Genomic DNA, 57,671 nt, shown 5'->3' on the forward strand with positions numbered 1-57,671 from the left:
TTTCTCGCTTATAGTCATCACCGTAGACAATCTGAACAAACCCTAATCTAAAAATAAGTACAGAGAACAACACAAAGACAATTAAGAATAGCATGTTTAACCGAAAGGACACACGATTCTTCTTTTTCTTTTTATTCAATTGCTAAAACCACACTTCCCTCTTAATTACATATACTTATTTTAAAAGAAAACCAAAAATAATTCTATTCATAACTATAAGGAAATGATAGTTATTTTGAATATTTTTTTCACATCATTCGATATTCTTTATAAAGAAATAGATCATACTATGCCCAATCCCTAATATTACTAGCAATATCGGCAAGATCACATGATCATCAAAATAGATTACACCCACTATAAAGAACAACAAAGATAATATTCTACCGATGTTCAAGAATAATTCCCTTACAACAATATATTCAATTCTCATTTCTGCCGCTTTCCAGGCTGTGCCTATTACATCATAAGTCATTGAAGAATAAGGAACGAGTAATAAAGGATAAGCGATTGCAATTAATGCCGCATAGAGCAAAAGATTAACGTAGGTTATATGAAATACTAACAGGAAAATTGACAGAAATAATAACACACCTCCAGCTAACACTGCTCTTTTCCTATGCTCTTTCTTAATCCATCTTGAAGCAATATAATAACAAACTAATGCGATACCTGAATTTAATAATCCGAATGTACCAAGTGCTAATTCGCTCCCCGTAGCTATAAACACAAAGACAGAAACGACAAACGCATATGTACCTTCACGAAACCCTTGGAAAAAATGAGCATTTGTAATCCTCTTCCAATTCTTATTATACTTTCGTTCTTCTATAATCCGCTTAAAAAAATATTTTCCATTTGCTGGACGCCTTTTAATAGAAAAGCTTAAAAATACGGCAATCGCGAATAATGCTAATGAAATTCCAAATATGACTGAATAACCAGTATAAGCCTTCATTTTTGAAATAATTAAACCGGCAGAAATAGGACCAATCATACCACCAAATGATGAAAGTAACCCGAGAAAACCATTAAAAAAGTCTCGATTTTCTGGATCGGTTATTTCAAATGTTAATACATTAAACGCAAGCCAATAAAAACCAGAACCTATACCTAATAAAGAACCTAATAAAAGGAGATATGACGACGCTTTATCCCCTACAAGAAGCACAGAAATATAAAAGAAGGCAAGAAATATAACCCCTAACCTTAGAACAATGACACGATCTACTTTTTTCGCCCATTTGCCCGCAATAATAAATGCAATAGGTTGCAGAACAACAGCAGCGAGGTTATATAAGCCTAAATCCACGTATTCACCAGATTGCTTCCACAAAAAAATATTCACAAAAGTATTGGATAACGCAATACTTAAGGAATATAATCCTCCAATTAGCAGCAATAAAACAAGGTCTCTGGTCGGCTCAATATTTCCAATCACTCTCTGCATTTTACTCATAAAAAAACTCCCCTTCGATTCTACAAATAGTCTCCTTCAAAAACGATGGAGTTATGCAAGAAAAGGAAGATCCTCATTGAAAAAATATTTCATGTCACTTGGTCTTCTTACAAAAAACAATTATGGTTAGACAATCGAAGCCCATACATTAGGAAAGAGTGACATTTATTAGACAGCAATGTAAAAAAGCACTATTCCAATGAATAGCGCTTTTTTTAAGATTATAGATTTATTTTGGCTTTTACTTCGCTTCTTGATATCTTCTGCCTACTTCGTCCCAATTGACAACATTCCAAAACGCTTTTATATATTCAGGACGTTTGTTTTGATAGTTTAAATAATAAGCATGTTCCCAAACATCTAGCCCAAGAAGGGGTGTTTTGCCTTCCATTAATGGCGAGTCTTGATTAGGTGTGCTCGTTATGGCTAATTCTCCATTATCAACAACTAACCATGCCCAACCCGATCCGAAGCGACCAGTAGCTGCTTTAGCAAATTCATCCTTGAAGTCGTCAAAGCTACCAAATTTACTAGCTATCGCATCTCCTAAATCGCCTGTTGGTGTACCCCCTCCATTTGGTGAAAGAACTTCCCAGAATAAAGAATGGTTGGCATGTCCACCGCCATTATTCCTGACAGCTGTACGGATATCTTCAGGAATATCATTTATATGGGTAATTAATTCTTCTACACTTTTCGATGCGTATGCACTTTTTCCTTCAATTGCATTGTTCAAGTTAGTTACATAAGTATTATGGTGTTTCGTATGATGGATATTCATTGTTTCCTTGTCGATATGTGGTTCTAAAGCATCATAAGCATACGGTAATTTCGGTAGTTCATAAGCCATGTAAACATTCCTCCTACTAAAAAATATAATCATATGCAGACATCATTAAAATGTCTTCTTATATTTTCTATACCACTTTGCCATAGAATCAAACATAAAAATTAATTTTTTTATAGAACAACAAATAAGAAATAGATAATCATCACTACTTGAACAATTCCTTTAGTAATGATGCTACTTATGAATCCTACAAGTGACCCAAATCCAACTAAGACCGCTTCCTTAAATGGGCGACGATGTACAATTAATTCTGCGATAATTGCCCCGACTATTGGTCCAAGTAATATACCTGCCACCGGGATAACAAAAGGACCTACTAGTATTCCAATAGTGCTTCCCCATATTCCAGCTTTTGTCCCACCATATTTTTTCACACCAACCATATTAGAGATATAGTCGGCACCAAATAGTAATATTACAAATAAAATTTGAATGGACCAAAACAGTACACCAAAAGGTTCAAAGGAATAGAATAATCCATAAACAATAAAGCCAGCGGCAATAAAAAGTACACTCGGGATAATTGGATAAATCAATCCGATAAAAGCTATAACAAATAAGATGATAATGAGTGCCCAAGCTAAAATATCCATAACCGTTCCCTCCTATTCATAACAAAAACTTCTCATAGTCTCGCCATAATTAAAACATTAAAATGTTATCTTTTCCATCGAAAGATTTTAAAAAAAGAGGTAAGGAACCAACCCTTACCTCTTTATAATACTCAATCTTCGCCTAATACAGCCTCTGCAATATTAACTGCATGATCACCGATTCGTTCTAGATTACTTAAGATATCCACATATACAATCCCTGCTTGTCCAGAACATACTCCTTCACTTAAGCGAATGATATGTTGTTTACGTAATTTACGCTCCATTTTATCTATTTGATCTTCTTTTTGTACAACATGTTGTGCTGCTTCTTTATCATTATGATCTAGCGCTTCTAATGCTTCAGAAACCGTAGAGATCGTTAATTGGAACATATCATCTAAATCTTTCATAGCGGATTCCGTAATACTTACCTTATTGGCTTTCTTATAATCCATTAATTCAACGATATTTTCGAAATGGTCACCCATTCTTTCAATATCTCTAATCGTATCCATTAGAACCGTATGTTCAGCCGATTCGCTATTAGATAAAGAACTTCTAGAAAGCTGAATAAGATAATCTGTAATTTGTCTATCCAGATTGTTTATCGCACTTTCGATTTGATAAGCTTTTTCACCATGTTTAGGAGAACCATCTATTAAAAATGATCGTGTCTCATTTAATCCTTCAACAGCAAATTGACCCATTCGAAGTACCTCTTCTTTTGCTTGTCCAAGAGCAATTGATGGCGATTGCTGAATAAAAACAGCATCTAAATGTTTGGCTTTTTGCTCAATCACTGTATCTTCACCCGGAATAAGCTTCGTCACAATATAGGCCAGAACAGCCACAAATGGCAGTTGAATCAACGTGTTAGTAATATTAAATGTTCCATGAGCGAACGCAATTGTCAGCTCTGGATTCAGTCCAAGATTCGCTTGGAACATTTCAACCAATAAAGTAAAAGGATGAAGTAATATTAAAAAGATGGTAGCTCCAATTAAATTAAACGTTACGTGAACTAGCGCTGCTCGTTTAGCTGCAACTGTAGCCCCAAGTGAAGCTAATACGGCAGTTATCGTTGTACCAATATTATCTCCAAATAAAACTGGAAGAGCTGCATCTAAGTTAATTAACCCCTCAGAAAATAGGCCTTGCAATATTCCAATTGTCGCACTTGAGCTTTGCACAATTACTGTAAGCACAGTTCCCACAAGAACACCTAATACTGGAATCTCACTCATACTAACTGTCAAGTCATGAAAGCTTTGTAAGTTACTTAACGGTTTCATACCACCGCCCATTAACTCTAATCCATAAAACAATGCCCCAAAACCAAATATAATAGACCCAATGTTTTGCATACGGTTATTTTTAAAGAAGACTAAGCATAATACCCCAATCGCTAGGATTGGCAACGCATATTCACCAATATCTAGACCAATTATAAACGCTGTAAAGGTTGTCCCAATATTCGCACCCATAATTACGCCTATCGCTTGACGTAGATTCATAAATCCAGCGCTAACTAATCCTACTGTTAACACCGTCGTTGCAGAACTACTTTGAATAAGCATCGTTACTAACATTCCTGCTAGTACACCCATTAATGGATTTGTGGTGAATCTATCCAAAATATCTCTAAGACGATCTCCAGCTGACTTTTGTAGACCATCTCCCATCGTTTTAATTCCGAGAAGGAAGATACCTAATCCACCGACAAACTCAAATATCATCTTTTGAATATCTAATTCCAAGCTTTTCAACCCCTAGAAAGTATTTCAACACTAATGTAAACCCCACACTATTATTAAAGCTTTCTCTATTAATGTAAATAGTGTAACGGTTAAATTTACAAACCTTTAATATTTTTCCCTTATGTTACAATTAGATGACAAAGGATTAATTATTCAAAAAACTTATTATTCTTGTATGACGAAAGTATTGTCGTTAAAATAAGTAGAATAATGACAAGTAAGGACGTGGAAAATTTTTGAATATCTTCAAACAATTTATAAGTAGCATTTATTCTCCAAAAGACATTGCAACATTTCGTCAGCAGGGTATAGGAAAGACTATAGGTTATGTTTTTTTTCTCACTTTCCTATCCATTATCCCCACTATTTTTTTTCTCAGTACATCCGTCTTCAATGGTGTACAATCAATGGAATCAACAATAATGGATGATTTGCCTGAATTTGAGATTGCTAATGGGACATTACAAGCAAATGAAACAGCACCTATTACTGTTGAGAATGATGGTGTGACCATTATTTTTGACTCTAATAATATTGTAAAGAAAGATGAAATATTACAAACAAATGATACCATTGCCATTCTACAAGACGAATTGGTGTTCATTAGCGGAAACAATCAACAATCCTATAGCTATAGTATGCTCGGTGATATCAATATTGATAAATCAACCGTTATTGAATTAATACAAACGGCAGATTCTTGGTTAATCATTTTAATTAGTATCTTCGCTATTGTACTGTATTTATTTTCTGTAGCCATGCGCTTAATAGAAATTTCCATTATTGCCTTAATCGGTATAATGATTGTGAGAATTGTTCAGAAGACACTTCCTTATCGCTACATGTGGCGAATAGCCGCTTATAGTATCACGTTATCAACAGTATTTTTTATTATCATGGACACACTACAAACCGTAGTTCCAAATGGAGCACTTATTAACTGGTTAATATCCATCATCATTCTCATGTTAGCCATCAAAGAAATACCTCATCAGAAAAAGGAAATACCTGAACAATAATGGAATCATACTGTAGACGCCTATACCGTCTGCAGTTTTTTTATACATAATCTGTTCTAATTAGATATGTACATGCATAAGTATGATAATGATTATTCTATAATGACGGGAGCTTGTAAATATGAGAAGAATTTCAGCCTTCATCTTAATTATTATCATTGCATTTGCTGTATACGTCGATCTTTCCAAAGGAACTCTCCCTAAACATATTGCACCCGTTGTCGCAGAGGTCACAAATTTAGAAAAAGGCGAACAAGAGGTAGGCCTTACTTATTTCGAAAAAGAAGTGAATCGGGGAGATACCGTTCTATCCATTATTGAGCAGCAAAATATGAACATCGAAAATCTTCCAATTAATGTTATTGCTGAAGATTTCAGCACATTAAATAACGGAATAAAGCCTGAAGAAATTCAATACGGCAATACCTATAAATTTCCTTCATATTATAATGAAAACTAAATGCTTAGCATCTATTTCTTGTCAATTCAATCACTTCATTGATACAATAGTTGATGATAAGAGCTTACATTAAGAAGTTCAAATATATTTTTTATATATAAAGGAGCGAATCTCCATTGAGTGAAATGATACATCGTACGAAAACTCGTCCGGTAAAAGTGGGACCGCTAACCATTGGCGGAAGTAATGAATTATTTATTCAAAGTATGACTACAACGAAAACTCATGATGTAGAAGCAACCGTTGCGCAAATTAAACGATTAGAAGAAGCAGGATGCCAAGTTGTTCGCGTAGCATGTCCAGATGAAAGGGCAGCTAATGCGATTGCTGATATAAAAAAACAAATCGATATTCCACTTGTCGTTGATATCCATTTTGATTATAAGTTAGCCTTAAAAGCCATTGAAGGTGGAGCTGACAAGATTAGAATTAACCCAGGTAATATTGGAAAACGCGAAAAAGTGGAAGCTGTTGTAAAAGCTGCTAAAGCGAAAGGTATTCCTATTCGTATTGGTGTAAATGCAGGTTCATTAGAAAAACGCATTTTAGAAAAATACGGCTATCCTACAGCAGACGGAATGGTTGAAAGTGCACTTCACCATATTAAAATCCTGGAAGACCTAGACTTCCATGATATTATCGTCTCCATGAAAGCGTCAGATGTCAATTTAGCGATTGAAGCTTATGAAAAAGCAGCTCAAGCTTTTGATTATCCTCTTCACTTAGGGATTACTGAATCCGGAACATTATTTGCCGGTACAGTAAAAAGTGCAGCTGGCTTAGGCGCAATTCTTCATAAAGGTATCGGAAATACGTTAAGAATTTCATTAAGTGCTGATCCAGTTGAAGAAGTAAAAGTGGCTAGAGAGCTGTTAAAAGTATACGGTTTATCATCGAATGCTGCGACACTCATTTCTTGTCCGACTTGTGGTCGTATCGAAATCGACTTAATTAGTATCGCGAATGAAGTTGAAGAATATATTTCAACAATTAAAGCACCAATTAAAGTCGCTGTTTTGGGCTGTGCCGTTAACGGCCCTGGTGAAGCAAGAGAAGCTGACATTGGCATTGCTGGAGCACGAGGTGAAGGTTTATTATTCCGCAAAGGGAAAATTGTCCGCAAAGTACCAGAAGATACAATGGTCGATGAATTAAAGATTGAAATTGATAAAATAGCTGAAGAGTACTTTGCAAAACAAAAAGAAGAAGAAGAAAACGCCAAAGAAACAGTTTAAATAAACAAAGCGCCTAGGGATACTCCTAGGCGCTTGTTGTTCATTATTTAAAAGAATGGCATAATAAAAATCCCTACTAAGAGCGATACTATACCGATACCAATCGCCCAAGTGCCAAATCCTCTAGCTCCTTTGCTATTTGCAACAATACCAAGTACGATCCCTGCAGCTCCAAGAAATATCGGCATAATGAATAGTGAAAGGATTGATAATACTAAAGCAGTAATACCTACTCCTCGGCCACCACTACGCGTTCCTTTTCTATCGTCAATATCCCTTCCCCTGTCCTCATCATAAGTTACAGGAGCAGCAATTTCGGCTGCAGTTTCTTCTGAATAATCGCTTGAGACTTCATACTGGTTCTCATCAACTCTGTCACGACGAAGCTGATCTTCATCATATTTACGCATCTGATCTGCCATCATGATCCCTCGCTTTAATGGTATCCACTTTTTCTGTGGTGGAGCATTTATTATTATTAACAAGCGTTACACTTTTACTTGTGTTAAGATTTTCTAGCAACAAAAAGGCTTTTATGGTTTATATAATGAAAAGTTTCAGCTAAAATTAGGAAGTAGAGATAAAATGAAGTGAACGGTTAAATGTTCAAGTTTTAAAGGAGAGCAATGAAATGAAAAAACGATTCGGAATTGATATCGATGGAACTGTCACGAGTCCAGCGGCAATGATTCCTTTTATGAACAAAGCATTTGGTTTACAACTTACTTTAGAAGACATAAAGCAATATGACTTGTATCCGCTTGTAGATATAGAACCTCAAGCATTCGATCAATGGTTTAAAGAAAATGAACCGGAAATTTATCGCCAGTCAACCATTGTACCTAACGCAAAAACAATATTAACACAATGGAAAGAAGAACATGAACTATTTTTTATTAGTGCACGCTCAACTCATTTGATGAGCGTAACTGAAAATTGGTTCATACAGAATGGCATTACTTTTGATCATATTGATCTTATTGGCTCTCATGATAAAGTCTCAGCAGCTAAACAATATGATATTGACATATTCTTCGAAGATAAACATGATAATGCTGTTATGATCCATGAGGCGTGTCAAATTCCCGTCATATTGTTCGATACACCCTATAACCGCTTACCGACTCCAGACGGCGTAAAACGGGTGACAGGCTGGAAGGAAGCAGCCACATGGGTTGAGAATTGGTTAAAAGTATCTGTGTAATCTTACTATCTTCACATAAAAAACCCCTCATATATGAGGGGTTTTTCCAATTAACAACATTCTGGGCATTTTCCGTAAATTTCAAATTTATGCCCAGAAACATCATATCCTTTTAAGTTTTCTGCCAGAGTATTCATCGGACAAGTTTCTATTTCTTTTGTTTTTCCACAATCCAGACAGATAAAATGATGATGATGATGTTCATGAGAACAAGTAAACCGAAAATGTTTTTCACCAGATAACTCGGTCATCTCAAGAATATCTAAGTCAACAAACAACGATAAATTACGATAAATGGTATCAAAGCTCAAGCCCGGATAATCTGGTTTCATTTCCTCTAAGACTTCTCTTGCCGTTAAGTACTTATTACTATCCGCAAATAGTGCAAGCATTTCTTCTCTCTTGCCTGTATGCTTATAGCCTCGATTTTTCAACAGTTCTAATGCTCCACTCACATTCATGACTGATTCACCCTTTTTTTGCAATTATACTTTAGCTGGTCTAGATGTCTTTACTTTCTTTAAAAGTATCGTTACTAATAATATTAACACAGCAATGATCACAATGGTTCCTCCAGGAGCAAGATCTAAGTAATATGCTAAAAATAAACCGCCAAGTACTGACACTTCCCCAAAAATAACTGACAATAAAATCGTTTGCTTAAAGCCCTTTGCAATCCGCATACTCGCAGCAACCGGTAAAGTCATAAGTGCGGATACGAGGAGAATTCCAACGATACGCATAGATGAAGCGATAACAAGTGCCACCATCACAATAAAAATAAAATGAACAATTTTTACTGGAATACCAGATGCTTGCGCATGCTCCTCATCAAAAGATAATAAGAATAGTTCTTTATATAAAGAAACAATAATGGCTATAATAATCACCGAAATGATGATAATAAGCCATAGATCTTCTCTACTTACTGCACTAACGCTACCAAAAAGGTAACCAAACAGATCTGAATTGAAGCCATCAGCGAGTGAAATAAATATTACACTTAGACCGGTTCCCCCAGAAAGTATAATAGGAATGGCAAGCTCCTGATAATGCTTGTATACAGACCTTAACTTTTCTATAAACACAGATCCTGTAACGGAAAAAGCCATCCCCATATAAACAGGATTGACTCCGCTAAAACCGGTTAGTTTCTTTTCAAGTAATAAGCTTGCTGCAATCCCAGCTAACGTTACATGACTAAGCGCATCTGCTATCAATGATAACCGCCTGACTACAATATACACACCAAGTAAAGGGGCAATAATACCAATAATCATACCAGTTAAAAAAGCATTTTGTAAAAACTCATATTCAAATATAGCAGCAATCATCATCTCACCCCTTCATGATGGTGGTGATGATCATGGGATAAGATATGAACGTCATGTCCATAAAACGTCGACATTTCAGCTTTATCAAGACGCTCAAATTCCTCTGTTTTCCCGTGGAAATGAAGAGTTTTATTCATACATGCAACATGTGATACCCGCTCAGAAACTGTCCCTATATCATGTGTAACCAGTAAAAGCGTAATGCCACGGTTTTTATTCAGATCTTCAAGCATATGATAAAATGATTGCACATGTTGTGCATCAACACCAACAGTCGGTTCATCTAATATAAGTAATTTAGGCTCACTAACTAACGCTCTTGCAATAAACACCCGTTGTTGCTGACCTCCAGATAACTCTCCCACATTACTCATTTCATATTCGCGTAATCCAACAGAATCTATAGCATCGATAACATGACGCCTATCTTCCTTTTTCATCCATTTAAATAGTCCCAGCTTTTTTGTTAACCCACTAGCAACAACCTCAAATACCGTTGCCGGAAAACCTGTATTAAATGAATTTGCCTTTTGCGAAACAAAGCCAATTTTTTGCCTGTCCTTAAATTGATTCATTTCTTCCCCGAAAAGAGTGATTTTCCCATTTTGTAATTTTAATAAGTTCAATATTAACTTGAGAAGTGTTGATTTTCCAGAACCATTTGGACCAACAATGGCTAAGAAGTCTCCTTCATTTACAATTAAATTTACCCGCTCTAATACATTATTCTTTTCATATCTAAAGGAAACATCCTCTATTTTAATCACTGGCTCTTGCAGTGTTTCCATCTTATTCACCTTCGTTTTAAGAATCATTACGATTTAGTACAAAGAGTAGTATACATGAAGTTCCTAACCTTGTAAAGGAGTGAAATGGGGCTTGTTTCATCAATTTTTGTAGAAAAATAGGCAAATTTTTCTGCACAGGTGCATACAGTTTAATGAGGAGTGATGCACATGAAAATCTTTGAGAACATCATTAATCACAAAGTCAATCACATTACCGCAGATGAATTATTAAAGTATGGAAAACAATTTAATATCTCAGTTAGCCGCTCAGAAGCGGAGCAAATCGCCCAATATCTTCGCGGTAAAAAGGTGAATATCTTTAATGAAAATGAACGAAAGAAACTTGTCAAAGAAATTGCCAATATTGCAGGTGTAGACACGGCAAAGTCAGTCAATCAAATATTTCTTATGTTTACCAATTCTTAAGTCGATTACAAGTGCCATTGACATCTACGATTTTAACAGACCATTAGAAGGGCAAAGAAGAAGCATAGAGGATCCCTCTCCTCCATGCTTTTTTATTGTGCTAAAATATCTTCTAAAAGATTTTCATTAAACGCTTCTTTACGCAACATATTAATTTCGAATTGATATGGCGGTTTCTTATTTTTCTTGTCCTCGCCAACATAAGGTGTTTCTAAGATTTTCGGTATTGTCGTAAGTTGTGGATGATGAACAATGTTGTTTAGTGCCTTAAAACCGATATGACCAAATCCAATATTTTCATGGCGGTCTTTCCTAGCTCCCTGAATGTTTTTACTATCATTAATATGAAGAACCTTTAATCGATCGATACCAATGATTTTATCAAATTCATTTAATACACCATCAAAGTCATTAACAATATCATATCCAGCATCATGAGTATGACAAGTATCAAAACAAACAGATAAATGTTCATTATGAGTTACACCATCAATAATTTTCGCTAGTTCTTCAAAATCTCTTCCACATTCTGACCCTTTTCCAGCCATTGTTTCAAGCGCGATTTGCACATTTTCATCCCCATTTAGTACTTCATTTAAACCTTCAATAATCCTTGCAATACCGTTTTCTGCACCTGCTCCGACATGTGCACCAGGATGCAAGACAATTTGCTTTGCCCCAAGCGCTTCTGTACGATCGATTTCAGAACGTAGAAAATTCACTCCTAATTCGAATGTAGCTGGGTTCGTTGTATTCCCTATATTAATAATATAAGGGGCATGAACAACAATATCACTTATGCCATTTTCCTTCATATGAGCTAGGCCTGCTTCTATATTTAAATCTTCTATTTTCTTTCTTCTCGTGTTTTGGGGAGCACCTGTGTAAATCATAAATGTATTCGCCCCGTAAGAAGCTGCTTCTTCACTGGCTGCTAACAACATTTTTTTTCCGCTCATCGAAACATGGGATCCGATTTTCAACATACAATATCCCTCTCTCTTATTTTCTTTTAATCCTTCTTTCTCTCTTCTTTATCTTTTCCATTTCCCATTTGCGCTTTCTTTTGTATCCTGGTTTTACTTTTTTTGGTTTTTGTACAAGTGAACTAGCTTTTTTATCAATCTCATCTGTTTGACGTTGTCTGTTTTTTCTTTTATTACGATCGTCAAGTTTTACCCAATTTCCTTTAACAAAATCAATATGAGTAAAAGTAACGCCCATCTTCTCTAATTTATTTAATGCGTCTTCATCTGTTGGATCATAAATCGTTAAGGCAATACCTGAAGTGCCTGCTCTCGCTGTTCTACCTACACGATGAATATAAAAATCTAAGTCTGTAGGTAATTCGTAGTTAATTACGTGACTAATTCCTTTAATATCAATACCCCTAGCAGCTAAATCAGTTGCTACGATATATTGGAATTCGAGATCAACGATTTGCTTCATCATTTTCTTTCGTTCTCGTGGGTTCAAATCTCCGTGAATTCTTCCGACTTTCAAGCCTTTAGCCATTAAACCATCCGCGACTTCATCTGCCTTTTTCTTCGTATTCGTAAACACGATGGCTAAATACGGGTTAAAAGACTGTAAAGCATCAAACACAAGATTTACTTTGTTGCGGTGTCTTGAAGGTAATAATTGATGTTCAATTTTAGCTGCGGTTGGTTGCTTCGGCTCTACATGAACATATTTTGGGTTTTCCATATATTTTTTCAAAAATGGTTTAAGCTTCTCTGGGATCGTAGCTGAAAACACAAGCATTTGCAATTTCTCTTGCATATGTGAAGCGATTTGGTCAACATCTTCCAAGAAGCCCATATCCAACATTAAGTCCGCCTCATCCACAACTAATAATGAAGCAGTATGGATAAGCAATGCCTGCTCTTTCACTAAATCATTAATTCTTCCCGGTGTACCAACAACTATTTGCGGTTGCGTTTTGAGCTTTTCAATTGTTCTTTGTTTATCTGTACCACCGATAAAGAGCTTAACTGCGATAGCATCTTCACTATGGCTCGTGATTTTTAAAACCTCTTGATAAATTTGGTTGGCTAGCTCTCTAGTTGGTGCAGTGATAATTGCTTGTACACCTTTTTTATTTGTTTGAAGTTTTTCAACCATTGGCAGAATATAAGCGTGTGTTTTACCTGTACCTGTCTGGGATTGACCAATGGCACTTTCCCCTTTTAAGACAGTCGGTATTAATCTTTCCTGTATATCTGTTGGTTCATAAAACCCTAACTTCTTTACTGCTTCTATAATAAAAGGTTTAAACTCATACCTTTCAAATCTTGTTTCATTCATTTTTTTAACTCCTCATTATCGTTATGAAATGATCATAAGTACTTGCACACATGATCACTTAAAATCGCAAACATTTACTCCATCATATTATTATAATAAAATTCCAGGTAAATAACCAGTTATACTTGTTATTCCTTCTTATCCTTTTATTAAAGATAAACCCATTTCTCCTTTTTGCATACAATGAAAGTAAAATCCCCTTTTGAGAGGAGGAGATGTGATGTATCCAGGAATGGGACCAAATCGAGGGCAGAGACCAGGCTTCCCACCACCACACCAAACACCACAAATGATGCAAAACTTATCAGGTAGGCCACCATTTCCACCCGGTATGACTCCATACGGACCAACACAACCAAGAAATAATGGTGGCATGAGAAATAACGGATCTTCAAGAAGTGGAGGTCTATTATCCAAAATTCTTGGTGGTAGAGGTGGTTCCGGTGCGCAGGCAGCCGTTAACACTGCTACTAATGCTGCCACAGAATCTAGAGCCGCTGGTGGAGCAGGCATTCTCCAAACGCTAACAAACCCAACAAATATCAGCGGTTTTTTAACAAATACACAAAAATTCTTAAATACTGCAGGGCAAATCGGTCCAATGGTTCAACAGTACGGTCCAATGGTTAAAAATATCCCTTCAATGTGGAAGCTTTATCGCGGTCTTAAGAATATGAGTTCAACAACGGAAGAAAAAGAAGAAGAAAATGAATCTAGCTCACCATCTCCGATAAAGGATAGTCATCCTACTATGTCAGTAACGAAAACTAAAAAAGAGACATCAGTCACTATGAAGTCTTTAGAAGACCAGCCAACTCAACAACCCCCTAAAAAAGCTGGTGGTCAGTCTGTACCGAAACTGTATGTTTAATCATGTGCTTAGCGCTCGCCATTTTGGCGAGTTTTTATTTTATTTAAATCGCTCATTTCCTTCATTAAGTGAATTAAAAAAATTGTTATAGTCATCTCTTAAGTCCCAATATGCAAAGTGTATCTATCCTATCACCTTCATTGTCTTATTTTCATTCGTCCTTACGGAACAATAGAATTGAGCTTAAATCACCGTGGATTTCTTTTATAAATTCTCCTTTTTGTGTTATTGCTTTATGTCTTATATAATAGATTAGAAGAGATGAGTAATTTCATTCATCCAATGTTTTATTTAAAATTATATAACACAAAATATATGTTTCAGATATAGGGAGGATATTCAATGAACGTCATCAAAATATCACCAAGGGGCTACTGCTATGGTGTAGTAGACGCAATGGTGATTGCTAAAAACGCATCACTCGATAAAACCTTACCGAGGCCAATTTATATCCTTGGCATGATTGTCCATAACAAACACGTGACTGATGCATTTGAAGAAGAAGGCATTATTACTTTAGATGGGAAAAACCGTGACGATATTTTAGACCAAGTCCAAAGCGGTACGGTTATCTTCACAGCACATGGTGTATCACCTAAAATTCGAGAAAGAGCTAAAGAAAAAGGGTTAGTAACTTTAGATGCTACCTGCCCGGATGTGAGTAGCACGCATGATTTAATTCGTCAGAAGATAGACGAAAATTATCAAATTATATATATTGGTAAAAAGGGACATCCTGAACCTGAAGGAGCGGTTGGGGTTGCACCTGAGATCGTTCACTTAGTTGAAACGATTGACGATGTTCAAGCGTTAACACTAACAAATGAAAAAATTCTTGTTACAAATCAAACAACCATGAGCCAGTGGGATGTCGGCGATATCATGGAAGAAATCAAAGAGAAATATCCTCAAGCTGAATTTCATAAAGAAATTTGTCTTGCTACTCAAGTACGTCAAGAAGCGGTTGCAGAGCAAGCAGGGGCTGCAGATGTCCTTATCGTTGTTGGGGATCCGAAAAGTAATAACTCGAACAGGCTTGCTCAAGTTTCCGAAGAAATTGCTGGCACAAAAGCCTACCGTATTGGCGATATTTCCGAGCTTAATTTAGATTGGATTAAGGATGCTCAAACGGTTGCAGTAACGGCCGGTGCCTCTACACCAACACCAATTACAAAAGAAGTGATTTCTTTTATTGAACAGTATGATCCAAAAGAAGAATCAACTTGGCTTACAGAAAAGAAAGTACCATTATCTAAAATTCTTCCAAAAATAAAAAAGCCAAAAGTTGTACAAAAGTAAGCAAAAAGCCATCTCCAAATGGAGATGGCTTTTTCTATCTTCAATTATACAAATGTAAAGGGATCCGTATGTACTTTAGAAGCAATAAACTCCACCTCTAACCCTTTTTCAGCACATTTTTTCTTCATATATTCTGCAACACCTGATTTCATCACTTTTTCGACATTATGACCAGGGTCAATAATATTTAAACCAGCTTGCATCGCATCATGCGCAACATGATAATACATATCTCCCGTAACGTAAACGTCTGCACCTTTCATCTTCGCTTTTGCATAATATTTATTGCCATCTCCACCAAGAACGGCTACTTTTTTCACAACTGATTGTAAATCTCCTACCACACGCACGCTAGGCACATCCAACACCGCCTTCACATGCTCTGCAAACTGTGCTAAGGTCATTTCCTTAATTTCACCTATTCTACCGAGTCCGAGAACTTCTCCTTGATTAGCTAATGGATAAAGATCATAGGCCACCTCTTCATATGGATGAGCCGCAAGCATTGCTTTGATAACTTTCTTCTCTAAATTAGATGGGAATATTACTTCAATTTTATTTTCTTTCACCTTTTCAAGTGTACCCGGTTGGCCAATATGAGGATTTGCTCCCTTACTTGGTAAAAATTGTCCATTCCCTTCACTTGAAAAACTACAATGACTATAATCACCTAATGCACCTGCACCAGCATTACCTAAAGCTTGCTTGACTGCTTCCTCGTTCTCTACAGGTACATAAACAGCAAGTTTCATTAAAGGTATTTCATATGTTGGTACAAGGACTTCTGTATTTTTCATCTGAAGTGCAGTTGCTAATAAATCATTTACACCACCATTAGCAACATCCAAATTCGTATGAGCTGCATAAACGGCTATATCATGCTTAATTAATTTTGTATAGATTCTTCCTGCAGGTGTATCACTGTCTAATTTCTTTAAAGGACGGAAAATCGGTGGATGGTGTGCAATAATTAAGTTAACACCTTGGTCAATCGCTTCATCAACCACTTCCTCTAACACATCAAGTGCAACCATTACTTTGCTTACTTTTTGGTTCAAGCTACCGATTTGTAACCCAATAGGATCTCCTTCCATTGCGTAGGCTTTTGGTGAAAACTGTTCAAATAATTGAATGATTTCATGTCCATTTGCTTTCTTCAAGATAATACCCCTCCAACAATAGCTATTTTCTTCTGTAAAGCAACTATTTTTTCATTATTTTCATTTGATGATTTTGCTGCTTGGATTTGACTAATTATTCTCTCCCAATTCTTTCGTTCATGTTTCCATTTTTTAATAAAAACTGCCGATTTTTCAAGTAATAAATACGGTCCTAACAAAAGACCTTCTTCTAAATCGTCGTATCCTCGATTGATATCGCCTTTCTCAGCGATTAAGATCTCATAAATTTTTTCATCTTCTTCGATTATTTCTTCATTTATTAACGCCCATCCGTTTTCACGCAGCCAAAGTCTGATAGAGATGCTACTAATATTAGGTTGGAGAATTAATCGTTTTACTCCACCTAAGCGATCTGAACCTTCTTCCAAAATGGACGCAATCAATGTTCCGCCCATACCGGCAATTGTTATTACATCTACTTCATCGTCCGTTAAAACAGAAAGTCCATTTCCTTTTCTCACGGAGATTTTGTCTTCTAATTTATCTGCTTTTACTTGTGCTAACGCTGATTGAAACGGTCCTTCCACAACCTCACCAGCAATCGCTTCTTTTGCAATCCCTTGTTTAACAGCATAACAAGGTAGGTAAGCATGATCTGAGCCAATATCGGCTATTTTCGAACCTTTTGGTATATATTGAGCAACTGTTCTTAATCGATTAGATAATTGATTTGTGTTCATTCGTTTTTCCACCACTTCTATGTATTAAGTTCTGATTATAGTATAAAAAAAGTCCCTTGCATATGCAAAGGACTTACTCGTTTATTCCAATGTCATTAACCATTCAGCCATTTCTTGCTCTTTACCAGAGACAAGTCCCCCTGGCATTGCACCTTTACCATTTGTTAATACATCAACGATTTCTTCTTCTGAAAGTCTCTCGCCAACACCCGTTAGTGCGGGTCCTACACCACCTTGATATTGGTCACCATGACAGCCAATACAAGATTGTTGATAAATTTCCTCCGGTGACGCTGCTACCTCTTCTGTTGCTTCCTCGTCCCCTTCACTTGTCAGTTCTTTGTGATCACCTAATCCTTTAAATGAAACAAGGAACATTGCGCCAATCCCAAGGATAGCAATAAGAGCGAACGGTATTAACGGATTACGATTCAATGTTTAAACCTCCCTTATGTAAGAACTTCACAATATAAGTAAGTATATACAAACAATCTCTATTTTACTGTAAAAAACGCTATTGGAAAAGCCCTAAAACGAATTTGTTATCAGCAATTCAAAATTATTTTAATAAACTGGCAAAAAAGTTTACTTCCTATCATTTATTTTTTTACCATTTTACCCCTTTTCATTCCTTAAAAATATTTTATGTAAACATGTATTGTTTAAAAGAAAAACTATCTAAAAAATAGTTTTGGGTAATTTTATACACGTAAAGTCTCTAAAGATTCACCCTCTCTAACCATTCTTAGATAGCATTTTCCTTTAATGCAAAAAATATACTCCTATTAACAACCAATCTGTCTGGCAATCACCATACGTTGTATTTCTGAAGTTCCTTCTCCAATTTCTGTTAACTTACCATCACGCATATATCTTTCTACATGATATTCTTTCATATAGCCATAACCACCATGAATTTGAACGGCCTGATCAGCGATTTCCATACAAATCTCAGATGCATATAACTTACACATTGCCGCTTCTTTGGAAAACGGTTTTCCTTGATCTTTTAACCAAGCTGCTTTATAAACCATATTTCTCGCCAATTCAATTTTCATCGCCATATCAGCTAGTTTGAATTGTATAGCTTGAAAATGAGATAACTTTCTACTAAATTGTTCACGTTCTTTAGCATACTTTAGCGCCTTCTCATATGCTGCTTGGGCAATGCCCACTGCCATGGCACCAATGCCAATTCTTCCTCCGTCAAGAGTGATTAAAAATTGCTTAAATCCATCACCCTTTTTACCGAGCAAGTGCTCAGTCGGTACGCGCACGTCTTCTAATATCAATTCAGTCGTATTAGATGCATTAAGTCCCATCTTCTCATAATTATCCAATACAGTGAACCCGTTGGCATCGGTAGGAACAATAATCGCACTAATTTCTTTATCCGTACCATTCATACTAGTGATAGCTGTTAAGGCTAAATGTTTTGCATAACTCGCATTCGTGATATAGCACTTATTCCCATTGATGATATATTCCCCGTTCTCTTCTACTGCTGTTGTTCTTGTCCCACCAGCATCGGAGCCAGCATTCGGTTCAGTTAAACCAAATGCACCAAGACTCTCACCGGTACAAATAGGTGTTAAATACTTATGTTTTTGTTCTTCGGTACCAAATAATGACAGAGGTGCGCCACCCAAAGATATGTGGGCCGAATACGTTATACCTGTTGAGGCGCATGCTTTACTTAATTCTTCAGTTACGATTGCAAAACTAATTGTATCGGCTCCACCACCGCCATATTCTTCCGAAAAGGGTAAGCCCATCATACCCAGGTCTGATAATTTCTTGAACACTTCCAATGGAAATTCTTTCGTTCGGTCTCTTTCCAATGCACCAGGTTCCACTTCTTCCATTGCAAACTCTTTAATCGTTTTAAAAATCATCTTTTGTTCAGATGTAAGGTCAAAATTCATATAAATCCTCCTTCTTATGACTTTTGAATACGCTTTCAATTCCTATTATATAATCACCTCTCTAATATTCTCAAGATTTAAAAAATTTAAAATTGTACATAGTTATGTTTCAATAATGATTTAAACATTAGAACTAAATAAAACCGCTTTATGACTCTCATGTTTTGTTTCTCAATATAGTAATAATTATCTAAATAATAAATAATTTAAGAATTTTTTACAAAAAGTAATTTGCAATATAATTAACTATTCAGTAAAATAAATTGTAAATATAAGTATGGATATTACCGTACATTTGTTTATTTATTAATATATGGTATCATATACAAATAAAGGAATTATCCACACCACTAGAAGTGAATATTGCACTAAAAAAAGATAGCTTACCCATTTAGAGTAAACTATCCTGAATTGAATTCTATTCTAAAAAGTCTTTCAGTCTTTTACTTCTGCTAGGATGTCTTAATTTTCGAAGGGCTTTCGCTTCAATTTGACGAATCCTTTCTCTCGTGACGCCAAAGACCTTTCCAACCTCTTCTAGCGTCCTTGTTCTCCCATCATCTAGTCCAAAGCGAAGACGAAGTACATTTTCTTCACGGTCTGTTAAAGTGTCGAGTACATCTTCTAACTGCTCTTTTAACAGCTCGTAGGCAGCATGCTCAGATGGAGAAGTAGCGTCTTGGTCTTCTATGAAATCTCCAAGATGAGAATCATCCTCTTCACCAATCGGTGTTTCTAATGAGACTGGCTCTTGAGCAATTTTTAAAATTTCTCGTACTTTATCTGGTGTTAGATCCATGTCTTCAGCAATTTCTTCTGGAGAAGGTTCACGGCCCAAGTCTTGTAGCAATTGGCGCTGAACACGAATTAACTTATTAATTGTTTCAACCATGTGAACCGGAATTCGAATGGTTCTTGCTTGGTCAGCTATTGCTCTTGTAATTGCTTGACGTATCCACCATGTTGCATAAGTACTAAATTTAAAACCTTTACGATAGTCAAATTTCTCTACTGCTTTTATAAGACCCATATTCCCTTCCTGGATCAAATCTAAAAACAGCATGCCACGACCGACATATCGCTTGGCAATACTTACAACGAGACGTAGGTTAGCCTCCGCTAAACGACGCTTCGCTTCTTCGTCGCCTTGCTCAATTTTATTTGCAAGTGAAATCTCTTCTTCTGCTGTTAGTAGGTCGACACGACCAATTTCCTTTAAATACATTCTTACAGGGTCGTTAATTTTTACTCCAGGAGGTACGCTTAAATCATTTAAATCAAATTCCTCTTCATTTTTTGCTAATTCTTGCGCATTGGGATCTGCATCGTCATCATTATCACCAACTAGTTCCACACCTTGATCACCAAGGAATTCATAGAACTCATCCATTTGATGAGAATCCAACTCATAATGAGACAATCTTTCTGCTATATCATCATAGGCGAGAACACCTGTCTTCTTTCCTGTTTCTAAAATCTGCTCTTTTGCTTGTTCTAGGGTCAATTCTGTTTCAACCTCTTTCGAACGGGCCGATTTTTCAGCCATTTGTCCCCCTCCTTCCAAAAAATCACAAACCTCTGGGACAGCATAACACTTAAATGGTTATTATGGTAATCATTTGCTTTTGCTTATGCAGTCTATAATATAATTAACACGATGAGAGATTATCACTTTTCTAATGATTTTCTTAATTGTAGAATCTCCATCGCAATTAATGCCGCTTTGGCATAGTCCTTTTGACGTTCTGCTTCTTTTTCATCATGAATTTTTTCTTTTATTTTAATCATCTTTTGATGATTTAACACATGCTTAATATAATCAGATAATTCCTTTTCAGTAAAATCTTCATTGACAGGCATCATCACAATATCTGCTACAATATGCCGCAACTCTTTGTCTTTTATAAATTGCATAAAGTTACTTGTATCAGGCACATGACCACTTTCATAATATGCAAGAAGATAAGTATAAATCGCTTGGTGCTCATCCACATTAAATTCATTGCCACTTAACATTTCCTGAACCTTCAATGTAATATCGTGATTATTCATCATATGAGCCAACAACATACGCTCAGCATTTTGAAAAGCTGGCCGTAATACATTATTTGACTTTTGTTGTAATAAAAACGGTTCTTGTGGTAATGACTGTGGCTGATTTTTTGTATTTTTTTGCATTGAATAAAATATTTGTTTTTGTTGCTGTTGTAGGGCATCTAATGAAAGCGAAAATTCGCTAGCCATTTGTCTTAAATAATGATCTCTTTCTACTGCTTTCGTTAGACGACTGATTTCTGTTAGTACTTCTTCTATATAACGAAGCCGTTCTCCTTCATCATTCAACCTTTTTCCTAGTCTTAAATATCTCATTTTAAAGGACATATAAGTAAGACTAGCCTCAATAACCTCATTTTTAAACTTTTCTGCGCCATATTCCTTTATATAATCATCAGGGTCAAGCTCTTCCGGAAGCCAAGCAATTCGCACATTACAACCGACTGATTGAAGCATATCTAAGGCACGATTGGCTGCTTGAATTCCTGCTGTATCCCCATCATAGCAGATCGTCACATGGTCAGTACTTTTTCGAATTAATTGTACATGTTCATCTGTAAGCGAAGTACCCATCGTAGCAATTCCATTAATGACGCCAGCCGCATCAGCAGCAATGACATCAGCAAATCCCTCAAAGAGAACAGCTCTTTGCTCTTTTTTAATGTGCTTCTTTGCTCGATTAAAATTAAAGACCGTTTTGCTCTTATTGAAAATGGCCGTTTCAGGACTATTTAAATATTTTGGGTCTTCTTCCCCCAATGATCTTCCTGAAAAAGCAATAATATTCCCTTTTTCATTATGGATAGGAAACATGATACGATGGCGAAATCGATCAAAAAAGTTACCATCTCTCTCTCTTTTGATTAATAAACCTGCTCTTTCCATGAGATCCAAGGGAAATTTTCTTTTCTGCAAAAATTTACAGACAAAGTCCCATGAATTTAGTGAATAGCCAATTTTATACTTCTCAATTGACTCCATTGTAAATCCACGTTTTAAAAGGTATTCTAACGCTTCTTGACCATCCTTTGTGTTTACTAGTAAATGATGGTAGAATTTACATAATAATTCATGCGCATCATACATTTGTTGCAATTCAGGTGACTGTTTCACGTTTTTGTCATGTGAAGAAACGTCAATATCAAGAGGGATATTTGCTTTCTCTGCTAAGTTGACAACAGCTTCTTGAAAAGAAAAACCTTCTAAATCCATTAAGAATGAAAAAGCGTTTCCTCCTGCATGACAACCAAAGCAATGATAAATTTGCTTATCAGGAGATACGGAAAATGATGGTGTATTCTCTCCATGAAAAGGGCAAAGTCCAAAATAATTTCGGCCTTGCTTCGTTAAATTCACATAATCTCCAATAACATCAACAATATCAACTGAATTTCGAATTTGATCAATCTTTTCTTCAGGAATACGTTCTGCCATAACGACAACTCCCCACTACATAAAGAAGTATTCTAGAAAAAAAGCTAAAATCCTTCAATTTTCGACAATATTTTTGTCAGTTCTTTCTTAAATCGCTGTCGGTCTTCTTCCTTGAACGGTTTAGGTCCTTTTCCATAAACACCTTGACGCCGTGCTTTCGCCGATAGGTATCGCATATCTAATGCTGTATGAATATGACCTTCCTCATATACATTACCCCTTGGCGATAAAACATGAACACCATTTAACAGGAGTGTAGAAGCAAGACCTATATCCTGGGTAATTACCACATCTCCTCGTTTGGAGTAATTTTGGATATATAAGTCGACAGCTTCTTTACTGGAATCCACGAATGTCCACTCATCTGAGCGATACTCTGTTTTCATATGTGCATAGGATGCAATGAACTTGTAAGCAACCGAATGAATATTGGCCAATTCGACAATTTCCTGCTTAACCGGACAGGCATCCGCATCCACTAAGATGGTTGGTTCGTCTGATGTTCTTATAATTCTACATCACTCCAGTATTTCCTCCTTATAAAGAAATTTCTTTATAATGGAAGGATTGTCGAATTTTTTTTATATAATTCCCTTGACTTCTCCCAATAAATAGTTTATTCGTTAAAAGTCAAGTCTAAACCTATTTTATCATTTTTTATCACGATTTTTTATTATAATATATAAAATAGATAATTTCCAGACATATGTTTTATATAGAATGTTTCTACTAGCGCTAGCCTATTTATTCAGCAAAATGGCAATGGCATACATTTTAATCTGGAATGTACAAAGAAAAGGCACATAATCAATTACATTATGTGCTAATCCTTTAAAAGATTTTTACGATAATGATCTAGTACAAGATTTGCTGTTTCTTCAACCGCTTTGTTTGTTACATCAATCACTGAACAACCTATCTGATTTACAATGCGATCAAAATATGAAATCTCATCTTTAATTCTTTCTATATTTGCATAACTTGCGCTATCACTAAGTCCTAAAGAAATAAGCCTTTCTCTTCTAATATGATTTAATTTTTCCGGGCTAATCTTCAAACCAAAACACTTCTCTTTTGGTACGAGGAATAACTCTTCAGGAGGGTCGACTTCTGGTACAAGCGGCACGTTCGCCACTTTTAACCTTTTATGAGCTAAATATTGTGATAATGGTGTTTTCGATGTCCGAGAGACCCCTATTAAAACGATATCAGCCTTTAAAATCCCCCTAGGATCTCTACCATCATCATATTTAACGGCAAATTCAATTGCTTCTATCTTCTTGAAGTAATCATCATCTAATTTCCTCACTACACCCGGTTCATACAATGGTTCATTTCCATAATTATTTTGAATTTGATCCATTATCGGCCCGATAATATCGTAGGCGAAGATATTTTCTTTTTTAGCTGTTTCAAGCATATAATTACGTATATGTGGCTTCACTAACGTATATGCTATGAATCCTTTGTCGAGTTTAGCTAAAGCGACCACTTCATCGATATGAGCTTGTTCCTCGACGTATGGAAAACGTTTAATTCTTACATCCCCATTATTGAACTGACTTGCAGCCGCCTTTATGACAAGCTCAGCCGTTTCACCAACAGAATCAGAAACTACATAAATAATTGGCATATTACCCATACTAGCATAATCAACTCCTTATTTGAGCTTTACTTATTCACCCGCTAGTGCAACAAATGCTTTTGTTAAATTAGTTTTTGTTATTCTTCCAATAACCTCAAAGCCTTTATCAGCTTCCTTCACAACGGGCATACCATCAATTTGCTTATCAATGAGTTGTTGCGCTACATCAATAAGTAAGTCTTCTTTCTTACACATTGTGATATTTGGCATCCTCGTCATAATGATATTTACTGGTAGTGCGCCGAGCTCTTGCTTTCCGATACTGGCTCTTAACAAATCTTTTCTAGATAATACACCTACAAGTAAAGAGTCCTTGTCAACTACAAATAATGTGCCAACATCCTCTAAAAACATTGTGACAATGGCATCATAAACTGAAGTATTTTCACTAATAACAACTGGAATTGATTGATAATCCTTCACAAATAACTTTTTCATATTCTCAGTTAAAAGTTGAGCACCCGTTTTTCCTGTATAGAAATATCCTACTCTTGGTCTTGCGTCTAAATAGCCAGCCATTGTTAAAATAGCTAAATCCGGACGAAGCGTAGCTCTTGTTAAATGTAATTGATCAGCGATATGTTCCCCTGTAATTGGACCATTATCTTTCACTATTTCTAATATTTTTTCCTGCCGTTTATTGAGTTCCATTGATCTCACCACCTTGAGTTGGAGCGTCTTCTAAGTAAACCTATGCATATGTAGACGTTTCCCCAAATAAGCAAATTATGAACGAGCAATAAGGTTATACTTTTATATAATTATTATATACTATTTCTCAGAAATGAAAAGAATTTGCTTGTTGAAGTAAATGAGAAAGGGTGGAAAGAACCATATGGCAGCATTTAACGGTTCTTTCCATTTAAATCATTTCACAAGTATATGATTCATTTGTGCAAACGATTGTATCATCGTTGCTAAATGGGCCATAAAGCTTAAACGATTCGCTTTCACTTTTGGATCTTCAGCCATTACCATTGTATGTTCAAAATACATATCAATTTCTGGTTTTAATGATATAAGATAGTTAAAATAAACCTCTGCATTCGTTGTTTCATCAAGGTTATTTCTTACTTCAATGTATTTATTATATAGCTTAAGCTCATCTTCATTCTCAAATAGCTCTATTTGAACATCTTCCATACTTTCTGCTTTTTGAGCGATATTCAAGACCCTACTTAATGCTTCTATTTCACCCTTGAAACTGTCATTATCCTTGTTTGAATGAAGAACTTTCGCCCTTTCAATAATCGCTGGGACCGATGTTAATGCACTGCCTAACACAGCATCAATTAAATCATAGCGAATGGCTTTTTCTTGTAATATATACTTTATTCTTAAGCGGAAAAAGGCTATTAACTCTTCTTTTATTTTCTCATTCTCTTGCTTATTAATGCCAGCATTTTCTGTAAGGTGGATAGCTTGATTAATTAACTCCTCAAACGAAATCTCCCAATTCATATTCAACAATGTTTGAACGATTCCAGTCGCTTGTCTTCTTAGCGCATACGGGTCTTGTGAACCACTTGGAATAATCCCGATTGCAAAACAAGAAACAATCGTATCTAATTTTTCTGCAATAGATAAAATCGCTCCAGGGACAGATTTTGCAGTAGAATCATGTGCGTTTCTTGGCATATAATGTTCATTAATAGCCTGAGCTACTACAGCATCTTCTCCTTTTTGCAAGGCATATTTCTCACCCATGAACCCTTGAAGTTCTGGAAATTCATAAACCATTTGTGTCACAAGGTCAAACTTACAAATTTCTGCAGCCCTGTCTGCTACTTTTTTATCCTCTGATGAAAGTGATAATAATTGAGCGATATGATTCGTTAATGCTCGTACACGTCCTACTTTCTCAGACATCGTTCCAAGTTCTTCATGATAAACGATTTTTTCTAATTTTTTCAAAGAAGTTTCAATGGATGTTTTTTGGTCTTCATTATAGAAAAATGCTGCATCTGATAATCTTGCTCGTAGCACTTTTTCATTTCCTCGAGCGACATTATCCAAATGTTCGTGGCCACCATTTCTCACTGTTATAAATTGAGGCAATAAGTCTCCACTTTTCGATTTAACAGGAAAATAACGCTGATGTTCTTTCATCGAAGTCACAAGCACTTCCTCTGGTAATGATAAATACTCCTCTTCAAAACTGCCGAATAAAGCAGTAGGATACTCTACTAAGTTATTTACTTCTTCAAGTAAGTCTTCATCAATTGGGACGAGCCAATTTTGTTCTTCTTCTAATTTATCGATTTGCTTACGAATAGCTTCTTTTCTTTCCACAGCATCTACAATCACATATTCTGCAAGCAGAGCTTTTTCGTATGATTTAGGATTCGTAATAATAACATCTTTTCCTAAAAAACGATGTCCTCTAGATGTATTACCTGTTTGTACATCTGTTATTTCAAAAGGAACCACCTTTTCACCGAACATTGCCACTAACCATTTAATTGGTCTAATGAAGCGCATTTCTTTGTCTGCCCATTTCATATTCTTTGGGAAATGCATAGAAAGAATGAGCTCTTTTAATTCAGGAAGTAATTTCAGCGTTTCTTGTCCTTTAGTAAAGGTTTTAACATGTGCATATTCTACACCTTTAATTTCTTTAAAGAAAATATCATCAGGCGTCGCTCCTTGACCTCTACTAAAGCCAATCGCTGCTTTTGTCCACTCACCTTGGTCATTCAGTGCAATTTTTTTTGCCGGGCCTTTTGCTTCTTCATGGACATCTTCCTGTGCTTCCTCAACATCTTCTACAAGTACAGCTAATCTTCTAGGCGTAGAGTATGCTTTCATCCCTGAAAATTGAATACCTTTTTCTACTAACCAAGCCTTTACTTTATCCGATAATTGGTTCATGCTATCTGTTACAAAACGGGCTGGCATTTCTTCTAAGCCAATTTCTAATAGGAGATCTTGTTTACTCATGGTCTTCCCCCTCCTTTTCTTGTATCATCGGAAATCCTAATTTCTCACGTTCTTCATAAAAGGTTTTAGCAATTTTTCGAGCAAGTGTACGACATCGACCAATATAGCCCGTTCTCTCAGTGACAGAAATCGCTCCTCTTGCATCTAATAAGTTGAATGTGTGCGAACACTTAAGAACATAATCATATGCAGGATGAACGAGTCCCACCTCCATTTGGCGATGAGCTTCTTTTTCATAAATATTAAAGAGATTAAATAACATATCTACATCTGAAGTTTCGAATGTATACTTTGAATGCTCATATTCGGGTTGCCCAAAAATATCTCTGACAGTAAAACCTTCTGTCCATTCTAATTCAAATACATTTTCCTTATCTTGAATATAAGAGGCAAGCCTTTCAATACCATATGTAATCTCAACAGAAACAGGCTTACACTCTAATCCTCCGACTTGTTGGAAGTAAGTAAATTGCGTAATTTCCATACCATCAAGCCATACTTCCCAACCGAGTCCAGCACAGCCTAAAGACGGGTTTTCCCAATTATCTTCAACAAAGCGGATATCATGCTTTAACGGATCAATACCTAATGCTTCTAAAGAAGCTAAATAAAGCTCTTGGATATTATCTGGTGAAGGCTTCATTATTACTTGGAATTGATGATGCTGATAGAGACGGTTTGGATTTTCACCATATCTGCCGTCTGCTGGTCTTCTAGAAGGCTCTACATAAGCAACGTTCCACGGTTCAGGTCCAATCGCTCTTAAAAATGTATACGGGCTCATTGTACCCGCACCTTTTTCAGTATCATAAGCTTGCATCAAGATACATCCTTGATCTGACCAATGCTTTTGCAACGTTAAAATCATATTTTGAATATTCATAAGCCACCTCTTTCTTTCCTTTTCAGTCACCAAAGACCGGTATCTACATTAGATAAACACTTGCTTTTCGACAAGTATTTTTTCTTTTAAAAGCATAAAAAACTCTCGTCTCTATGCCTTTAATTAAGACATAGGGACGAGAGTTAACCCGCGGTTCCACCCTATTTGCTACTTACTTTTACGTAGCCTCTTTTACTTCACCTGTTGCTCCAGAGCGCCCTTCGTTCACTTTCTATTCCCTAGCTCACACTCTCCTAGAGTCGCTTGTATAGAGGGAGTGAAGTACTTTTCTCCTTCATTGCTAAACATAGCTATAATTTAATGAAATAATAGCTGAATTTCTTTCGAAAGTCAATAGCTTACTTTTACTTATTATTGCATGAAACCCTTCATATTGTTCATTTGATTTAAAAACCTTTTTGTTTTTAATTGCAAGCCTGCATACTCATCATAGTATGTTTCTATTACCTTTTTCAATTCAAGTTTGGTTTGTTCTTTTACAGATATATTCCCAAGCCTTGACAAGTCCATGTAATAAAAAATGCGAAGTAATCTAACGGTAGCAGGAGAAAGCTTTAAATGATAGGGATCTTTATCCAAACAATGATGACAAATGAAGCCATTTTGGCTAATAGAAAAAGCAAATGTTCCTTCCGTTCGTTGACAGACGGCACAATGATTAAGCTCAGGATATAAGCCAAATAAGCCGAGCATTTTCATTTCGAAAATATGTGTTAGAATCTCAGCATCATATCCTTCATCAATTGCTTGTATGCATCTAAATACAAGTTCGAAAAGATAAGGATTAGGCTTCTTCTCTTCCGTTCCTTTATCCAGTAAGTCTACTATGTAACTTACATAAGCTGTAAGGAAAATATCTTCTTTTATGCTCCGCATCGAAAGTGAAATTTCACCTTGTTGAAGGGTCCCAAGCCCTCTGCTTCTTTGTATTAAGTAAGTGCCATAAGTAAAAGGCTGGGTGACAGCAGCAAGCCGACTATTTGGCTTTTTTGCGCCGCGTGCCATCACACCAACCTTTCCCCACTCTCTTGTAAAGAGTGTGACAATTTTATTTGTTTCGCCATAATTGACTGTTCTAATGACAATGCCTTCACATTTTTCAAGCATCGATGTCACCATCCTTATACGATGACAACCTATGAAATCGGAAAATCAAATTCTGCTAGTTCTTCATCTTGTTCTACGGGTATATCATGGTAATCTTTTTCAATTTCTTTAAAAAGAAGATATGTGTCAATATTACCTGTTTGGGAAAACACTTTCCAGGTAAAATCTTTCATAGATAACCCCACCTTTATTGTGTTTTTACTAGCAATTAAATCTATACTCTTATCATAGCCTGTCTTCTGAAAATCATAAGACGAAAAAATTGTTAATTAAATGGATGCATAATTCTTTGATTTCACCAATAACCTATGTTGACAGGTTTAATATTCATCTTCCCTAAATCCAAAGTCTCTTAACTGGGTCATTTTGTTACGCCAATCTTTTTGAACTTTCACCCATAATTCGAGGAAAACCTTACTTCCCATGAGATTTTCTATATCTACTCTTGCTCGTTGTCCGACCTCTTTGAGCATTTTCCCTTGTTTACCAATAACAATACCCTTTTGAGAATCTCTTTCTACAATAATCGTAGCCATGACATGAATGATATCCTTCTTTTCTTGCCGCTCAATCTTATCAATTACAACCGCTAATGAGTGAGGAATCTCTTCTCGGGTTAAATGTAAAGCCTTTTCTCGTATCAATTCGGAAATAATAAACCTCTCCGGATGATCTGTTACTTGATCAGCAGGATAGTATTGCGGCCCCTCTGGTAAATATTCCTTAAGCTGCTCTAAAAGGCGATCAACATTATTTCCTTCTAAAGCGGATATCGGCACAATTTCACAGAAGTTATATTTCTCTTTATAAGATTCAATGACAGACAATAGTGCATCTGGGTGAATTTTGTCAATTTTATTGATGACAAGAAAAACAGGTGTTTTGACTGATTGGAACTTTTCTATAATGAATTCTTCCCCTCTGCCAAACCCTTCTTCAGCATTCACCATAAATATAATGGCATCGACTTCTTTTAGCGTATTTTGTGCAACTTTCATCATAAAATCGCCTAATTTATGCTTAGGCTTATGAATTCCTGGTGTATCGATAAAAATATACTGTGCATCATTTGTTGTGAGCACACCTTGTACTTTGTTTCTTGTTGTTTGTGGTTTATCACTCATAATCGCAATTTTTTGTCCAATGACACGGTTAAGTAGTGTAGACTTTCCTACATTTGGTCTGCCGATAATGGAAATAAACCCTGATTGATGTCCTTGTTGATTATTCATGTAAATCCTCCGATGAAAAAGCTCCTGGTAATAGTTGCTCTACTGTTAATTGTTGTGTATCTCCGTTTAAGTTTGTTAGAACCACCGGCATCTCTTTTGAACATAATTCAGAGATTACCTGCCTGCACGCGCCACATGGTGATACAGGTCTGTCTGTATCTGCAACAACTGCTAACATTTTAAATTCTGTTACGCCATCAGAATATGCTTTAAAAAGCGCCGTTCTTTCGGCACAATTACACATACTATATGCGGCATTCTCTATATTACATCCGTGGAAAACTGTACCATCTACTGCCAAAAGTGCAGCACCAACTTTAAATTTTGAATACGGTACATATGCCCGGTCCCTTGCTATTTTCGCTTCTTCGATTAGTTTATCAATGTTCAATTGTTTCTTCCTTTCTGAAATGGCCGATTGCCTTCTTTTATTTTACACTATTTTTTTTGTAAAATCATGGGTTGTTGTCATTTTGTAATAAAATAATTGAATTTTCAGTAAATAAGCCCATTTAATAAATTTCTTATGCTCTGTCATTTTAGCTTAATCATGCTTACTATACAAACGGTTTTATCTTCATTTCACTGAAATCAAGAAAATGAAAATCTATTTTTCATGAATCAAACTAATTTTTATACTATCTTGTACTTATTTAAAACAAATAAAGCAAATGGTTTTAAAAAGCAAAAAAAAGCATATAACCGCAATTGCGGCTATACACTTAAAGGATCTTTGGTAAAAAAATAGAAAGGCCAATGATCACGGTTAAAACGGCATAAATAAGAACTGCTCCAGCTGCAATATCTTTTGCTTGCTTCGCCAAAGGATGCTGCTCTGTTGTCACAAGATCAACGACACGCTCTATAGCTGTATTCATTAACTCAAGTGCAATCATCCCAGCTATTGCAAAACCTATCAACAGCCATTCTGTTTTAGTCAATTCAAAAATAATACCGAAAAAAATGACTAGTACTGTCATCACAAAGTGGATTTTCAAGTTTCGTTCCGCTTTTAAAGCGGTAATGACCCCGATAAATGCAAAATAAAATGACGAGACTAATGATTGTTTTTTACGTGAATTTTTATCTCTGTAATCCGAATTCATCTAAAATTTCCTTTTGCCGAGTAAACATTATTTTCTCCTCCTCGGTTGTTTCATGGTCATATCCAAGTAAATGTAGGAAACCATGTATAGATAAAAATCCTAATTCTCTCATAAAACTATGTCCATACTCTTCTGCTTGTTCCACTGCTTTAGGAATAGAGATGATAATATCGCCTAACATGCGAGGCAACCCTTCTCCGATAAGAGGGATTTCCCCTTCCCCCATTTCTTCCATTGCAAATGAAATCACATCTGTAGCCTTGTCTTTATTTCTATATTCACGATTGATTTCTTGTATGCGCTCATTTTCAACAAACGTAATAGAAATCTCCGTATCTTCTTCAACCACTTCTTTTACAGCTGCAAATTGTAGAAGGTTTTCAATCTCTCTTGTTTGCGTCTCTGTAAGTCCTTCTGTTTCATCAATAAAGTCAATGTGTAATGTCATGCTTGTGTCACCTTCTGATTCGTCATTTCTGGATATTCAATTCGTGAATGGAAAATACCATTCAATGTTTCATTAAATGATTTTGCTACAACCTCTAACTCTTTTAATGTTAAATCACATTCGTTTAACTGCCCATCTTGCAGTCGGTCAGCAATGATTTTACGAATAAGACCATCAATTTGTTCTGGAGTAGGATGAGACATCGAGCGCACAGCTGCCTCAACGCTATCAGCTATACCGATCACAGCCGATTCCTTTGTTTGTGCCTTTGGACCAGGATAGCGAAAATCCTCCTCTTTCACTTCAACTCCACTTTCTTTTGCTTTGTAGTAAAAGAATTTAAGTAAAGTCGTGCCATGATGTTGTTCAGCAATGTCAATAATTTCTTTTGGCATTTTATGCTTTCTTAACAAATCAGCACCATCTTGCGCATGTGCAATAATAATATTTTTACTCGTCAATGGTGGCAGCTTATCATGTGGGTTGTCTATGTTTATTTGGTTTTCGATAAAGAATTGTGGCCTTTTTGTCTTCCCTATGTCGTGATAATAGCAACCAACTCTCGCTAGAAGTCCATTGGCACCAATAGCTTCACAGGCAGAGTCTGACAGATTAGCAACCATTACACTATGGTGATATGTTCCAGGCGCCTCTGTTAAAATCTTTCTTAAGAGCGGATGATTAGGGCTCGATAGCTCTATTAGCTTCATTGCAGAAAGAATACCGAAGCCTGCCTCAAAAAATGGCAAGAACCCGATTGTTAAAACAGCTGCGGAAATGGCTGATATAAATCCAGAAACCATATAAAAACTGTACTCTACAAGATCCACTTGACCATTTCTTAGCAATAGCAGTGCTAAAATCACTAGAATATTTACAACGGAAACAAGTAAGCCAGCTTGTAAAATTTTTGATCGTTGGTTTTGTTTACTTAAAAATAATACGCCCGCTATTCCACTGCAAGTTATATAAATGGCAGCAGTCACATGAAAACTTCCAGTAATAGACCCATTAAAGATAAGGGAGCCACAAATAGCAATAATTACTGAATAATAAAGGGCAAGTTTTTCACTAATAAGTATTTTAATCAACATCGAACCCATTGCAGCAGGAAATATATAGAGTATATCAGAATACTCAAATGCCTGTATATAGCTAATCCCCTTCATTAGTAGTAAGGAAATGATGAAAACAATACTATAGACTAATAAGAAATTTTGCTTTACTTCTTGTGGCTTATCAAGCTCATAAAAATAATAATATGTGGCTGCTAGAATGATGAGAACAACTAGCGCTAGTCCAATAAATGGTTGGATAGAATTCTCATTATCTAACATGCCTACTAGTTCAAGTTGACGATAGACTTCCCTACTTATGAGTTGATTTTGCTCAACAAGTATTTGCCCTTGTAATATTTTGACTGGTTCAACAGATTCAACAGCTGTTTGTCGTTTCTCTTGCGTTTCCTCCGGAGCGTAAAATTCATTCTGGTAAATAGCATACCTACCAAGCTCCACCATCGCAGTTTTTAAAGTATTGTTGAGTGATGTTAAGCTAATTTGATCTTGCACACGTTTTTTAGCATTCTCTACCCCATCAGCAGGGATCCTTTGTTGCATAACGTGATTAATCTCTGTAATTGTAACATCTTTTGCAATTGATAATTGATTAGGGCTGGCTTCTAATAACGTTCTCAATACGCTATCTGAGATTTCCTTCGTTACTTCTTCTGTTAATTGTGATTTTGTGCGCTCAAGTTTCTCATCAAGACTAACAAGCTTTGGTTTTTCATCCTTTTCACTTTCTTTCGCCTTTTCTGAAGCTTGCTCGTTTTCCTCCGCTGCTTCTTCATTTACTGCAGAAACGGTATCAAAAATTGATGTTATGAGATCCACTCGGTTTTGTGCAATTTCTTTTTTTACAACATAAACGTCCTCAACCTGGTTTTCAGCTTCTTTCTTTTTCTTTTCGGTACTTTCTTTGTCTTCAATCGTAACCGGCGAACGAATCGTTTGCTCTGCTACAGAAAAAAGACTTAATTCCAATTTCTCTGGCCGTACATTTGAAAACATTGTTGCGTACATAATGATTCCAAGTAGAACAAAGAGCAAAACCCTCACAAATGTCATTTTTAATAAATTTCTAATTTTATGTATGTAGTGATGGAGTTTATCCATTAACGAGACCTCCAATCCTAAGTATCTCTGAGAAATTCTTTTCTTCCTTAATTATGTAAAATCATAACAGTTTTTTTTCAAAATTACACTAATATTTTTAATTGATGACAATATGTAATCATCCTTATCTTACCCTATTCTTCCATATACTCCAAATAACAATCACTCCTAGCTCGAGAGATTGTCAGCAGAAATCAAGAAAGAGCGAGTATTATTCCTTTACATATTCACATACCCCACTTTTGGCTTAAGCATTTCACCTTACAAGTTCTTCCCATTTATGATTATTTTAATAAGATATGTATCATTAAAATAATCATAATGTCGGATCATTTATAGTTCACGATAAAAAAGAACAAACTCTGATTCAAAAAGCAGAATTTGTTCCTGATTGTGTTGCTAAAACAGCCATTTATTCAGCATTTTCTTCGTATGCTTGAATGATTTTTGCAACAAGCGGGTGTCTGACAACGTCACTTTGTTCTAAATGAATAAAACCAATTCCAGAAACACCATTTAATATTTGTTCACTTACCACGAGACCCGATCTAGCCCCACGAGGAAGGTCGATTTGGCTTTTGTCACCAGTAATAACCATTTTTGATCCAAAACCTAAACGTGTTAAGAACATTTTCATTTGCGCTTGTGTTGCGTTTTGCGCTTCATCTAAAATAACATAAGCATCATCTAACGTACGTCCCCTCATATAAGCAAGTGGGGCAATTTCAATTGTTCCTCTTTCAATTAACCTTTCTGTATGCTCTGCTCCAAGTATATCATGAAGCGCATCATACAAAGGACGTAAATACGGATCGACCTTTTCCTTTAAGTCACCTGGTAAAAACCCTAAACTCTCTCCTGCTTCTACAGCTGGACGAGTAAGAATAATTTTTTTCACTTGTCCATTCTTAAGGGCATTCACTGCCATTACAACAGCTAAGTAGGTTTTTCCCGTTCCTGCAGGACCAATACCAAAAACTAAATCTTTCTGTCTCATAGCCATAATATATTGGCGCTGACCTAAGGTTTTAACTCGAATCGATTTACCTTTTGCATTTTTCATTATTTCTTCTTCATAAAGTTCTTTGAAATATTCTAGTGTACCCTTCCTTGCCATCTCTAATGCGTAAATAATATCCCTACCACTAATTTGAATACCTTTTCTAATAACGTAAAGAAGTTGCTCAATTACGTCACCTGCAATGGCCACAGTTTCTTTCTCACCTGATACATAAACAGATTCGCCTCTTGTTACAATTGATACCGATAACTGTTGTTCAATTAGTTTAATATTTGTGTCACCATTACCTAAGAGGGCAATGGCTTCATTTGGGTTTTCAAATTGTACATTTAATGTCTTTAAATCTTCTGTCATTCTTTATCTCCTTGGATTATTGGTTGTTCCTCAGCAATATTCTCAATAATTTGGAAATGTATTGATAATTTAACTTTACCATTCTCTATCGTTTGGTGCAAAACATTTTCCCCTTTAATGGTAGCATCTTCATCTAGCTGCTTTTTAATTTTACTTCTAGCTAATTTCTTCGCTTCTACAATCGCCTCTTTTTCTGTATAAACTTGTGTCATCTCTTCTGCTTCTCTGTAGATGTTTTTTGTAACTGCAATCGGTAACTCCCATTTTAGAAATTTAACTTGCCGCTTGTCCTCTTCCTTTACATAGTGGTCAAAACCTATATTTCCAAAGCCCCAAAAAGGAATCTTTAATGATCCAAGCTCCAATATATTTTTCACTTTTTGATCACCAGTGTATACTTTGGACTTTTTCTCTAATGGATAAGCTACATTCGCTTTATACCACGTTTCCGCTAATACTTCCCCTTTGGCAGGCACTATCTTCTTTCTTTCATCATTTCCAATTAGGCCTGAAACTAATAATTGACCTGGTTTTACAAAGTCATTAATTTTCGCCTTTGCTTCTCCCTCTTCAATAAACATACCGATAATGGTTCCTTTTTTCTTTGCCACTAAATGCTGCGGACTTAATAACTCTGTTTTCTTTGGTTCATTTTTTTCTACCACTTGAAGATGATAGGTTGTCCCTTTCAACTCCACACCGACCCAAGTAATTTCATTCACATTTTCTGTTAAATACCGTTGTATACCTTCAGGTGTATCTATAAAGAATTGTAGCTTCCCTTTTTTTACACCAATTTTCTCTAACTCTTTTTCCATCTTATATTCTGTTGCTGGATTTGCTCCTTTAATTTCGATCCCCCATACCATGTTTGACAACAAAATAACTACAACTAAGAAAGCTATTGCCCCTAATAAGAATCCACTATTCCTTAGCATACGCTTTTTCATGAAGGGCAATCCTTTGCGGCCGACAAACTCAAATTTGCAGTCGGCACTTCTTGCATATTGTCTTAAAGTCGGTAAATCATCTAATTTCATTTGAAATGTAAGCACTTGGCTTCCATGGGCTTTAACATTCCAAATGGATACACCAGCTCTCGTTAAAGTATTTAAAAATCTTTCACTTCCTCTACCGCTTGTCCTAACTGTGACGATTCCTTTTAAAAAAAAGAGCCATTGATTTTTCATCTTATCCTCCTCATATTTGAGCAGGTGGAAATCGCTAACCTTGTAATAGAATAGCGACCCTTCCCACATCAAATTTACTCAGCTACAAAAAGAACTTGATCAATTGTTCCTTGCAATAAGATTTCTTCAGGCATAATTGTTTTAATAACAAAGTTATTCCCTTTAATGAGCAGTTGACCATGCTCTAGTAACAACCTTACTTCTTTATCTGAAAAACCAAGTAAACCGCGGTGGTTCTCAATATAAATATGAATTTGTCCAATCATAGTAATGCGGGGCAAATCCATCATGACATCTTGAGGAAGTTCCATATTTTTTGTCATCCAGCTTCTTAGTCGTTCTCCCCATTTTTTTGCCATAAAAAAAGAACCCCCTTTCATCTCATATGTATGAGAGAAAGGATGGTTCTAGCACTGAATTCAACAGCAAATTTTATTTTCTTTTCATCGTTCGATGTGGGTTCCTTGATCTCGGTTGTCCGAGAATTTCTGACCAAACAACCGCGTCAACTAATTGTTTATTAGAGACTCTCATACTAGGTTGATCTACATTGTTATTGGCCACATTTTTATTTTTTGTTGCTGAAAGGAAGGCACTTGCTCGTTTTTGCGCTTCTTCTTTTTGTTTTCTTAAATCAGCCAGTCGCTCTTCTGCTTCTTTTTTACGATCCGAGACTTCTACACCAGCTTCTTGCATAGTAGCCTTCGCGTAGCGTTTTAACTTCTCTTCGTTGCGATCATAAACAGGTGGCCCTTCTTCTTGTTTCTCTGCATCCATCATCTGACGCCTAGCTTCTTCTTGCTCTTCGACAGACTTTCCACGTGGCTGCTTCTGTTTGTCTGACTGCTGGTCATTTACTTTCTTACCAAATAAGGAAGTAATGATCCCGATAAGAAAAACCAATAATAAAGGATTTTCCAACAAAAAATCAATCATGAGATACAACACTCCCCTCTAGAGGTGAGTCCGATTAGGACATTCAATCTTTCTTCGGCCCTTGTTTTGAGTCATCTGATACTTTACTAATCGAGTCTCTCATTTCTGTATCAGCTTCAATATTTTGGATATTCATATAATCCATCACGCCAATATTGCCACTTTTTAATGCATCTGCCATCGCTAAAGGAACTTGAGATTCTGCTTCCACAACTTTCGCTCTCATCTCTTCAACTTTCGCTTTCATCTCTTGCTCTTTGGCAACAGCCATTGCACGACGTTCTTCCGCTTTGGCTTGGGCAATATTTTTATCAGCTTCCGCTTGCTCTGTTTGCAATTCTGCACCAATGTTTTTACCGATGTCCACATCAGCTATATCAATGGATAGAATTTCAAATGCTGTACCAGCATCTAACCCTTTAGCAAGGACAGTTTGAGAGATCATGTCTGGGTTTTCCAATACTTCTGTATGTCTTGTAGATGAACCAATTGTAGAGACAATCCCCTCACCAACACGGGCAATGATTGTTTCTTCTCCAGCACCCCCGACTAGTCGGTCAATATTGGCTCTTACAGTAATTTTTGCTTTTGCTTTCACTTCGATACCATTAATCGCTACACCAGAAATAAATGGTGTTTCAATTACTTTTGGATTAACACTCATTTGAACTGCTTCAAGTACATCACGACCAGCTAGGTCAATCGCCGCACTTCTTTCAAAACTTAATTCCATATTGGCACGATGCGCTGCAATTAAAGCATTCACTACTCTATCTACATTACCACCTGCCAAATAATGACTTTCAAGTTGATTGGTATGAACTTCTAATCCTGCTTTATGTGCTTTAATTAATGGATTAATTACGCGGCTTGGAATTACTCGTCTTAATCTCATTCCAATAAGGGTGAAAATACTTACCTTAACACCTGCTGCTAATGCTGAGATCCACAGCATAACTGGTACGAATGTGAAGAGTATGGCAAGAGCAATAATTGCTAATACCACAATTACGATCGTCATAATAGAAATAGGTTCCATTCAATTACCTCCTAAAATACTTGGTTATTTATCTAAATTTGTTAATTCACGGACGACTACTCTCGAGCCCTCTGCTTTTATGACTTCCACTTTTGCATCTTTTTTAATAAATCCACCTTCACTAACGACATCAATTCTTTCATTTTCAATGACAATCGTTCCTGATGGACGTAACCCTGTTAAAGCATAACCTTGTTTTCCAATTAGCTCTGAACGGGATTTATTTGAGATGTATCCTCTTTCAGTATTTGTAGAATCGCTTAAAATTAGTTTTTTGAAAAATTTCATTTTTTTACCAAACACCTTTACCATTAGAATAGAAACCGCAATAGATAATATAGCCGCAATCATAATGGAGGTTGCCATTTGTTGCACATCAGCCCCAGCCATGAATAAACTCCCAATTACTGCAGCAATCCCCAACACACCGGCGATACCACCTGGGAGGAAAAACTCTGCGATAATTAACCCAATTCCAATAATAAATACAATGAGTGATTCATACCCGGCAAATCCAGCAACCATATGACCATAGAAAAATAAACCAAGAGCTGTGAGTCCCATTATACCTGGAATACCAAAACCAGGAGAATAGAGCTCTAGCAATAATCCAATGCTTCCTATAGAAAGAAGAATAGGCACGATGATTGGATGTGTAATGAATCTAGCCAATTTCTCAGAAAAACTTTCCTCGATAGACCTTACTTCTGCATCTTCATAACCTAAATGTTCTAAAAGCTCTGCTTGCGTAGCAAATGTTCCTTCTGAATATTCTACCTCGTCTGCTTGACTAGCAGTTAATGTCAATAGCTTTCCTTTTGGTGCACCTAATTCAGGTAGATCGATTGAATCATCTGCCATTGCTTGAGCAATCTCTGGATCTCTCCCACTTTGTTCAGCAGCTGCAGTCATAGCAGATAACCATGCTGAAACTGCTTTTTTGTCAGCTGTGTTGCCTTCTTGGTCGATAATCGCCGCCGATCCCATTGTAGCCCCGGGCGTCATATAAATCTCATCCATGTTTAATGAAATATACGCACCAGCTGACAATGCTTGTTTATTTACAAATGAAATCGTTTTAATATTTGTAGATGTTAATACTCTGCCAATTTCCTTAGCTGCTTCTACTTCACCGCCAGGCGTGTTTACTTCGAAAATAATCGCACTTGCTTGATTTTCTTCAGCTGTAGTCACCGCTCTATTGATAAAAGCATGCAATCCTTTTTCAACAGTATCTTCTATTGGTACGACATACACAACCTCGTTATCAGCCTTGCTGATCGGTGTCATCATTACGAAAAATGCCCATAAAAATGAAAGGATGATTGTCGCTTTTCTCATTCTCTTCTCCCCTCCCCCCTTTTACAGAAATACCTATGATAGTTATACGGCTGACGCGTGAAAAGGTTTCATTTTTCTTTTCTTATTTTGATTATTTATAATTACATAAAGTAAAAAAGTGTGACTATGTAATATATATAAAAGAAACCTTACTACTAGTATGGCATCTTTTAGACAAAATAAAAAGACCGTAAGCTCGAAAGCTCCGGTCTTTCCGTACATCTTTTTATGAAAGGTGTTGTTGTACAAGTTTATTAATAAGTGCACCGTCTGCCTTACCTTTTAGCTTTGGCATAATGGCTGACATCACTTTACCCATTTCAGCTTTCGATGTAGCGCCTGTATCGGCAATGGTTTGTTTGACGATAGCAGATACCTCTTCATCAGAGAGCTGCTCAGGCATATATAACTCTACGTACTGTAATTCAGTACGAATTTTTTCAACTAGATCTTCACGACCTGCCTTGTCAAATTCATGGAGGGAATCCTTGCGTTGCTTTACTTCGCGAGAAAGGACAGTAAGTTCCTGATCCTCGGTAAGATCTTTTCCTTCCTTGATCGCCTCATTTTGCAATGAAGCTTTGATCATCCGAATCACAGTTAACTTATCTTTTTCTTTGTTCCTCATCGCTTGTTTCATATCTTCATTTAAACGCTCGAGAAGACTCACTTACATACACCCTCTCTTAAAACTTGCGCTTTCTTGCAGCTTCAGACTTTTTCTTACGTTTGATACTTGGTTTTTCGTAGAATTCGCGCTTTCTTGCTTCTTGCAAAGTACCAGTTTTTGATACTGAACGTTTGAAGCGACGAAGAGCATCTTCAAGCGATTCGTTTTTACGAACGACGGTTTTAGACATTCTCTTTCCCTCCCTCCGAGCACAACACACTTACATGTCAACATGGAATACCATGTACTTTGCAATTATAATATAACAGCGGTGTGAGGTCAACTGTATTTCACCTAGTCTTTCGCTGTTTAAAGATAAATGTACGTTTGTCTTATTTATTTTTATTATTTAATTTTTTGATTCTTCCTATGCATGTCCCTCAATTTTTCACCATATGCTTTCCTAGGAGGGACAAAGCATGACTTCATTACTCATTTTTATAATAATGATTGCTGTTTTTATTTTTGGCATGACTTTATTGCGGAAAGGGCTATTCTATTTATCAGCAGATTCAACTAAACGCTGGTTAACTAAGTTTACAAATACACCTCTTAAAGGGATGATGGTTGGCATTATCTTAACTGCTATTATGCAGAGTAGCTCCGCAGTTATGATTATTACCATTGGTTTAGTTGCCGTACACTTACTTACTTTCCGCCAAACGATTGGTATTATTTTAGGGACAAACATTGGCACCACTATCACAACGGAGTTAATTACTTTCGATATAGAATCTTTTATTTTACCGATTGCTATAATCGGCATGTTATGTGCATTCATCAGGAGGCGATCCTTTCAGAGTATCGGCATTGGATTAATGGGTATTGCTTGCGTATTTGCTGCTATGAGGGGGTTTGAACATTTAGCTTTTACCATTAAAGAAACCCCATGGGTAAAAGATTTTCTTATTACATTAGATCAAAGTCTATTATTAGCCGTAATAACCGGTATTGTTCTTACTGCGATTATCCAGTCAAGCACTGCCACTACAGGTATTCTAATGGGATTTTTAACAGCAGGTGGGATGGACCTTAGTACAGCGATTGCTATTATGCTTGGTTCCAACATCGGCACATGCGCTGACGCATATCTCGCTAGTATCGGTGGACGTAGAGAAGCAAAGTTAACTGCCTATGCTCACATTTGGTTGAATATTATAGGTGTTCTTCTCTTCTATCCTTTTATTGAGCTGCTAACAAATTTCGGTATTGGTTCAGCAGACCAAATTGATAGGCAACTTGCTCATGTTGGTGTCCTTTTTAATGTCATTACTTCACTTCTCGTTCTACCTTTTGCCAAACCTTTTAGTGACTTGATTATTCGCCTACATGACCGTAAAAAGTAGTGAATATCGTTGTGCTAATATACACCACAGTTAAAAAGAGAGACGAACATTCAGAATGTCCGCCTCTCTTTCAACAACTAGATTAATAATCTGTTGTACTTGTTAATCCATTTACGATAGCAATGCCTGAGCTTGCACCGATTCTAGTCGCACCAGCATCAATAACTGCTTGTGCATCTTCTGCACTTCTCACTCCACCAGAAGCTTTGACGCCAATATCGGGACCTACCGTTTCTCTCATTAATTTCACGTCAGCAACAGTCGCGCCACCCGTTGAGAAACCAGTTGATGTTTTAACGTAATCCGCTCCTGCTTTAACAGCCAATTGACATGCAATTACTTTTTCAGCATCTGTTAACAAACTAGTTTCGATAATCACTTTTGTTAAAGCCTTACCATCTGCCGCTTCCACAACTGCACGGATATCCTCCTCCACAACTTCTAATTTCCCACTTTTAAGTGCGCCAATATTAATAACCATATCAACTTCTGTGGCCCCTTGTTTGATGGCTTGTGTTGTTTCAAAAGATTTAACTTCTTTATCCGATGCACCTAAAGGGAAGCCAATGACTGTACAAACAGCCACATCTGATCCCTGTAAAAGTTTAGCCGCTTGTGAAACCCATGTTGGATTTACACATACAGAAGCAAAACCGTTCTCTTTTGCCTCGTTACATAAAGTATTAATTTGCTCAACCGTTGCATCAGCCTTCAATAATGTATGATCAATCATTTTTGCTATATTATTTGTCATCAATGAACTCTCCTTTTTTTATAAAATGCTTTTATACTTAATTTCTTCTGCTAGTTGTCCGTACCTCTGTTATCATATCATTTTATGAATGAAATATCGAGATTCTCTTTAGTAAAATGAGAAAAACTGTTTTAATTTAGGTTCCAAAAGATAATAAGACTGTTTTACAAGATGTTAAGGACATTATTTATTCCCAGGACTTTTATTATCCTTATATTGAAAAGCTATTATTCATGTAATATATATATTGAAAAATGTAAAATATATGTTACGATTTATAAAAGGAGTGATACAATATTTGGATAATAAGGTTAAGATTTCTCGTATACAAGTAGATTTAACACAACAACAACTTGCAGAAAAGATAGGTGTTACTCGCCAAACCATCAGTTTAATTGAGAAGGGTAAGTATAACCCTTCTCTCAAGTTATGTTTGGATATATGTTACGCAGTTAATAAAACTTTAGATGAAGTATTTTGGATAGAAAAAGGAGGCTGATAATATATGAAAAAAATCACAGATGAACGTTTAGTTCTACAAAATTTAAAAAATATACGTATTGCATTTATCATCCAGACCATTGGAATTCTTGGAATTTTAGGTTATGACTTAGTTACAGGTGGGTTAGATGAAATGAGAAAAAACCCACTATGGACAGTATTTATAATAACCGCAGTTGTTTCAGCCTATTTATCAATGAGTATTAGTGCAGACCATGAAGATAATAAGATAAACCCCCGGAAAAGTCTAATTATTTCATTAGTAATTCTTATTTTGATTACAACAGTTGTTGGTTTTTTTGTATCTCTCACACAAGGATTTTCTATCATGAATGGAGTAATTGTGGGTGCTATTCTATTTATTTGTGGCCTAATTCCAATCATTTATATCTATTACTTAAGAAAAAATCGACAAGATAAAGAATCCGAATAAAATTGAAAAATAACCTATTAAGGGATCACCTAAAATAAAGAATTACTTAGGGTTTCATTCGTTTTCCTAGATTCACCATTTACCTTACTCCGGCTATTTTTCTTACGGAATAAAAATGCAGTAAAAAAAGCTGACCGGTCAATGAACGGTCAGCTCTAATCGTTTATACTGCTTTTTCTTTCATCTCATCCATGACACGAATAAATTGCCCTTCGTTATATGGATAACCTGCTTTTGTTATCTTCACTTTGACTAATTTACCTACCATCTCTTCTGTTGCAGGCACAATCACTTTTAAGTAATTATCCGTATAGCCTACATACAAATTCCCGTCTGGCGCATCTTTGTATTTTTCTTCAGGGATGATCTCGAGTACTTCATCTTCAAAGCGACTTGCGTACTCTTTCGCTAGTTGATCAGATAAATGAATTAAGCGATGAACTCTTTCATTCTTAACTTCTTCATCAATTTGATCAGTCATTCGTGCTGCTGGTGTGCCTGTTCTACTTGAATAAGGAAAAACATGAAGCTCTGAGAATTTATGTTTTTTAATAAAATCATACGTCTCCATAAATTCTTCTTCTGTTTCACCAGGAAAACCGACAATGACATCTGAAGTAACTGCTAAACCAGGTAAGGCTTCTTTTAAACGCTCAATACGTTCAGCGAAAAACGCCATCGTATACTTTCGACGCATTCTTTTTAATACTGTGTCCGATCCTGATTGAATCGGAATATGCAGATGACGGACAACAACCTTAGAGTTTCTAATTACTTCAATCACTTCATCCGTAATTTGACTCGCCTCAATAGAGGATATACGAATCCGTTTAATGCCTTTAACCTGTTCTTCTAAATCCTTTAGTAGCATAGCTAGATTATAATCCTTAAGATCCTCGCCATAACCGCCAGTATGTATCCCGGTTAAGACAATTTCTTTGTAACCAGCCTCCACTAATTGTTGCGCTTGATGAATCACTTCTTTGGGGTCTCTAGATCTCATTAAGCCACGAGCCCAAGGAATGATACAAAAAGTGCAGAAGTTATTACAACCTTCTTGTATTTTTAATGAAGCACGCGTCCTATCTGTAAAGGCCGGAACATCTAGTTCCTCGTAAACCCGATTTTTCATAATATTTCCGACACCATTAATCGGTTGACGTTCACTTTTATATTGCTCAATATACCCTAACATTTTCTTCCTGTCTTGTGTTCCAACGACAACATCCACACCTGGGATGGCCATGATTTCTGCCGGAGATGTTTGGGCATAGCATCCTGTTACACAAATGACAGCGTCCGGATTTTTCCGAATGGCTCTACGAATGACTTGTCTGCTTTTTTTATCACCAGTATTCGTAACCGTACATGTGTTAATCACATACACATCAGAGGTAGATTCAAAACCGACACGATCGTATCCTTCTTCTTTAAACAATTGCCAGATGGCTTCTGTTTCATAATGGTTTACTTTACAACCAAGTGTATGAAAAGCTACTGATGGCATATATCTTCACTCCATTAATTCAAAATGATAAGAAACAGCTGAAAGTACATAGGAAGGTGCTGTTTCAGTTCTTAATATTCTTGGTCCTAATCCACAAGAAATAAACCCTTCATCCTCTAAAAGCGTTATTTCTTTTTCTGTCAGGCCACCTTCTGGCCCAAAAATAAATAATAAAGAGTCTCCCCGGGACATACCCTTGAGTACTTGGTGAAAAGCCGATGATTCACCTTGTTTACTACTTTCTTCATAAGCGACACATTTATAATCATAATTTTTACTTATTTCTAGTAACTGCTGTAAGGACTGTGGTCCATACACATGTGGTACTATGATGCGATGAGACTGCTCGGCTGCTTCTTTAGCGATCTTTTGCCAACGATCTTTCTTTTTATTCGCCTTTTTTTCGTCTAACTTTACAATGGAACGAGCTGACATAAAAGGGATAAACCGATGGGCGCCAAGTTCGGTGCCTTTTTGTATTATCCATTCGAGCTTATCCCCTTTAGGCAATCCGCTCACAATGGTAACATCAACAGGTAATTCGACATTTTTCTCTATCCATTGTACAACTTCTAACTCTACCACTTCAGAGGTAATGTTAACCAGTTTACATTGAGCTGCTTTTCCGTCAGGGTCTACACAAATAATTTCGTCACCTACATTCATCCTCATTACACGGGTAATGTGGTGATAATCATCACCTGTAATAAAAAAATGATCATTTTCTCTATGATTCACAAAATATCGTTGCATATATATAACCCCTTACTAAACGAATAAATAGGGGGAATTCATGACTCCCCCTAGTACATTACTGCTTTTTACCTATAATGGCAACCCAATCTTCCATTTGAATTGTCTCAACAATGTCAAAACCACTTGAAATCATCGCCTCTTTGACAGCCTGTTTTTTCTGCTGAATAATGCCAGAAGCAATAAAATGACCTCCTGGTTTCACCACTTGCGCGACATCATCTGTAAAACTTACAATTACTTCTGCTAAAATATTGGCGACTACTACTTCAGCTTGTACAGTAATATTATCTAACAGATTACCTTGAGAGACTTCAACAATATCCTGCACTTTATTTAACTTGATATTGATTTTCGCTGAACGTACAGCTACTTCGTCCAAATCGAGTGCAGTAATATTCTCTGCACCGAGCATCGCTCCAGCAATACTGAGTACTCCTGACCCCGTTCCCACATCGATAATATGATCACCAGATGTAACAATATGCTCTAGTGCTTGAATACACATCACTGTTGTTGGATGAGTTCCTGTTCCAAATGCCATTCCTGGATCCAATTCAATAATGAGTTCATCACTACTTACTGGTGTATATTCTTCCCAAGTTGGAACAATCGTGAATCGTTTAGAGATTTTCACAGGGTGATAGTACTTCTTCCAAGCAGTCGCCCACTCTTCTTCGTTCACTTCACTAATACTGACCTCATTTTTACCAATATCAATATTAAACGATAAAAGGTTACTAATGGCATTCTTTATTTCTTCTACTGTTTCGCCTAAAAAGCTATTAATCGGTAAATATGCTTTAACGATTACGCCTTCCTCTGGATAATCATGTGGATCGAGCTGGTAGATTTCGCCGTATTGATCTCTTCGTTCTTTCGTCAATTCAAATGGATCTTCAATCACTACACCACTTGCACCTGCTTCATGAAGAATATTTGAAATCGGCTCAACTGCTTCGTTCGCCGTGTGAACACTAATCTCTGACCATTTCATCTTACTACCAACTCCATTTCACTTATTCACCCTTAAAGGCACGCTTTACTTTTGAGAAAAACCCATCTTCTTGTTCACCTTGAGGTACTTTGCCACTCACTTCTGCAAATTCATTTAATAGCTGTCTTTGTTTATCTGATAACTTCGTCGGTGTTACCACTCTAACAATAATATGTTGATCACCAGTACCATAACCTCTCACATTAGCTACACCTTTTCCTTTTAGACGGAACTTTGTACCTGTCTGTGTTCCTGCTGGTACTTTGAGCTTAACCTTGCCGTGAAGTGTTGGAACTTCTACTTCATCCCCAAGTGCAGCCTGCACAAATGTAACTGGCATTTCACAATAAATATCGTCGCCATCCCTCTCAAAGAACTCATGTGCACGAACGTGGAAAACAACATATAAATCACCTGCTGGTCCACCGTTTACACCAGGTTCCCCTTGAGAAGATACACGAAGTTGCTGACCATCATCAATACCTGCTGGAATTTTCACACTGATTTTGCGACGTTTTTTCACTTTACCGTCGCCACCACATGTTGAACATTTATGTTTAATCTCTTTGCCTGTACCGTTACAATAATTACATACACGACGGTTGACAATCTTACCAAACGGTGTATTTTGCTCTACATTTAATTGACCGGAACCATGACAATGTGTACACGTTTCAGGTTTCGTCCCAGGTTTCGCGCCTGAACCATTACATGTTTCACACGTTTCTTCACGTGGAATTTCAATTTCAGTATCTTTACCAAAAGCGGCATCTTCGAAAGATACCGTCATATTATATTGCAAATCAGCACCTTGGCGCGGTGCATTCGGATCTCTTCTTCTTGATCCTCCACCAAAGAAAGAACTGAAGATATCTTCAAAGCCACCAAAGCCTTCGAAGCCACCTCCACCACCAAAACCTTGGTTTGGATCTGTATGACCAAATTGATCGTAATGAGCTTTTTTCTGATCATCACTCAATACTTCATAAGCTTCTTTCACTTCTTTAAACTTTTCATCCGCACCCGGTTCTTTATTAATATCCGGATGATACTTCTTCGATAATTTTCTGTATGCTTTCTTTATTTCATCCTTAGACGCACCTTTACTTACGCCTAGGACTTCATAGTAATCTCTTTTATCCATGATTACCACTCCCCGATCCATTTCACATAAAAATAATTGTATCATCCCACCAACCCAAAAGGCAATAAGAAAAGCGGAAGCGGCTTGCTCTGGAGCGACAAGCATAAGGCGAGGTTGGCTAGGAGGTTGTTCTTACCTCATAGACAGCTTTGACTTATGACCTCGAGCTCCATGCCGCTGCAGCTAGACAATAAGAAAGCGGAAGCGGCTTGCTCTGGAGCGACAAGCATAAGGCGAGGTTGGCTAGGAGGTTGTTCTTACCTCATAGACAGCTTTGACTTATGACCTCGAGCTCCATGCCGCTGCAGCTAGACAATAAGAAAAGCGGAAGCGGCTTGCTCTGGAGCGACAAGCATAAGGCGAGGTTGGCTAGGAGGTTGTTCTTACCTCATAGACACAGCTTTGACTTATGACCTCAAGCCGATGGCACCTGCAGCTAGATCATAAAAAAGCGAAAGCAGTTCGTCCACTTTATTTCACCTCTACGGGTGAGGATACATGATTTTTATGACTATTTTATGTTCTTTTCATTAACAAAGTGTGGTTTATAGTTTAGAAATAAGAAGTAAGCTGACGATTGCTTCCTTACTTCTTATTTCTAAAACAAATGCCACTTAAATAATGAACTTTTTAATGCAAAAATAAAGCCAAAGCCAAGTAATACCTGACTTTGACTTTTGTTAGGACTTTAAAATTATTTTTTATCGTCTTCTACTTCTTCGTACTCTGCATCTACCACATTATCGTCTGCTTTTTTAGATGCATCGCCTTCTGCACCTTGAGCTGCTTGTGCTTGTTGTTGTGCTTCTTCATATAACTTCATAGTCAAAGCTTGAACGATTTCTTGAAGTGCATCTTTTTTCGTGCGAATGTCTTCTAAGTCACCTTTTTCAATGGCAGCTTTCAATTCATCCTTCGCTTCATTTGCTTTTGTCACTTCTGCTTCTTCTACTTTACCTTCAAGATCTTTTAATGTTTTTTCAGTAGTGAAAACTAATTGATCTGCTTCATTGCGAAGTTCAACTTCTTCTTTACGTTGTTTATCCGCTTCTGCATTATCTTCAGCTTCTTTCACCATACGATCGATTTCTTCATCTGAAAGACCTGTTGAAGATTTGATTGTAATAGCTTGTTCTTTATTTGTGCCAAGATCCTTCGCACGAACATTAACAATACCGTTTTTATCGATATCAAATGATACTTCAATTTGTGGTACACCACGTGGTGCCGGTGGAATATCTCCTAATTGGAAACGACCTAGTGTTTTATTATCTTGTGCCATTGGACGTTCACCTTGAAGTACATGGATATCAACAGCAGATTGGTTATCAGCAGCTGTAGAGAATACTTGTGATTTAGATGTTGGGATTGTTGTATTACGTTCAATTAGCTTCGTGAATACCGCACCCATTGTTTCAATACCTAGTGAAAGTGGAGTCACGTCAAGTAAAACAACGTCTTTCACATCACCAGTGATGACACCACCTTGAATGGCAGCTCCCATCGCTACGACTTCATCAGGGTTTACCCCTCTATGTGGGTCTTTACCTGTTTCTTTTTTAATCGCTTCTTGTACAGCTGGAATACGTGTAGAACCACCAACAAGAATGACTTTATCAATTTCTGATGGAGAAAGGTCAGCATCTTTTAACGCTTGGCGAGTTGGTCCCATTGTGCGTTCAACTAAATCTGCAGAAAGCTCATCAAATTTTGCTCTTGATAAAGTAACTTCTAAGTGAAGTGGTCCAGCTTCACCTGCTGTGATAAATGGTAAAGAAACTTGCGTAGAAGTAACACCTGAAAGATCTTTTTTCGCTTTTTCAGCTGCATCTTTCAAACGTTGAAGAGCCATTTTATCTTTAGCTAAATCAATACCATTTTCTTTTTTAAATTGTTCCACTAAGTAGTCAATGATCACTTGGTCAAAGTCATCTCCACCTAGTCGATTATCACCTGCAGTTGCTTTTACTTCAAATACGCCATCTCCTAATTCAAGGATAGAGACGTCAAAAGTACCACCACCAAGGTCATATACTAAAATCGTTTGATCTTCGTCCGTTTTATCCATACCGTAAGCAAGTGCGGCAGCAGTTGGTTCGTTAATGATACGTTCAACTTCTAACCCCGCAATTTTACCCGCATCTTTTGTCGCTTGACGCTCAGCATCATTAAAATAAGCAGGAACAGTGATAACAGCTTTATCAACTGTTTCTCCAAGATAATCTTCAGCATAGCCTTTTAAGTATTGAAGGATAGCTGCAGATACTTCTTGTGGAGAAAGCTCTTTACCTTCTGCTTCTACTTTATAATCTGTTCCCATATGGCGTTTAATTGAAATAATTGTATTCGGGTTCGTAATTGCTTGTCGTTTAGCTACTTCCCCTACTTGACGTTCACCATTTTTGAAAGAAACAACTGATGGCGTTGTTCTATTTCCTTCAGGATTTGGAACTACCTTTGCTTCGCCGCCCTCAAGCACAGCAACACATGAATTTGTTGTTCCTAAGTCAATACCAATAATTTTGCCCATGATCTATACCTCCATTACATAATATGTAGTTATTGATTTACTTTAACCATTGCCGGTCGAATGACACGGTCTTTCAGTAAATAACCTTTTTGAAATTCTTCAACGACTACATTAGAATCGTAGCCTTCTTCTTCCACCTGCATAACAGCTTGATGGAATTGAGGGTCAAATACTTGGCCTACAGCTTCAATCTGTTCAACGCCTTCTTTTTTCAACGCCTCGATTAAACTGCGATAAACCATTTCCATACCTTGTAGCAATGATTGCACGCTACTATCGTCTGAATTAGATTGCAGTGCTCTTTCAAAGTTATCAAGGGCTGGTAATAAATCTGATACTAAGCTTTGCGCTCTATATTTTTCAGACGCTTCACGATCTAACTTCGCACGACGTCTGCTATTATCAAAATCCGCTTGTAATCTTAAATAACGATTATCGGCCTCTTCCACCTTTTTCTCAAGCTCTGCCACCTTAGCTTCCAGCGCAGAAACCTCACTATTTACTTCAGATGAATCACCTTCAGATTGAGTGTCAGCAGCTTCACCAAAAACTTCTTCTGGTTGAATGTTTTCTTGCTCGGATTTGTTTACCTCTTCTTGTAGAGTCTCTTTTTCTTCTGCCAACTTTTTCACCTCCCTTAAATGCTATTGGGTTCATAGTTAAAGGGGTGGAAGCGAATTCCACCCTTATTCAATATTTCCAGGGTTATTCGTTTTGATACAGCCTTGTCAACTCATAAGATAAGCCTTTACTTAAAAATTGTAGCAAACTGATGACTCTGGAATATTCCATTCTGGTTGGTCCTAATATAGCAATCGTTCCCAATTGTTCTGCACCAATAGAATAGCTTGCGGTAATTAAACTACAATTATCCATCGCAGAATTTTTATTTTCGGTACCAATTTTCACTCGAATACCTGAGGAATGATTACGTATTAAATCATATATTCCTTCTTCCTGCTCAATCATATAAAGTAAGTCCTTTACCTTGTCTATATCATGAAACTCGGGTTGACTTAATATATTCGTTTTCCCACCAAAGAACAATTTCTCATTTGCAGGCATTTGAATCGTATCGATAATTGAGTGGTAAAGAAAGTCATAATGTTGGATATGCTGGCGTAAAACTATGGCAACTTCTTTATAAATCGTTTGATTTAGATGTTCAATTGGTACACCCACTAAACGATCATTTAAAATATTTACCATCATTTCAATATCTGCTGGGTTCATGGATTCAGGAAAATGAAACATTCTATTTTCCACATGCCCAGTATCTGTCACAATAATTGCAATGGCTGTGTGATCATTCAATGGAACGATTTGAATTCTTTTTAACCTATTCTCCTTCACTGCCGGACCTAAAACGATTGAAGTGTAATTCGTCATTTCTGAAAGGATTTTAGCTGATTTTTGTACAATTTTTTCTAATTCGTACATCTTATCACTGAAAATACTTTTCATTTGTACTACTTCACGTTTATTTAGTCGCTGCGGGGATAAAAGATGGTCGACATAGTATCTATACCCCTTCTCAGAAGGTATTCTTCCTGATGAGGTATGTGTTTTTTCTAAAAAACCTAGCTCCTCTAAATCAGCCATTTCATTCCTAATTGTCGCCGAGCTAAAAGAAATTTCATCTTTCTTAGATAATGTTCTTGAGCCAACCGGCTGTGCCGTCTGAATAAAATCATCAACAATCACTTGGAATATCAACAATTGACGATCTGTTAACACAGTAATCACCTCTGTTAGCACTCTCATTTAATGAGTGCTAAATCTAATAATAAATTATCAAATCTAGGAGCGAGTGTCAATCATTTGCGCCTTATCTCCATCATAATTATTAAAAGAAAGACAACAAACCATCATTCAAGGAAGAATGTTGAATGTACCACTCGTTTGATCATTGTTTAGAATACAATGATTTCAACATATTTTGCTTCTTTCTACGTACCACCTGATCAACGAAATAGAGCGGTAGCTTTTACCGTTCTAATCATTTAATAAATGATTGAAAAACTTCATTGCCTAGCAGTCGGCCTTGCTTTGTTAATTGAATAGAATCACCTTTTATTTCTAGTAAAGACTTCTGTTCATGTCCTAGTAATTCTTCGCGAAATACCTCCATAATATCTATATCGTATTTATCCTTAAACTCTTTCATAGAAACACCTTGTGTTTTCCGAAGTCCAAGAAACATTTCTTCCTCCATTTTCTCCTTCTTCGTTACTTCATGTTTATCCATAATAGGCAACTCATTTTGATCTAATGGTTCCATATATTTTTTTAAAGGACCGTAATTCGAGCGACGATAACCTTCCACATAGCTATGGGCACCAGCACCAAACCCAAAATAAGCTTCATTATTCCAATAGGTCAAATTATGTTTACTTTCAAAGCCAGGTTTAGAAAAATTACTAATTTCATACTGCTCAAAGCCATTCTCTTTCATTTTTTCCATTAATAACTCATACATGGCTGCCTCAACATCCTCCCCAGGGGTATGAAGTTTACCTTTACGCATAAGGTTATAAAATACTGTTTTTGGCTCTATGATGAGAGAATAAGCAGAATAATGCTGAACATCTAATTGAAAGGAAGTGGTTAAAGTTTCTTGGAAGTCTGCCATCGTTTGAGTAGGCAAACTATAAATAAGGTCTATACTCATATTTTTAAAGCCAGCTTTTTTTGCTGATTCCACTGACTGATATACATCTTTCGCCCGATGTACTCTACCAATTTTCTCTAACAATTGATCATTAAATGTTTGTACACCTAAGCTTAATCGATTGACCCCATAATCATACAAAAGCTTAAGTTTTTCGTATGACAAGTCCCCTGGATTAGCTTCAAACGTAAACTCATACTCACCAGCAAGAGGTAATCTTTTGCGAATTGACTCTAGAAAAGTTGCAAGTTGCTTTTCATTCAAAGCAGTCGGTGTACCTCCTCCGACAAATATAGTCTTAAAAGGAGCGTAGTCGCTGCTGTTCATCGTAATTTCCATTTCTTTATCTAAATATTGTAGATACTCATCTACTGGTTGTCCTTTTAAGAACACTTTATTAAAATCACAATAGTGACAGATATGCTCACAAAACGGTATATGAAGGTATGCCGCTTGAATCATTACTTTCACAACCTTACTTTTTTAGGTTTCTCATCATCTAGTGATGAGTCTAGCAAAAACAATCTTTAGACTCTCCAATTTTAGTCTCTTTGTTTCTGCTTCTATTTTAAAATTTAAAACGGAAAAAAATAGGCTAGGATACGCCTATGGGAAAGCATACCTAACCTATCCTAATAAAGCAATTTATTTTATTTCTTTGTATTATTATCATCCATTTTTAATACAGCCATAAATGCTTCTTGCGGTACTTCAACTGACCCCACTTGTTTCATGCGTTTTTTCCCTTCTTTTTGCTTTTCAAGCAATTTTCTTTTACGGGAAATATCCCCACCATAACATTTTGCAAGGACATTTTTGCGCATCGCTTTTATTGTTGAACGAGCAATTATCTTTTGTCCAACAGCTGCTTGAATAGGGACTTCAAACTGTTGACGCGGAATAAGTTCTTTTAATTTTTCAACTATCACTTTTCCTCGTTCGTAAGCAAAGTCACTATGAACAATAAAGCTCAAGGCATCAACTTTCTCTGCATTTAATAAAATATCCATTTTCACTAGCTTGGATGGGCGATAACCGATTAATTCATAATCAAAAGACGCATACCCTTTTGTATTTGATTTTAATTGATCAAAAAAGTCATAAACAATTTCTGATAAAGGAATTTCATATACAATATTCACGCGTGATTCATCCATATATTGCATATCAATGAAATTGCCTCGTTTTAATTGACACAGTTCCATAATCGCCCCAACATATTCATTTGGTGCCATCATCGTTGCTTTTACATAAGGTTCTTCTACTCTGTCAATTTTTTGTGCATCCGGCATATCTGATGGGTTATCAACTTTCAACTCTGTCCCATCTGTTAGCATGACATCATAGATTACACTTGGTGCAGTTGTAATCAAATCAATCTTAAATTCGCGCTCAATTCTTTCTTGAATAATCTCCATATGCAATAAACCTAAAAATCCACAACGGAACCCAAATCCAAGTGCCTGGGAAGTCTCAGGCTCGTACTGAAGAGCAGAATCATTCAGTTCTAGTTTTTCAAGTGCTTCACGTAAATCATTGAACTTCGCACTATCAATCGGATAAAGTCCACAATAGACCATCGGGTTCAGTTTACGATAACCAGGCAACGGGTCTGTTGCACCATTCTTTGCACTTGTAATCGTATCACCAACACGTGTATCGCCTACATTTTTAATTGCTGCCGTTAAGAAACCAACATCTCCAACGGAAAGCTCATCCATTGGTGTCGATTTAGGTGTAAACACGCCAACCTCGGTCACTTCGAACTCTTTACCTGTAGCCATCATTTTAACTTTGTCGCCTACTTTAACCGTTCCATCAACGACGCGGATATAAGCAACAACCCCACGATAAGCATCATATAACGAATCGAATATTAACGCTTTAAGGGGTGCATCGGGATCTCCAGTAGGTGCCGGAACCTTTTCTACCACTTGCTCTAGAATATCTTCAATCCCAATTCCCGCTTTGGCAGATGCTAAAACAGCTTCAGAAGCATCGAGTCCAATGACTTCTTCCACTTCATTTCTCACACGTTCTGGATCGGCACTAGGTAAATCTATTTTATTAATAACAGGTAATATTTCTAAATCATTATCTAATGCCAAGTATACATTAGCTAACGTTTGCGCCTCTATTCCTTGAGCAGCATCAACGACTAATACTGCACCCTCACATGCAGCTAAACTTCTGGACACTTCATATGTAAAATCGACGTGCCCTGGCGTATCAATTAGATGGAAGGTATAAATTTCTCCATCCTTAGCTTTATATTTGAGTTGTACAGAATTTAATTTAATCGTAATGCCACGTTCTCTCTCTAAATCCATAGAATCTAGGAGCTGGTCTTTCATTTCCCGCGCAGTAAGTGCATTTGTTTTTTCCAAAATACGGTCAGCCAACGTAGATTTCCCATGGTCAATATGAGCAATAATGGAAAAATTACGGATCCTAGATTGCCTATTCAGTCTCTCTTCTCTGTTCATGTAACTTTCTTCACTCCTATATAAAAGCGCAAATCACACATATGTGTATGGTTCACAACAGTTTTCACTAGTAAGTACACTAATTGTCTGGGCTCCACAAAGTCTCTATACGATACGATCCTTCTCTCAACGATTACAATCATTATTGTTAGCCAAGTTTCTTAGCACTTAAAAAGTGGATGATATGTACTTCATTTATTTACTTGCTTCTCTTTCTAATCGAAAAGACATACATATTGTTGATTATAGCAGTACAAAATGGAAGATTCAACGAAATTCATGAATGGGTGTACAGATTCAATCGGAGTTTCATTTCTTGTGTAAGAATTGAAAAGCTAGTTGGGGAATTGTTTCATCTGAGATTATTGAACTTTTTTATTAGGCCTAGGCGGATCCTCGAATCCACCTAGGGAATGCTCTATTACTCCTCATCTTTTTCTTGTACCTTATCAACTACCATATCAATACCTGTTCTTGTAATGGCTTGAGTTCCTTCTGATATGGACTTACCTATAGATGAAAAGAGATTAAAGGACTTCATCTCCTCTAATTGTTTTTGCTTACCTTGTAAGTCGTGTGTGGATGCGCCCCTATCGTCCCCGACTGTTAGCGCACTCATCTCTACCATTGCATGATTCGCTTGCTTCATACCAAACAAAACAGAAATGAACATAAGAGATATAATTAATATAGTTGCGACCATGAATCTTTTCATTCGAATCACCTTTCCCTCATTCTAGTAATAGATTGTATGAAAAGAATAGAAAAGATAGAACCTTTTTATCGCGTATAAAAGCCTGTATTCTCTTGATTTACTTTAGAATGGAGAGCTGCATTTAATCCATTAGCTAGTAAATTAGCCATATCTTCTATAAACACATCTACTTCTTTTGGGGTCACCATCAAGTTATGTCCCAATGGAGATAATACTTCTCCGATTAATTTACGTTTTTCTTCCTCAGGTAAAGTACCCACAATACCCATAAATGTTTGTCGCTCTTTCTCCTCGGGTAAATCTTCTTCAGATAGCTTTCGCTTTTCTCCAAATGTCATTCCGGCCGGTATTAGTGAGCGAGAAGGCTTGTCCCCTTCTTTCAGTTCCTTTCCGAAATGCTTGAGGATAAAATCAATTGTGTCACTTGTAATTGAAACGGCATCAACAACAGTTGGTACTCCAATTGCAATAACAGGTACACCTAAAGTTTCTTTACTAATTTCCTTTCGTTTATTGCCTACACCTGAACCGGGATGAATCCCTGTATCAGAAATTTGGATAGTAGAATTGACCCTTTCAATTGACCTTGCTGCTAGAGCGTCCAAGGCAATGACAAAATCCGGCTTCGTTTTCTCAACAATGCCAAACAAAATGTCACTCGTTTCAATACCCGTTAAACCCATTACACCAGGCGAAAGCGCACTGACAGGACGATAGCCATCTTCTACACTCTCTGGCTGTAACTCAAATAAGTGCCGAGTAATTAGTAGGTTTTCACATACTTCGGGTCCAATCGCATCTGGGGTAACATTCCAGTTCCCTAAACCAACAATTAAACATGAAT

At 36.6% G+C, this 57,671-nt stretch carries 59 protein-coding genes (2 of these 59 running past the window's edge); 10 read left to right on the forward strand and 49 right to left on the reverse strand.

Annotation, left to right across the window (positions count from 1 at the left end; translation table 11 throughout):
* The 5 genes from MKX83_RS16235 to MKX83_RS16255 form a co-directional block, all read right to left on the reverse strand.
* On the reverse strand, positions 1–94 hold the start of the coding sequence (locus MKX83_RS16235; RefSeq protein WP_322909686.1) for a peptidoglycan D,D-transpeptidase FtsI family protein. It extends 2,006 nt beyond the left edge of the window; the window shows 94 of its 2,100 coding nt (coding positions 1–94); its start codon is at positions 92–94; its stop codon lies off the left edge, out of view.
* 159 nt (positions 95–253) lie between these two features.
* Complete coding sequence (locus tag MKX83_RS16240; RefSeq protein WP_341056532.1) at positions 254–1,459, reverse strand: MFS transporter; 1,206 nt, start codon at positions 1,457–1,459, stop codon at positions 254–256.
* Between the two features lie 241 nt (positions 1,460–1,700).
* Positions 1,701–2,309, reverse strand: a complete 609-nt coding sequence (locus MKX83_RS16245; RefSeq protein ID WP_095372555.1) for a superoxide dismutase — start codon at positions 2,307–2,309, stop codon at positions 1,701–1,703.
* Between the two features lie 110 nt (positions 2,310–2,419).
* Positions 2,420–2,902 (reverse strand): DUF456 domain-containing protein, encoded by a 483-nt coding sequence (locus tag MKX83_RS16250; protein WP_095372554.1) that lies wholly within the window; start codon positions 2,900–2,902, stop codon positions 2,420–2,422.
* A gap of 131 nt (positions 2,903–3,033) precedes the next feature.
* Positions 3,034–4,662 carry a Na/Pi cotransporter family protein gene (locus MKX83_RS16255; RefSeq protein WP_180316948.1) on the reverse strand — a complete coding sequence of 543 codons (1,629 nt, stop codon included), beginning with the start codon at positions 4,660–4,662 and terminating at the stop codon, positions 3,034–3,036.
* Between the two features lie 236 nt (positions 4,663–4,898).
* On the opposite strand from MKX83_RS16255, the gene MKX83_RS16260 reads away from it, so the two are divergent.
* The 3 genes from MKX83_RS16260 (at position 4,899) to ispG (ending at position 7,376) form a co-directional block, all read left to right on the forward strand.
* Positions 4,899–5,681: a DUF1189 domain-containing protein gene (locus MKX83_RS16260; protein WP_322909600.1), complete on the forward strand. Its 783-nt coding sequence runs from the start codon at positions 4,899–4,901 to the stop codon at positions 5,679–5,681.
* Positions 5,682–5,802: 121 nt separating this feature from the next.
* Positions 5,803–6,141 carry a hypothetical protein gene (locus tag MKX83_RS16265; protein ID WP_341056547.1) on the forward strand — a complete coding sequence of 113 codons (339 nt, stop codon included), beginning with the start codon at positions 5,803–5,805 and terminating at the stop codon, positions 6,139–6,141.
* Between the two features lie 125 nt (positions 6,142–6,266).
* Positions 6,267–7,376 carry a flavodoxin-dependent (E)-4-hydroxy-3-methylbut-2-enyl-diphosphate synthase gene (gene ispG / locus MKX83_RS16270; protein ID WP_180317072.1) on the forward strand — a complete coding sequence of 370 codons (1,110 nt, stop codon included), beginning with the start codon at positions 6,267–6,269 and terminating at the stop codon, positions 7,374–7,376.
* A gap of 47 nt (positions 7,377–7,423) precedes the next feature.
* On the opposite strand, the gene MKX83_RS16275 is transcribed toward ispG, so the two are convergent.
* Entirely contained in the window at positions 7,424–7,798 is a 375-nt protein-coding gene (locus MKX83_RS16275) for a DUF4190 domain-containing protein (protein WP_095372550.1), read from the reverse strand.
* 209 nt (positions 7,799–8,007) lie between these two features.
* Here MKX83_RS16275 and MKX83_RS16280 point away from each other — a divergent pair, with 209 nt between their 5' ends.
* Entirely contained in the window at positions 8,008–8,580 is a 573-nt protein-coding gene (locus tag MKX83_RS16280) for a 5' nucleotidase, NT5C type (RefSeq protein ID WP_341056553.1), read from the forward strand.
* A 50-nt stretch (positions 8,581–8,630) separates the two neighbouring features.
* Here the strand turns inward: MKX83_RS16280 and MKX83_RS16285 are convergent, their stop codons facing one another.
* Genes MKX83_RS16285 through MKX83_RS16295 form a run of 3 tightly spaced genes read right to left on the reverse strand, consistent with a single transcriptional unit; the run spans position 8,631 to position 10,702 of the window.
* Entirely contained in the window at positions 8,631–9,041 is a 411-nt protein-coding gene (locus MKX83_RS16285; protein WP_095372548.1) for a Fur family transcriptional regulator, read from the reverse strand.
* Positions 9,042–9,065: 24 nt separating this feature from the next.
* On the reverse strand, positions 9,066–9,914 hold the full coding sequence (locus tag MKX83_RS16290) for a metal ABC transporter permease (RefSeq protein WP_095372547.1): 849 nt from the start codon (positions 9,912–9,914) through the stop codon (positions 9,066–9,068).
* Complete coding sequence (locus MKX83_RS16295) at positions 9,914–10,702, reverse strand: metal ABC transporter ATP-binding protein (protein WP_307312882.1); 789 nt, start codon at positions 10,700–10,702, stop codon at positions 9,914–9,916. Before MKX83_RS16295 ends, MKX83_RS16290 begins: the two co-directional genes overlap by 1 nt.
* Before the next feature lie 168 nt (positions 10,703–10,870).
* Here MKX83_RS16295 and MKX83_RS16300 point away from each other — a divergent pair, with 168 nt between their 5' ends.
* Positions 10,871–11,128 (forward strand): DUF2624 domain-containing protein, encoded by a 258-nt coding sequence (locus tag MKX83_RS16300; protein WP_095372545.1) that lies wholly within the window; start codon positions 10,871–10,873, stop codon positions 11,126–11,128.
* 92 nt (positions 11,129–11,220) lie between these two features.
* Here the strand turns inward: MKX83_RS16300 and MKX83_RS16305 are convergent, their stop codons facing one another.
* On the reverse strand, positions 11,221–12,114 hold the full coding sequence (locus tag MKX83_RS16305; protein WP_251163394.1) for a deoxyribonuclease IV: 894 nt from the start codon (positions 12,112–12,114) through the stop codon (positions 11,221–11,223).
* Between the two features lie 16 nt (positions 12,115–12,130).
* Positions 12,131–13,435, reverse strand: a complete 1,305-nt coding sequence (locus tag MKX83_RS16310; RefSeq protein ID WP_095372543.1) for a DEAD/DEAH box helicase — start codon at positions 13,433–13,435, stop codon at positions 12,131–12,133.
* Between the two features lie 220 nt (positions 13,436–13,655).
* Here MKX83_RS16310 and vrrA point away from each other — a divergent pair, with 220 nt between their 5' ends.
* Both vrrA and MKX83_RS16320 read left to right on the forward strand, forming a co-directional pair.
* On the forward strand, positions 13,656–14,306 hold the full coding sequence (vrrA, locus tag MKX83_RS16315) for a VrrA/YqfQ family protein (RefSeq protein WP_307312878.1): 651 nt from the start codon (positions 13,656–13,658) through the stop codon (positions 14,304–14,306).
* 342 nt (positions 14,307–14,648) lie between these two features.
* Positions 14,649–15,605, forward strand: a complete 957-nt coding sequence (locus MKX83_RS16320; RefSeq protein WP_341056564.1) for a 4-hydroxy-3-methylbut-2-enyl diphosphate reductase — start codon at positions 14,649–14,651, stop codon at positions 15,603–15,605.
* Between the two features lie 44 nt (positions 15,606–15,649).
* Here MKX83_RS16320 and MKX83_RS16325 read toward each other — a convergent pair whose 3' ends face one another.
* The 26 genes from MKX83_RS16325 to rpsU form a co-directional block, all read right to left on the reverse strand.
* The gene (locus MKX83_RS16325; RefSeq protein WP_095372541.1) at positions 15,650–16,765 is read right to left on the reverse strand and encodes a Nif3-like dinuclear metal center hexameric protein; all 1,116 of its coding nucleotides are present in this window, start codon (positions 16,763–16,765) and stop codon (positions 15,650–15,652) included.
* Positions 16,762–17,466, reverse strand: coding sequence for a tRNA (adenine(22)-N(1))-methyltransferase (locus tag MKX83_RS16330; RefSeq protein ID WP_307312877.1), 705 nt, complete (start codon positions 17,464–17,466; stop codon positions 16,762–16,764). The genes MKX83_RS16325 and MKX83_RS16330 overlap by 4 nt, the downstream gene beginning before the upstream one ends.
* An 81-nt stretch (positions 17,467–17,547) precedes the next feature.
* Complete coding sequence (gene cccA, locus MKX83_RS16335; RefSeq protein WP_095372539.1) at positions 17,548–17,901, reverse strand: cytochrome c550; 354 nt, start codon at positions 17,899–17,901, stop codon at positions 17,548–17,550.
* Between the two features lie 350 nt (positions 17,902–18,251).
* A complete protein-coding gene (locus MKX83_RS16340) occupies positions 18,252–19,391 on the reverse strand; it encodes an acyl-CoA dehydrogenase family protein (protein ID WP_095372538.1) in 1,140 nt (379 codons plus the stop codon).
* A gap of 418 nt (positions 19,392–19,809) precedes the next feature.
* Positions 19,810–20,937 carry an RNA polymerase sigma factor RpoD gene (gene rpoD, locus MKX83_RS16345; RefSeq protein ID WP_095372537.1) on the reverse strand — a complete coding sequence of 376 codons (1,128 nt, stop codon included), beginning with the start codon at positions 20,935–20,937 and terminating at the stop codon, positions 19,810–19,812.
* Positions 20,938–21,059: 122 nt separating this feature from the next.
* Entirely contained in the window at positions 21,060–22,880 is a 1,821-nt protein-coding gene (dnaG, locus tag MKX83_RS16350) for a DNA primase (RefSeq protein ID WP_307312872.1), read from the reverse strand.
* 44 nt (positions 22,881–22,924) lie between these two features.
* A complete protein-coding gene (locus tag MKX83_RS16355; RefSeq protein ID WP_095372535.1) occupies positions 22,925–23,359 on the reverse strand; it encodes a YaiI/YqxD family protein in 435 nt (144 codons plus the stop codon).
* A 344-nt stretch (positions 23,360–23,703) separates the two neighbouring features.
* The gene (locus MKX83_RS16360) at positions 23,704–24,522 is read right to left on the reverse strand and encodes a pyruvate, water dikinase regulatory protein (RefSeq protein WP_095372534.1); all 819 of its coding nucleotides are present in this window, start codon (positions 24,520–24,522) and stop codon (positions 23,704–23,706) included.
* 33 nt (positions 24,523–24,555) lie between these two features.
* Complete coding sequence (locus MKX83_RS16365) at positions 24,556–25,176, reverse strand: helix-turn-helix transcriptional regulator (protein WP_225230375.1); 621 nt, start codon at positions 25,174–25,176, stop codon at positions 24,556–24,558.
* 216 nt (positions 25,177–25,392) lie between these two features.
* A complete protein-coding gene (gene glyS / locus MKX83_RS16370) occupies positions 25,393–27,465 on the reverse strand; it encodes a glycine--tRNA ligase subunit beta (RefSeq protein ID WP_341056566.1) in 2,073 nt (690 codons plus the stop codon).
* Positions 27,458–28,348 carry a glycine--tRNA ligase subunit alpha gene (glyQ, locus tag MKX83_RS16375; protein ID WP_095372531.1) on the reverse strand — a complete coding sequence of 297 codons (891 nt, stop codon included), beginning with the start codon at positions 28,346–28,348 and terminating at the stop codon, positions 27,458–27,460. The genes glyS and glyQ overlap by 8 nt, the downstream gene beginning before the upstream one ends.
* A gap of 372 nt (positions 28,349–28,720) precedes the next feature.
* Positions 28,721–29,476 carry a DNA repair protein RecO gene (recO, locus tag MKX83_RS16380; protein WP_095372530.1) on the reverse strand — a complete coding sequence of 252 codons (756 nt, stop codon included), beginning with the start codon at positions 29,474–29,476 and terminating at the stop codon, positions 28,721–28,723.
* Positions 29,477–29,505: 29 nt separating this feature from the next.
* On the reverse strand, positions 29,506–29,649 hold the full coding sequence (locus MKX83_RS16385; protein ID WP_095372529.1) for a YqzL family protein: 144 nt from the start codon (positions 29,647–29,649) through the stop codon (positions 29,506–29,508).
* Positions 29,650–29,796: 147 nt separating this feature from the next.
* Complete coding sequence (gene era, locus MKX83_RS16390) at positions 29,797–30,708, reverse strand: GTPase Era (RefSeq protein WP_307312867.1); 912 nt, start codon at positions 30,706–30,708, stop codon at positions 29,797–29,799.
* The gene (locus MKX83_RS16395; protein ID WP_224935947.1) at positions 30,701–31,099 is read right to left on the reverse strand and encodes a cytidine deaminase; all 399 of its coding nucleotides are present in this window, start codon (positions 31,097–31,099) and stop codon (positions 30,701–30,703) included. The genes era and MKX83_RS16395 overlap by 8 nt, the downstream gene beginning before the upstream one ends.
* A 331-nt stretch (positions 31,100–31,430) precedes the next feature.
* Positions 31,431–31,814 carry a diacylglycerol kinase family protein gene (locus MKX83_RS16400; RefSeq protein WP_341051610.1) on the reverse strand — a complete coding sequence of 128 codons (384 nt, stop codon included), beginning with the start codon at positions 31,812–31,814 and terminating at the stop codon, positions 31,431–31,433.
* On the reverse strand, positions 31,792–32,262 hold the full coding sequence (ybeY, locus tag MKX83_RS16405) for an rRNA maturation RNase YbeY (protein WP_341056571.1): 471 nt from the start codon (positions 32,260–32,262) through the stop codon (positions 31,792–31,794). The genes MKX83_RS16400 and ybeY overlap by 23 nt, the downstream gene beginning before the upstream one ends.
* On the reverse strand, positions 32,259–34,439 hold the full coding sequence (locus MKX83_RS16410; RefSeq protein WP_095372524.1) for an HD family phosphohydrolase: 2,181 nt from the start codon (positions 34,437–34,439) through the stop codon (positions 32,259–32,261). The genes ybeY and MKX83_RS16410 overlap by 4 nt, the downstream gene beginning before the upstream one ends.
* Before the next feature lie 412 nt (positions 34,440–34,851).
* On the reverse strand, positions 34,852–35,814 hold the full coding sequence (locus MKX83_RS16415; protein ID WP_095372523.1) for a PhoH family protein: 963 nt from the start codon (positions 35,812–35,814) through the stop codon (positions 34,852–34,854).
* Positions 35,811–37,004, reverse strand: coding sequence for a sporulation protein YqfD (gene yqfD / locus MKX83_RS16420; protein ID WP_095372522.1), 1,194 nt, complete (start codon positions 37,002–37,004; stop codon positions 35,811–35,813). The genes MKX83_RS16415 and yqfD overlap by 4 nt, the downstream gene beginning before the upstream one ends.
* Positions 37,005–37,078: 74 nt before the next feature.
* The gene (gene yqfC, locus MKX83_RS16425) at positions 37,079–37,363 is read right to left on the reverse strand and encodes a sporulation protein YqfC (RefSeq protein ID WP_095372521.1); all 285 of its coding nucleotides are present in this window, start codon (positions 37,361–37,363) and stop codon (positions 37,079–37,081) included.
* 73 nt (positions 37,364–37,436) lie between these two features.
* Complete coding sequence (locus MKX83_RS16430; RefSeq protein ID WP_095372520.1) at positions 37,437–37,940, reverse strand: hypothetical protein; 504 nt, start codon at positions 37,938–37,940, stop codon at positions 37,437–37,439.
* A gap of 43 nt (positions 37,941–37,983) precedes the next feature.
* Positions 37,984–38,979, reverse strand: coding sequence for a flotillin-like protein FloA (gene floA, locus MKX83_RS16435; RefSeq protein ID WP_095372519.1), 996 nt, complete (start codon positions 38,977–38,979; stop codon positions 37,984–37,986).
* 24 nt (positions 38,980–39,003) lie between these two features.
* Positions 39,004–40,320, reverse strand: a complete 1,317-nt coding sequence (locus tag MKX83_RS16440; protein ID WP_095372518.1) for an NfeD family protein — start codon at positions 40,318–40,320, stop codon at positions 39,004–39,006.
* Positions 40,321–40,546: 226 nt separating this feature from the next.
* Positions 40,547–40,990 carry a GatB/YqeY domain-containing protein gene (locus tag MKX83_RS16445; RefSeq protein WP_095372517.1) on the reverse strand — a complete coding sequence of 148 codons (444 nt, stop codon included), beginning with the start codon at positions 40,988–40,990 and terminating at the stop codon, positions 40,547–40,549.
* 16 nt (positions 40,991–41,006) lie between these two features.
* On the reverse strand, positions 41,007–41,180 hold the full coding sequence (gene rpsU, locus MKX83_RS16450) for a 30S ribosomal protein S21 (RefSeq protein ID WP_066201342.1): 174 nt from the start codon (positions 41,178–41,180) through the stop codon (positions 41,007–41,009).
* Between the two features lie 229 nt (positions 41,181–41,409).
* Between rpsU and MKX83_RS16455 the strand changes: the two genes are divergently transcribed.
* Positions 41,410–42,336, forward strand: coding sequence for a Na/Pi symporter (locus MKX83_RS16455; protein WP_095372516.1), 927 nt, complete (start codon positions 41,410–41,412; stop codon positions 42,334–42,336).
* A gap of 82 nt (positions 42,337–42,418) precedes the next feature.
* On the opposite strand, the gene deoC is transcribed toward MKX83_RS16455, so the two are convergent.
* On the reverse strand, positions 42,419–43,090 hold the full coding sequence (deoC, locus tag MKX83_RS16460) for a deoxyribose-phosphate aldolase (RefSeq protein ID WP_095372515.1): 672 nt from the start codon (positions 43,088–43,090) through the stop codon (positions 42,419–42,421).
* A 298-nt stretch (positions 43,091–43,388) separates the two neighbouring features.
* Here deoC and MKX83_RS16465 point away from each other — a divergent pair, with 298 nt between their 5' ends.
* Both MKX83_RS16465 and MKX83_RS16470 read left to right on the forward strand, forming a co-directional pair.
* Entirely contained in the window at positions 43,389–43,589 is a 201-nt protein-coding gene (locus MKX83_RS16465) for a helix-turn-helix transcriptional regulator (protein WP_157733932.1), read from the forward strand.
* A gap of 6 nt (positions 43,590–43,595) precedes the next feature.
* The gene (locus MKX83_RS16470; protein ID WP_095372513.1) at positions 43,596–44,024 is read left to right on the forward strand and encodes a hypothetical protein; all 429 of its coding nucleotides are present in this window, start codon (positions 43,596–43,598) and stop codon (positions 44,022–44,024) included.
* Between the two features lie 163 nt (positions 44,025–44,187).
* Here MKX83_RS16470 and mtaB read toward each other — a convergent pair whose 3' ends face one another.
* From mtaB to gpr, 11 genes are all read right to left on the reverse strand, one after another.
* Positions 44,188–45,531 carry a tRNA (N(6)-L-threonylcarbamoyladenosine(37)-C(2))-methylthiotransferase MtaB gene (gene mtaB, locus MKX83_RS16475; protein ID WP_095372512.1) on the reverse strand — a complete coding sequence of 448 codons (1,344 nt, stop codon included), beginning with the start codon at positions 45,529–45,531 and terminating at the stop codon, positions 44,188–44,190.
* Positions 45,532–45,537: 6 nt separating this feature from the next.
* Entirely contained in the window at positions 45,538–46,284 is a 747-nt protein-coding gene (locus tag MKX83_RS16480; protein WP_281202237.1) for a 16S rRNA (uracil(1498)-N(3))-methyltransferase, read from the reverse strand.
* Positions 46,285–46,342: 58 nt separating this feature from the next.
* The gene (gene prmA, locus MKX83_RS16485) at positions 46,343–47,281 is read right to left on the reverse strand and encodes a 50S ribosomal protein L11 methyltransferase (protein WP_095372510.1); all 939 of its coding nucleotides are present in this window, start codon (positions 47,279–47,281) and stop codon (positions 46,343–46,345) included.
* A gap of 22 nt (positions 47,282–47,303) precedes the next feature.
* Positions 47,304–48,425: a molecular chaperone DnaJ gene (dnaJ, locus tag MKX83_RS16490; RefSeq protein ID WP_341056576.1), complete on the reverse strand. Its 1,122-nt coding sequence runs from the start codon at positions 48,423–48,425 to the stop codon at positions 47,304–47,306.
* 694 nt (positions 48,426–49,119) lie between these two features.
* A complete protein-coding gene (gene dnaK, locus MKX83_RS16495; RefSeq protein ID WP_095372509.1) occupies positions 49,120–50,955 on the reverse strand; it encodes a molecular chaperone DnaK in 1,836 nt (611 codons plus the stop codon).
* 29 nt (positions 50,956–50,984) lie between these two features.
* Positions 50,985–51,578, reverse strand: coding sequence for a nucleotide exchange factor GrpE (gene grpE, locus MKX83_RS16500; protein WP_095372508.1), 594 nt, complete (start codon positions 51,576–51,578; stop codon positions 50,985–50,987).
* A gap of 82 nt (positions 51,579–51,660) precedes the next feature.
* The gene (hrcA, locus tag MKX83_RS16505) at positions 51,661–52,692 is read right to left on the reverse strand and encodes a heat-inducible transcriptional repressor HrcA (RefSeq protein ID WP_095372507.1); all 1,032 of its coding nucleotides are present in this window, start codon (positions 52,690–52,692) and stop codon (positions 51,661–51,663) included.
* Positions 52,693–52,954: 262 nt separating this feature from the next.
* Positions 52,955–54,088 (reverse strand): radical SAM family heme chaperone HemW, encoded by a 1,134-nt coding sequence (gene hemW, locus MKX83_RS16510; RefSeq protein WP_095372506.1) that lies wholly within the window; start codon positions 54,086–54,088, stop codon positions 52,955–52,957.
* 188 nt (positions 54,089–54,276) lie between these two features.
* Positions 54,277–56,112 carry a translation elongation factor 4 gene (lepA, locus tag MKX83_RS16515; protein WP_095372505.1) on the reverse strand — a complete coding sequence of 612 codons (1,836 nt, stop codon included), beginning with the start codon at positions 56,110–56,112 and terminating at the stop codon, positions 54,277–54,279.
* A gap of 421 nt (positions 56,113–56,533) precedes the next feature.
* Positions 56,534–56,827, reverse strand: a complete 294-nt coding sequence (locus MKX83_RS16520; protein ID WP_095372504.1) for a DUF3679 domain-containing protein — start codon at positions 56,825–56,827, stop codon at positions 56,534–56,536.
* A gap of 65 nt (positions 56,828–56,892) precedes the next feature.
* Positions 56,893–57,671, reverse strand: partial view of a GPR endopeptidase gene (gene gpr / locus MKX83_RS16525; protein ID WP_095372503.1) — the 3' portion only. 340 nt of this gene lie beyond the right edge of the window; the window shows 779 of its 1,119 coding nt (coding positions 341–1,119); its start codon lies off the right edge, out of view — the gene reads right to left on this strand; its stop codon occupies positions 56,893–56,895.

Source organism: Cytobacillus sp. FSL M8-0252 (assembly GCF_038007345.1).
In the GTDB taxonomy this organism is placed as follows: Bacteria; Bacillota; Bacilli; order Bacillales; family Cytobacillaceae; genus Cytobacillus; species Cytobacillus kochii.

Excerpts from the sequence above, each read along its gene's own strand:
- MKX83_RS16240 (WP_341056532.1), bottom strand. The coding sequence starts at position 1,459 with ATGAGTAAAATGCAGAGAGTGATTGGAAATATTGAGCCGACCAGAGAC.
- MKX83_RS16245 (WP_095372555.1), bottom strand. The coding sequence starts at position 2,309 with ATGGCTTATGAACTACCGAAATTACCGTATGCTTATGATGCTTTAGAA.
- MKX83_RS16250 (WP_095372554.1), bottom strand. The coding sequence starts at position 2,902 with ATGGATATTTTAGCTTGGGCACTCATTATCATCTTATTTGTTATAGCT.
- MKX83_RS16265 (WP_341056547.1), top strand. The coding sequence starts at position 5,803 with ATGAGAAGAATTTCAGCCTTCATCTTAATTATTATCATTGCATTTGCT.
- ispG (WP_180317072.1), top strand. The coding sequence starts at position 6,267 with ATGATACATCGTACGAAAACTCGTCCGGTAAAAGTGGGACCGCTAACC.
- MKX83_RS16275 (WP_095372550.1), bottom strand. The coding sequence starts at position 7,798 with ATGGCAGATCAGATGCGTAAATATGATGAAGATCAGCTTCGTCGTGAC.
- MKX83_RS16280 (WP_341056553.1), top strand. The coding sequence starts at position 8,008 with ATGAAAAAACGATTCGGAATTGATATCGATGGAACTGTCACGAGTCCA.
- MKX83_RS16285 (WP_095372548.1), bottom strand. The coding sequence starts at position 9,041 with ATGAATGTGAGTGGAGCATTAGAACTGTTGAAAAATCGAGGCTATAAG.
- MKX83_RS16290 (WP_095372547.1), bottom strand. The coding sequence starts at position 9,914 with ATGATTGCTGCTATATTTGAATATGAGTTTTTACAAAATGCTTTTTTA.
- MKX83_RS16295 (WP_307312882.1), bottom strand. The coding sequence starts at position 10,702 with ATGGAAACACTGCAAGAGCCAGTGATTAAAATAGAGGATGTTTCCTTT.
- MKX83_RS16300 (WP_095372545.1), top strand. The coding sequence starts at position 10,871 with ATGAAAATCTTTGAGAACATCATTAATCACAAAGTCAATCACATTACC.
- MKX83_RS16305 (WP_251163394.1), bottom strand. The coding sequence starts at position 12,114 with ATGTTGAAAATCGGATCCCATGTTTCGATGAGCGGAAAAAAAATGTTG.
- MKX83_RS16310 (WP_095372543.1), bottom strand. The coding sequence starts at position 13,435 with ATGAATGAAACAAGATTTGAAAGGTATGAGTTTAAACCTTTTATTATA.
- vrrA (WP_307312878.1), top strand. The coding sequence starts at position 13,656 with ATGTATCCAGGAATGGGACCAAATCGAGGGCAGAGACCAGGCTTCCCA.
- MKX83_RS16320 (WP_341056564.1), top strand. The coding sequence starts at position 14,649 with ATGAACGTCATCAAAATATCACCAAGGGGCTACTGCTATGGTGTAGTA.
- MKX83_RS16330 (WP_307312877.1), bottom strand. The coding sequence starts at position 17,466 with ATGAACACAAATCAATTATCTAATCGATTAAGAACAGTTGCTCAATAT.
- MKX83_RS16340 (WP_095372538.1), bottom strand. The coding sequence starts at position 19,391 with ATGAATTTTGACCTTACATCTGAACAAAAGATGATTTTTAAAACGATT.
- rpoD (WP_095372537.1), bottom strand. The coding sequence starts at position 20,937 with ATGGCTGAAAAATCGGCCCGTTCGAAAGAGGTTGAAACAGAATTGACC.
- dnaG (WP_307312872.1), bottom strand. The coding sequence starts at position 22,880 with ATGGCAGAACGTATTCCTGAAGAAAAGATTGATCAAATTCGAAATTCA.
- MKX83_RS16360 (WP_095372534.1), bottom strand. The coding sequence starts at position 24,522 with ATGGGTAATATGCCAATTATTTATGTAGTTTCTGATTCTGTTGGTGAA.
- MKX83_RS16365 (WP_225230375.1), bottom strand. The coding sequence starts at position 25,176 with ATGGAACTCAATAAACGGCAGGAAAAAATATTAGAAATAGTGAAAGAT.
- glyS (WP_341056566.1), bottom strand. The coding sequence starts at position 27,465 with ATGAGTAAACAAGATCTCCTATTAGAAATTGGCTTAGAAGAAATGCCA.
- glyQ (WP_095372531.1), bottom strand. The coding sequence starts at position 28,348 with ATGAATATTCAAAATATGATTTTAACGTTGCAAAAGCATTGGTCAGAT.
- recO (WP_095372530.1), bottom strand. The coding sequence starts at position 29,476 with ATGCTTGAAAAATGTGAAGGCATTGTCATTAGAACAGTCAATTATGGC.
- MKX83_RS16385 (WP_095372529.1), bottom strand. The coding sequence starts at position 29,649 with ATGAAAGATTTTACCTGGAAAGTGTTTTCCCAAACAGGTAATATTGAC.
- era (WP_307312867.1), bottom strand. The coding sequence starts at position 30,708 with ATGAATAATCAACAAGGACATCAATCAGGGTTTATTTCCATTATCGGC.
- MKX83_RS16400 (WP_341051610.1), bottom strand. The coding sequence starts at position 31,814 with ATGAATTCGGATTACAGAGATAAAAATTCACGTAAAAAACAATCATTA.
- ybeY (WP_341056571.1), bottom strand. The coding sequence starts at position 32,262 with ATGACATTACACATTGACTTTATTGATGAAACAGAAGGACTTACAGAG.
- MKX83_RS16410 (WP_095372524.1), bottom strand. The coding sequence starts at position 34,439 with ATGGATAAACTCCATCACTACATACATAAAATTAGAAATTTATTAAAA.
- MKX83_RS16415 (WP_095372523.1), bottom strand. The coding sequence starts at position 35,814 with ATGACAGAAGATTTAAAGACATTAAATGTACAATTTGAAAACCCAAAT.
- yqfD (WP_095372522.1), bottom strand. The coding sequence starts at position 37,004 with ATGAAAAATCAATGGCTCTTTTTTTTAAAAGGAATCGTCACAGTTAGG.
- yqfC (WP_095372521.1), bottom strand. The coding sequence starts at position 37,363 with ATGGCAAAAAAATGGGGAGAACGACTAAGAAGCTGGATGACAAAAAAT.
- MKX83_RS16430 (WP_095372520.1), bottom strand. The coding sequence starts at position 37,940 with ATGATTGATTTTTTGTTGGAAAATCCTTTATTATTGGTTTTTCTTATC.
- floA (WP_095372519.1), bottom strand. The coding sequence starts at position 38,979 with ATGGAACCTATTTCTATTATGACGATCGTAATTGTGGTATTAGCAATT.
- MKX83_RS16440 (WP_095372518.1), bottom strand. The coding sequence starts at position 40,320 with ATGAGAAAAGCGACAATCATCCTTTCATTTTTATGGGCATTTTTCGTA.
- rpsU (WP_066201342.1), bottom strand. The coding sequence starts at position 41,180 with ATGTCTAAAACCGTCGTTCGTAAAAACGAATCGCTTGAAGATGCTCTT.
- MKX83_RS16455 (WP_095372516.1), top strand. The coding sequence starts at position 41,410 with ATGACTTCATTACTCATTTTTATAATAATGATTGCTGTTTTTATTTTT.
- deoC (WP_095372515.1), bottom strand. The coding sequence starts at position 43,090 with ATGACAAATAATATAGCAAAAATGATTGATCATACATTATTGAAGGCT.
- MKX83_RS16470 (WP_095372513.1), top strand. The coding sequence starts at position 43,596 with ATGAAAAAAATCACAGATGAACGTTTAGTTCTACAAAATTTAAAAAAT.
- mtaB (WP_095372512.1), bottom strand. The coding sequence starts at position 45,531 with ATGCCATCAGTAGCTTTTCATACACTTGGTTGTAAAGTAAACCATTAT.
- MKX83_RS16480 (WP_281202237.1), bottom strand. The coding sequence starts at position 46,284 with ATGCAACGATATTTTGTGAATCATAGAGAAAATGATCATTTTTTTATT.
- prmA (WP_095372510.1), bottom strand. The coding sequence starts at position 47,281 with ATGAAATGGTCAGAGATTAGTGTTCACACGGCGAACGAAGCAGTTGAG.
- dnaJ (WP_341056576.1), bottom strand. The coding sequence starts at position 48,425 with ATGGATAAAAGAGATTACTATGAAGTCCTAGGCGTAAGTAAAGGTGCG.
- dnaK (WP_095372509.1), bottom strand. The coding sequence starts at position 50,955 with ATGGGCAAAATTATTGGTATTGACTTAGGAACAACAAATTCATGTGTT.
- hemW (WP_095372506.1), bottom strand. The coding sequence starts at position 54,088 with ATGATTCAAGCGGCATACCTTCATATACCGTTTTGTGAGCATATCTGT.
- lepA (WP_095372505.1), bottom strand. The coding sequence starts at position 56,112 with ATGAACAGAGAAGAGAGACTGAATAGGCAATCTAGGATCCGTAATTTT.
- MKX83_RS16520 (WP_095372504.1), bottom strand. The coding sequence starts at position 56,827 with ATGAAAAGATTCATGGTCGCAACTATATTAATTATATCTCTTATGTTC.